Source organism: Bacillus cereus group sp. BfR-BA-01382 (assembly GCF_022663475.1).
Classification (GTDB): domain Bacteria; phylum Bacillota; class Bacilli; order Bacillales; family Bacillaceae_G; genus Bacillus_A; species Bacillus_A thuringiensis_S.
In genome coordinates, this window is record NZ_JAKUFQ010000021.1 from 1 (window position 1) to 57,671 (window position 57,671).

Here is a 57,671-nt window from a genome sequence, read left to right on the forward strand (position 1 = left end):
TGTTTATTGCTAAAATAAGTACCGTAATATTAGATAAAAATAAAGGGTGGCATTTTATGAAATCAAGAGGGATTACTCGTAAAGCAGATAGCATGGGGCGTATTGTTATTCCAATGGAAATAAGACGGAGTTTAGGAATTGTAGAAAAAGATTCTCTTGAAATGTTTATAGAAGAGGATCAGATTATTTTACGAAAATATCAATCTCCAAGAGCTTGTGCACTTACAGGTGATATTTCAGACAGCAATATTTCGTTAGCGAATGGGAAGATTATTGTAAGTCCAGAGGGGACGGAACAATTAATAAAGAAGTTACAGCAATATCTTTTAAAATAAAAGGTAAGTAAGGATTTTAAAATAGAATATTCTTGTAAAGAAAGTCCTCTATCATTTAGGGGGCTTTTTTATCCGCTATTTGCCGGGTAATAAGACCCCCACCTCAAAATTCAGCGGAAGCAAAGAAGTTAGGCGGGGGCCCTGTTGCCCGTAAAATCCCGATTGGTGAGGGCTGATTAAAGTTCCACTTTATTACAGTTAGTTCAATGAAATACAAATTACCTTAAAATAGTCTGACTATTTTTTATAAAAAAACTATTCGTTTACATTTTTTGGTTTCGTGTTATATTTTTATTGTTAATATTAGTGTATTGAAAATTCTGATTTCAATCTTAGGAAAATTCTAGGGAAAGGAATATTTGTGCTTGAATTGAAAATCCTATAAACATAGTTTGAAAGTAAAGTATGAAAAGAAATCTCCATTAAATATACTAATTTAATGGAGATTTACGGGGTTAATGTAACTAAAAAGAAATTTTGTTTACTCCACGTTTATGCTCTGTAATTTGGTAACTGTAATAGCTCTGACGAAAAGCAAAGGAGCAAAAAAGAAGTAGGTAGTTTATTTAATAGAAGATATGGTGAAAAAATAAAACAACGGAGGTTTTATAATGAATAAAGGAATACTGCAGATTACAGAAATCGAAGAAATTAGCATTCCTAATGTATTGAAGGATAAAATCAAGAATCTAATAGACCATGAATTAAAAACTCATAATCCTTATACTTGTGATCAAGAAATAGCTGCAAGCTTTTCAAGAGAGTGGCTTAATTGTTTGATTGATTATTCAAAGAAAACTTCGAATTCAGATATGAAAAAACTACTACATATGATAAAAGTAGCGAATTGTGGTGGAAACGTACCACCTACTCTTATTAAAAATATTCCATGTGATCCTATGGAAACCCTATTACCTGGGGAAAATCGCAAAGGTTTTAATTATGGTGAAGACGAAGACGATAGAATGAAAAAATATTTTTATGCAGAATGGGTCACATGGCTTTTTGCCACACTTTTTAATTATGATGCTTTAATTCACCCATCCGAACATGCAGGGAAAAATAGATTTCACCTCATTTCCCCTTTGAACAACGATGAAGTTTTGCGAAATGTCGGTGCAAGCACCGGTGGCGGGAACTTTTATCAACATAACGATGCCACAGTGTATACAGACATGAAAGACCAATCAGATATTGAAGCAAGATTGAAAATATTCAATACGAATTTAGAAATTGTATCAAATAGACTTAATAAATCCGTGGAACGAATAGTGTCTGAAATTACTTGTGGAAAATTTACTAGAGTTGATGCTCTTTTATTAAAAGGAGTGTTAAATTTAAAAACTCAAACTCATATTGGAACGCCAAAATTACTTCAAAAGCATCTTGAAGAAAATCACTTCAGTAAAGATGATATATTGGCGATAAGTAAAATGCCTATTGCTCATATCGCAGGAATGGCGGATGGTGAAATATCGGGATTTGTAGGGGAAATAAACCAAATCATATTTTTGGATGATAATGGTGATATTATTGCAACTTGTTTGAATGGAGCAGAAAATAGATTGATTTATGTGGGAAAAAGTGAAGAAGAAAAATTGAAATTTGACATGTTTTTAGAACTCTTACGAACAACGCCCACTTATAAGGTTCCACTTACATCTGAAGATTTATTAATTATTCCAAATTCATACTATGGTAAACAAACAAATGTAACTCATGGTAGGGAAAGGTTATCTGAGGAAGAATATAAAATTCCGATTGGAGATAATAAGTACGGAAGAAGAATTGTTTGCAGGCAGTACGTTTCCAGCCGATTACGTGATCAGAAAGAAAGTTACTTTACAGATATTATTAACTAGTTTAAAGAGAGGAGGGACGATGGGGAGGTTTGGGGTATAATAGCTCAAGCCTTCCCATATTCTTTGTATGGATTTTACTATTGAATTACTCATATTACTATTTTTAGTAGCTGTATTAGCAGGGTGGATAGATACAATTGCTGGAGGCGGTGGTATGATAACTATCCCGATAATGTTATTAGTAGGTATGTCTCCTTCTGTAGCGATAGCAACTAATAAACTGCAAGGGAGTAGCGGAACTCTCATGGCGACAGTGTTTTTTATTAAGAAGAAAGAAATTAATCTTAAAGAAATGCGTTTGTCCATCTTAATGACCTTTTTTGGATCAGTTTTGGGTGGATGGCTTGTTTTACAGATACGGGCAGAATATCTAATCATGATATTACCTTTTTTACTTATTATTATTGGTCTTTATTTTCTATTATCTCCAAATATAGCAAACGAAGATCGACCGAGAAAAATAAGTATGTTGTTGTTTGCGTTAACAGTGGCTCCATTCCTTGGATTTTATGATGGTTTCTTCGGCCCAGGAACAGGTAGCTTGATTGCTTTAGCGTTCATTCTTTTATGTGGATATAGTGCTACACGGGCAACTGCAAATGCTAAGATTTTGAATTTTACTAGTAATTTCGCTGCTTTGTTGTATTTTATTATTTTTGGCCAAATCGATTGGACAATTGGATTGATTATGATGCTTGGTCAAATTATAGGGTCATATATTGGGGCGAAGATGGTGCTTACAAAAGGGACGTCATTAATACGACCAATAGTGGTTATTGTTTGCTTTGTCATGGCAATTAAGATTTTTTTACAAAATATGAACTAAATGTAATAAATATAGTATTTGTATCGAAGTTAGAGTGTTTTCATGTTGTTATTGCAGTATTACACTGTTTAAGATGTGTTCAAAATTACACAATTTGACTAGTGTAATGTATTGCGTTATGCTTTTTCTATTATAAAAGAAAGGCTTGAAGATAATGATTCGTCGTTTGAGAAAGCTAAAAAATGTAGCAGTCGTAGTAAGCTTCTAAGTAAATAGCAAAATATATAATACTTAGAAGCGAGGAATAAAGTTATGAAGCATCCATTATTTAATCATTGGTCAGAAACAAAATATATAAAAGATATAGTAACAAATCCACTCATTGAAGTAGGAGAGTACTCCTATTATTCAGGGTATTATGGTCATCAAAATTTTGAAGATGGTTGTGTAAGGTATTTGTGGGGGGATGCTAAGTCACAAGCACTGTTTAATCCAATTGAACAGATGGGATGGCATCTTGATAAACTCATTATTGGGAATTATGTTTGCATTGCAAGTGGAGTAGTCATTTTAATGGGTGGTAACCATAATCATCACTCAGAATGGATTACAGTATATCCATTCGCTGAGCAAATTGAACAATCATATGAAACTAAGGGCGATACAGTCATTAAAAGTGATGCTTGGATTGGAATGAATGCTATAATAATGCCTGGCGTTACTATTGGTGAAGGTGCAATTGTTGCTGCAGGATCTGTCGTAAGTAAAGATGTTCCGCCGTATACAATAGTTGGTGGAAATCCTGCTAAGGAAATAAAGAAACGATTCACTGATACAGAAATAAACATGTTAATGGAAATGCGTTGGTTTGATTGGGATAGGAAATTGATCGAGAAGGCAATTCCGCTGTTATCTAGTCCATCCATCGAACCATTATTTGCTTTTTATAAAAATGAAGTAAAAAATAAATAAATTAGTTAGAAAAACTACATTCAGTATTGGGTGTAGTTTTTTTATTACAAAAAACTAATGGTTTAGACTAAAGAAAATTTATCTCTAATATAAGTCTAGCAAATAGCTCAATTGAATAATTAAAATCCCGATTGGTGAGGGTTAATAATTAGTGGGGATGAACAAAACCCCCACTGATTAAAGTTTCACTTTATTTTTTGTAAATGTGGAACAAATGTATTATGTAGATTGTCTATTAATTGTAATCCTAAAAAATATGAAAGTGCGAATCATTTTAAAAAATATAAGGGGATTAAAAATAAGGATATGCGTGGGAATACAAAGTATCAGGGCACCTAAAAGTGTCAGATGAGATGGTCTATATGAAAGCAATCCTAACGTTTAATATGTATATACAATTTGAGAACACTGTCTATTTTTTTTGAGATTATGTTAGAATAACGCTTTTTTGAGTACAAAGATATTGGAGGTAACAGAAGTGAAAGGTATGTTTTGCAAGAGATTTATTGCAATAGTAACAGTGCTTACACTATTTTTTAGTATGTTCGTTACATTTGGAAGAGCAGCAGCGGAAACAGTTTCTGCTATAGACGTTGAAGCAGGATCAGCAATTTTAATAGAAGCAAATTCCGGAAAAATTTTATATCAAAAAAATGCAGATGAATCATTGGCAATTGCTAGTATGACAAAAATGATGAGCGAATACTTAGTTCATGAAGCGGTAGATAAAGGAAAACTTAAATGGGATCAAAAAGTTAAAATTTCTGAATATGCACATAAGATTTCGCAAGATCGTTCATTATCAAATGTTCCATTAGAAAATGGTGGCTCTTATACGGTAAAAGAGTTATATGAGGCAATGGCAATTTATTCTGCAAATGGTGCAACAATTGCTTTAGTTGAAGAGATTGCTGGTAAAGAGGGCAATTTTGTAAAAATGATGAACGATAAGTCGAAAGAGTTTGGAATGAAAGATTATAAATTTGTAAACTCTACAGGCTTAACAAATCAAGATTTAAAAGGATATCACCTAGAAGGGACAACTCTAGATGAGAAAAATAAAATGTCTGCAAGGGATTGTGCAATTTTAGCACAACGTCTTATTCAAGATTTTCCCCAAATATTGAATACAGCAAAAATTCCTAAAAAAACATTCCAAGAGGGTGGTAAATATCCAATTGATATGGCGAACTTTAACTGGATGTTAAAAGGTTTAATTAAGCAATATGAAGGTGTAGATGGTTTGAAAACAGGAACGACTCCAGAAGCGGGAGATTGTTTCACTGGTACAGTAGAAAGAAATGGTATGCGCCTAATTTCTGTAGTGATAAAAACAAAATCTCATACGGCACGCTTTGATGAAACAAAGAAATTATACGATTATGGATTTGCGAATTTTGAAGTGAAGAATGTCTACGGAAAAGATTCAGTAGTAAAAGGACATGAAACGGTACGAGTAGCAAATGCAAAAGAGAAAGATGTAGTAGTTCAAACGAAGCAAGCTGTTTCACTTCCAATGCGGAAGGGAAACAAAGACGGTTATAAAAAAGAATTTAAAGTATCAAATAAAGAACCTGAAGCGCCTATTAAAAAAGGTGTAACAATTAGTAAAATAATTATCTCGCCTAAAGATAATACCGATCCTGGGTTCTTATCAGGTAATTCATTACAAATAGACCTTGTAACAAAATCTGATGTGGAACAAGCAAATTGGTTTACACGTTTTATACGTAAAACTGGATCTTTTTTTAGTGGTATGTGGGATAGTGCGATTGATATAGTAAAAAGCTAATTTTATAGGATACAACTAAATATTAGTTTGAAACAAAAGGTTTCAAAGTATTATAGATTCTTATGTGGATAGTTTGGAATGAAAGATTGTATTACTTTTCAAATTTGGTTCTTCGGAACTTTTTGTATTTCTATTAAGCTAAAATAAATTTGTATCCATATACTCCAAAAACGCTATTCTTTTTGTAGAAATATACAGAAGGGATGGCGTTTATTATGAATCTTTCGATTTAAAGGATTCTGGTGCAAGGTTAGTTTAATAAAGTTACATGATGAAAAACCACCCATTAAAGTTTCACTTTATAAAAATTTAATAAAATCTTTTCTTTGTATTAAATATTTTGTTTTAAATTATGTATATAAAGAAATGGAGGTCAAATTAACTTTTTACTGCTTATATTAGGAATTTAAAGAAACGATGTGTACAGTTCTCTCACTATATTCGCATAGTGGCCTTTATGAAAAGCAAAATCTACAATTTACAAGGAGAACATTTTATGAGTAAGAGAATAAAAGAATTAGATTCCATACGAGGGTTAGCGGCACTTACTGTGGTATTTGGACATTTTTGTTTAATGCTACCATCGTTGCCTAATTCTATTAAATTTTCCCCGCTTAGGTTTTTATGGGCGGGTGGGGAAGCTGTTATCGTTTTTTATGTACTAAGTGGTTTTGTGTTATCGATGGCACTTTATCATTCAAAAACAAATTATTGGGGATATTTAATTAAGAGATTTGTAAGAATCTATATTCCTTATTATTTTTGGATAATTGTTTCCTTTGTTTTATTTATTTTATTTTCGTCGTATGAAGTGGTAGGACTACGGGATTGGTTCTATGATAGGTGGCAAGGGTCTATAACAAAATTAGATATTCTAAACCACTTTGTGCTTCTTAATAACTTTTTTACGGAAAATTATAATCCAGTTATTTGGTCATTGGCTCAAGAAATGCGTATATCTATTGTGTTTCCTTTGTTATTCCTTCTTTTTTATAAATTGAATTGGAAGAAAACGATACTATTTGCTTTGAGCTTTTCTTTAATTAGTGTTTTTCTTAATGTGTTGTATATTGGGAAAGCTGAAGGATTTTATAATGGTTATGCTGATACACTGCATTTTACATCTATGTTTATGGTTGGAATGTTACTTTTTAAGTATCAGGAAAAACTTATCTACTCATATAGGAATATGAAAAAATTTAAAAAAGGATTTCTTATTGCATTAGGGATTATTCTGTATTTATATTCCATTTTAATTTATGGTTTTTCCCGTAATGATACTACTTTCTTATTAAAAGATTGGGGTGTCGTAATGGGGGTTGGTATATTTATTATAATGGCTATGAGTAACCTAAAAGTAAAAGCATTTTTAAATAAGAGTGTATTTGTATATTTAGGAGAAATTTCATACAGTATCTATTTGTGTCATTTTCCAATCATGATGGTACTATTTAAACTTTTGTATACAAAGATACCTATCTTTTTCCTTCTTACTTTATGCATTGCAATGACACTACTTTTTTCTATAGTTTCATATCATTTAATCGAAAAGAAATGTATCAACTGGGCAAAACAAAGAACAACCAATTTTTTGAAAAAAGTATAATTCCTAGAGAAATTTTATTTCTTTAGTAAATATACGAATATGACCGATTCCTAAGTATACTTAGGAATCGGTCAATTTTGGATTCTAAATGTAAATATAATAAAGTGGAATATAATTGAAATCGAAAACCACTTAGAAATAACAATTACGGTGTGAGCTATTGTATAGTATAGATATGGTTAATAATAAAGGGGGAATACATATGTGGAAGCGATTTGTAGCAATTGGTGATAGTTTTACAGAGGGGATAGGGGATGAAGTTGAGGGAATTGCATTAAAAAGCTGGATAGATCATTTTGTTCAACTGTGTGAAAACGATATAAAATATGCTAATTTGGCAAAGCGTGGCTTAGTAACTAAAGAAATTCGCTCGCAGCAATTGGAAAAGGCGTTAACTTTTAATCCAGATTTGGTTAGTCTCATTGCAGGGGCAAACGATGTTTTAAAAGGACGTTGGAATCATGATGCATATAAGAACGATATGGAATTTATGATAGATTCATTAAGTAAAGCAGGGGCTGATATTATTATAGCAAACCTTCCTGATTTTACAGTTAGGCTTCCTTTTGCTTCTGAAAAAAAACAAGTAATAAAAGAACAATTATTAGAGGCAAATGAAGTTATACGTTCACTGAGCAGAGAATATAAGTTTCATCATGTTGATTTTTGGAATCATCATTTAGTTAATGACAATACGCTTTGGTCTAAGGATTTAATTCATCCAAACTCAAAAGGATATGTAAAAGTTGCTGATTTGATTTTTAGTAGTTTGTCTGTACAGAAGACAAAATAATAGTTTGCAATTTAACGAATATGATATTAATTGTGCTAAGCTATGTTTTTTAGTAAATGGAGAGAACTAGAAATTTAGCATACAAAGCGTATCTACGATATATTTCTACAGTAGTGCATAAATGTAGAATTACAAAGAAAGATCACTTATGGAAATAGGTGGTCTTTAAACGTTTTTATAACTAAATTTAAATATATACTGTAGTACTAACAATTTCGTACTACATAAAAATTAAGTTCTCTTATAGAAAAACTGATTTTATATTATCTTAAAATATAATAACATATTCAAATCATATTTTGGGTGTGTATCCTAATTGTGAATAATTTGTAATTTTTTTGAAGTGTAAATATCTAATAAATAAAATAGGTAGTAGGTGCAGAAGTATTAATACTATATTATTCAATTCTGTTATGAGTACATTAGTAATTGGTAGTATTATATTTTTATTATCAATTTTAGTTATTGGAATTAATTTGCATAGAAAATATGTAGGATAAGAAAAGATAAATATACTTTATTGTATATTTATCTTTTTGTTTAGTAGGATTTATAGTCTCTTTAAACTATTATGTTAATAAAATTAAGAAACTTAATTTTTGATATCCTTATGGCTAAAGCCATCTATAAACTGACAATATAACTAAATAATTGTTTGGTATGATTTGTGGGTTGGTTTTTTTATCCGAATTTTCTGATTCAAATATTTCAACTTTATGAATATAGTAGGTGAAATATTTGTGTGATAGTATTTGAGATAGAAAAAAGCCAACTTTAAAAAGGATGTGAATTGAATGTGCAAACAACTATAAATGGTTATATTCAGGTAATGTTTAGCTGTTTTTTAGTGTAAGGTAAAGGTCTATGTTGTAACAGTTGATATAAATACGAAGAAATAGGTGCGCCTAAATTTATCTGACTATTTAAAATAAACTAAACCTTGAGATTAGTCTAGGTTTTGACGAAGTTACATTCTAGGTGAAATCTTTATAATGATTAATTAGGTTTAATAAAGGGGTACCTTATACGCAAAAGCGTTTATATTAGTAACCTAAGGAGCTTGCTTTTATGAAAACTACTGATTCAAAAGGCCTATTAGGAAATAGGGTTTATTTACAAGTTTTCTCTGCTTATTCATTGCTTATGCTTGGTGTTTTTATTGATATGTTAGCGATTATGACTATAGTTGGGTTTGAATGGGAAGTAGATCCTACTATGATTGGATTGATCCCTGTTGCATATGCACTTCCTGGAATTATTTTTGGCTCATGGGCAGGTGTTATTGCAGATCGTTTTAGAAAAATTCCAATTATGATGTTCTGTAATCTAATGGTTGGTCTAATAACAATTGCTCTTTTATTTGTACAAGATATCCACTGGCTCTTAGTGGCATTAATGATTCGTTCCATTTTTATTGTTTTCTATTATCCTGCACAGCAAACACTAACAAGACAGATTGTATCCCCGGACTTACTTACTAAAGCAGTAAGTATCAACGGAATAGTAGAGCAGGGTACCAAGATAGTAGGTCCACTTATAGGGGGCATGTTGCTGAGCTGGTTTCAACCAGAGTTCTGCCTCATTATAAGAGCTATAAGTTGTTTATTAGCTACCTTAGTTCTCATACCCACAATAAAATTTAAAGAAACTATATCGAAAGAATTTGTTGAAAAGCAAAAACAAAGTACTTGGACCGCTTGGGTACAAGGGTGGGGTTATGTGTTATCTAATCGGATAATATTATCAACCATGATTTTCGTTACAATAGCCATGGCAGTATTACAATTAGTCGACTCACAATTCCCAACTTTATTTAAGAGCTTATTCCCACATGATAAAAGTAAAATGGGATATATCATTTCTATTATTGGTCTTGGCGGAATACTTGGTGCACTACTAACTCAGAAATTAAAACAATTTCAATATGGCTGGGTAGTATGTGGAGGTATGGTTTTAATGGGAATTGGTTTTGGGGGGATTGGTTTGATAACGCCCGGTACGGTCTTCGTTTTAGCCTATTTAATTAGTTTTATCGCTGGTATCGGAAGTGGGCTGATGCTTGTATCTAATCAAGTCATTTTACAAATAGAATCCGACCAAGATCAAGTAGGAAGAGTATTTGGTATACAAAGCAGTTTAACAAACGCAGTTCTAATTATTTCTCCTGCTATGAGTGGCCCATTAGTGCATTTGTTTGGAGTAACTCAACTCTATGTTTATGGAGGGATTGGGCTTGTTATTATTGGATTAATTGGAGTTTCACTGCAGAAATATTTATGGGCTAAACATAAACACGAACCTATAAGAGCAAATAATTTTTGAAGGGGAGATTTTTATGACCAATGAGGAATGTTATCGATTAAGCCATCCGCAGCGAAGAATATGGTATACAGAAGTTATTCATTCTGATAAAGGAATATGTAATTTAAGATTTTTATTTAAACTTCATCGGAAAATGAATTATTCAAAATTAAACCAAGTTGTGAATCGCGTTATCAGTGAAAATGACGGTCTGTGCATTAGGTTAAAAGAAAATGGGCATCAGGAACCGAAACAATATTTTATTAAACATGAAGAACAAGAATTTGAGTTTTTTGATTTCAGTAATGTGGAGAATACAAATTTGCTTGAGGAATGGATTGAGCAGAAAACAAAAGACACGTTTACATTATTTAATTCAGATTTATACTATTTCGCTTTAATAAAATTAAACGATAATGAATGTGCAGTCTTTGGAAATGTTCATCATATTATTATGGATGGTTTATCAATTCAAATATTTACTGAGCAAATTGCAAAATATTATTATGAAATGCATAACGAGAATGAGGAAGGCGAAATTAAAAATTCATATGTTCAATTCCTGACCAATGAACAAACATACTTGAATAGTAGTCGCTTTCAAAAAGATCAAAAATTCTGGTTAGAGGAATTTAAAACACTGCCATCTGTGACTGGATTGAAGCCCTATAATACGTACCAAGTTAGCACTAAAGCATCACGTGAGACATTTATATTAACGGAGCATTTGAAGAGAAAGATAGAAAAATTTTCTGAAGATTACAAAATTAGTTTATACACTTTTTTTGTTGCTGCTTTCTCGTTGTCCATGTATCGGTGGACTTCATCGCTTGATATTGGTTTAGGAATGGCTTACGGCAATCGTATGACTAAAATGGAACGAAAATTGATTGGAATGATGGTGAGTACAGTTCCTTTAAGAATGGATATTGATCCAGAAGAAGAAGTACTTTCATTTATTAGCAGGGTGTCCAGAAAACAAAGCAAATTATTGAGGCACCAGAAATATCCATTTGATTTGTTGTTAAAGCAGATTAATAAAGAGAATAATAGTAATGTGAGACTTTTCGGAACTACGATTGATTATAGGAATCGCGATGAAAGTGGTGACTCACTATGGATTCCAAACCATGAAGAGGTACAAGATTTTGCAGTGCATATTGAAAATCTAATTGATATTGACTCTTTACATGTACATATTGATTATCGTGAGGAGCTATTTTCTAAGGAAGAGATAAAACGGTTTTTTAACGTGATGTTAGCGATAATGGAAAACACTTTTGAAAAACCAAAGCAGAAGGTAGCTGAAATAGAAATCATTTCTGAGGAAGATAAAAGAATAAGTTTAGTTGAGTTCAACAATCCTAAACTGAATGTCCCACCTCAAGTAACTATTCATGAAATATTCGAACAGCAAGCGATGATTTATCCAAATACTATTGCAGTTACGTATGAACAAGAAAAAATTACTTATAAGGAGCTTAATGAACGTGCAAACCAGTTAGCTCATTATTTGCAGAAAAAGGGAGTAGGACCTGATACTTTAGTTGGAATATGCGTTGAACGTTCCCTCGAAATGATTGTAGGTATTTTAGGGGTTTTGAAGGCTGGTGGGGCTTATGTTCCACTCGATCCAACATATCCAGAGCAGCGACTTCAATATATTTTAGAAGATGCTAGCATTCAGTTATTCGTGACGCAAGAAAGTTTAAAAGAATTGAAATGGTTACCAGAAAATGTTGAGTCGATTTGCCTGGATCGTGATCAAGATGAGATTGGGAAAGAAAGTAAGACTTTGCCGCTTTCTAATGTCGGTCCCAAAAATCTGGCATATGTAATCTATACTTCGGGATCAACGGGAAATCCAAAGGGCGTTATGATAGAGCATCACAATGTCATTCGGTTATTTAAATCAACGGATTGTTGGTATCAGTTTAATGAAAAAGATACTTGGACGCTTTTTCATTCGTATGCATTTGATTTCTCAGTATGGGAAATTTGGGGAGCATTATTATATGGTGGAAAATTAGTTGTTGTTCCGTACTGGATTAGTCGATCACCTAAGGATTTTTATCAATTATTAGTGGAGGAAGAAGTCACAGTTCTAAATCAGACACCTTCCGCATTTCGACAATTAATACGAGTGTGTGAACAAGAAGATAAGAATAAAAATTTGCAGCTACGTTACGTAATATTTGGCGGAGAAGCATTAGAACCTATTAGCTTGTTACCGTGGTTTCAAAGGTATGGTGAGAAAAACCCACAGTTAATTAATATGTATGGAATTACAGAAACTACAGTTCATGTTACATATTATCCAATTACTCTAGATGATGTGCAGCATGCTTCAAGAAGTAATATTGGAAAGCGGATTCCCGATTTAGAAGTGTATATACTAGACGCTTATCAACAACCTGTTCCTATAGGTGTTGATGGTGAACTTTATATTGGTGGAGCAGGATTGGCACGTGGATATTTAAATAGACCTGAATTAACAGCAGAGCGTTTTATATCTCATCCATTTAGTAGTGATCCGAAAGCAAGATTATACCGGACAGGAGACTTAGCGAGGTATTTGCCAGATGGGAATTTAGATTATCGTGGAAGAATTGATCATCAGGTTAAAATACGTGGTTTCAGAATTGAAATTGGGGAAATTGAGTCTACTTTACATACATATGTATATATAAAAGAGGCAGTTGTAATTGTAAGAGAAGATCAGCCGGGCGATAAAAGATTAGTAGCATATGTTGTAGGAGATGGAAATGTAGATGGGTGGAGAGAGTATCTTAAAGCGAAACTACCAAGTTATATGGTTCCTTCGGGATTTGTGGCGATGGAAGCTATTCCACTTACAGCTAACGGTAAAGTTGATCGTGAGGCCTTACCTATGCCGGAGGAAAAGCAGATTAATAGTGAATGTGTTGGCCCTCGGAATAGTAACGAACAGATACTGACTACCATTTGGAAGCGAGTATTAGGTGTTAAAAAGGTGGGAATCTATGATAATTTCTTTGAAATTGGTGGCGACTCGATTCTCAGTATTCAAATCATATCTCAAGCAAGTCAAGTGGGGTTAAAACTTACTCCAAAGCAAATGTTTGAATGCCCAACTATCGCTGAGCTGGCACAAGTGGCTATAGAAACGCAGGGAGTACAAGCGGAGCAGGGAATTGTGATAGGTGATGTGCCTCTTACTCCAATTCAGTGCTGGTTCTTCGAGCAAGAACATCCACATACAGAGCATTGGAATCAATCAATGCTTTTAAGAGTAAAAGAAAGATTGGATGTGAAATTACTAGAGGGAGCGATATTAAATTTACTCAAACATCATGATGCTTTACGTTTCCGGTACGAACAGTTACCAAACGGAACGTGGAGGCAGAGAAATGAAGAGACTGATGAGCTGTCAGTACTCCATGTTGTAAAACGGAATCAAGTTAATGAAAAAGAGTGGAATACAATAATACAAGAAGAAATGAACATTAATCAAGCTAGTTTCAATTTAGTTACTGGTCCGTTAATGAGAGTAGTGTACTTTGAAGATAACTTGACTGGAAATGATCGAATATTCTGGGTGATTCATCATTTAGTAGTAGATGGAGTGTCATGGAGGATTCTATTGGAAGATTTACAGGTGGTATATAACCAGATAAAACAAGGTCAAGAAGTTCGCTTACCTGCGAAAAGTACATCTTTTAAAGAGTGGTCTGAACGACTCCAGACGTACAGTGATTCGGGTATTTCAAAAGAAGTACAAAATTATTGGAATCAACAAGTAGAAAAAGAAACGATGAAAATTCCAATGGACTATCCAATACAAGAAACGACAGAGGAATCGATTGATCAAGTGACGAGGACTTTAGGAATAGAAGAAACACATGAATTGTTACACGAAGTTCCAGTAACTCATAAGACAAGGATTGATGAGGTACTATTAACGGCATTAGGACAAGCTATCGTCGATTGTACAAATCAGCAAACCGTTTCTATTCATCTAGAAGGACACGGAAGAGAAGAGGTAATTGAAGGTATTGATTTATCAAGGACAGTGGGCTGGTTCACGAGTATTTATCCCGTTCATCTCAATTTTCAAGGAACTCAAACACCTATTGAAGGATTAAAGTCTGTCAAAGAACAATTGCGTCGAATCCCAAATCGCGGAGTTGACTATGGTATTTTACGTTACTTGAATAAAGGATTACTTCCGTTTTATCAGCAAAAGCCTTCAATAAGTTTTAACTATTTGGGCCAATTTGATCAGGTTTTCTCAAGGGAATCTTTGTTTATGCAAGAGACAGGATTTACATTTTTAGATCATGCTCCAGATTCCAAACCATCTCATCTAATTGATGTTATCGGAATGGTGAAAGATGAAAATTTACATTTTGTTTGGATGTATAGTAGAGAACAGTTTTCTAAATTAAAAATTCAATTGATAGCAGATGGTATGTTGAGGCATCTTCGTCAACTTATAAATAAACCAACAACAGAGTCTGCTTTTACGGTATCAGATTTTGCTGATGCAGAGGATCTTACGGAAGAAAGCTTGAGCAAAGTATTACTTAAATTAAAAAAGAAGAGGGTGTAAAAATGGGAGACGTTATTGATATATATGGTTTATCACCTTTGCAAAAAGGAATACTGTTTCATACTTTATACGATCAAGATGATGAACATTCATTTTCCTATATTGTACAAGTAGGCTTCTTGCTCGGGGGGCAATTGGATATTGCTACTTTTGAAAAGGCCTGGGAATATGTTATTCATCGACATGAGGTTTTACGTTCAGTATTTGTGTGGGAGGAAGTAGAAAAACCACTACAAGCGGTTTACCAACGTCTTCCTTTTACTATTCATGAAGAGGATTGGAGCACCTATCCACATGATGAAAGGGCGAAGAAATTACAACAGTTTTTGAATGTAGATCGTAGAAAAGGATTTTTATTGGATGAAGCACCATTGATGAGAGTCACTGCGATTAAAGAGGCAAAAGAGGAAACGAGAATTATTTGGACACATCATCATATTTTGCTAGATGGATGGAGTGTGTCATTGGTCTTTAGTGAAGTGATGGAAGTTTATCTCAAGATGATAAAGGGAGAATTGTTGAATCTTCCTAAACCTCTTCCTTATAAAAAATATATTCAATGGATAAATAAACAAGATCAAAGTCAAGCAGAGGAATTTTGGAAAGAAGAATTAAAAGGGTTCTATGCACCTACTCCATTAGCAATGGAAAGAAAGGAACAAGGACAAGAGAAGGGTTATGGAGAATGTGCTTATCAAGTATCTGAGGAACTTACTGAGAGTTTACAAGAGTGGGTACGAAATAGTCGATTAACGTTGAATACGTTAGTACAAGGTGCATGGGCTTATTTGATGAGTAGGTATAGCGGTGACAGTGACGTCGTATTTGGCGTAACTAGCGCTGGGCGTCCTACTGATTTAATGGGAGCAGAGAATATGGTGGGGCTATTTATTAACACATTACCTACCAGAATTCGATTAACGGATAATACATCAGTAGTAGATTGGCTTCGTAAAATACAAATGAAAGAAATGGAACGAAGACAGTATGAGTATAATTCGTTGATAGATATTCAAGGCTGGAGTGAGGTTCCGCGAAATAGCTCCTTATTTCATACCTTGTATGTGTTTGAAAATTATCCAATTCAAGGTGAGAGAAATGATGATTTAAGATTACTAGATGTTACAAGCACGGAACAAACAAATTATCCTTTAACACTCATTGTAATGCCCGGTAAGAAAATTACTTTAAAGTTGATGTATGATCGAAGCTATTTTAATGAAGAAACAATAAATCTGATTCAGAATCACTTATTGCAAATATTAATTCAGATGACGAAGAGCCTAGATTCAAAACTATTTGAAATTACTCATTTAACAGAAGAAGAACAGATACAGTTACTAGAGGAATGGAATCATACTCAAGTTAATTATTCGGCTGAAGGCATGATTCATACGATGTTTGAGGAGCAAGTTAAAAAAACACCGGAAGCAATCGCGGCTAGTTACGAAAATGAACAAATTACATATAAAGAGTTGGAGAAGCGTGCAAATCAGCTAGCTCATTATTTACAAAAGCATGGTGTAGGCCCAGAGTCTCTAGTTGGAGTATATATGGAACGTTCATTACAAATGATGATAGCGTTATTAGGTATTCTAAAATCAGGAGCAGCGTATGTTCCACTTGACCCTACTTATCCAGAGAGTCGGCTTCGATATATATTAGAGGATGCTGGAATCGAAGTACTAGTGACGGAAGAGAATTCTAAAAATTTGTTTGTATCTGAAAATATAGAAACGATTTGTATGAATAAAGATTACACTGCAATTGAAAAAGAAGAATCAACCCCATGTATAAGTGGTGTAACAGGAGAAAATTTAGCGTATGTTATGTATACTTCAGGATCTACAGGGAATCCAAAGGGAGTAATGATTGAGCATCATTCAGTAATTAATTATCTAGAATGGATGCAACATAAATATCCGCTTTCTGAAAAGGATGTGGTCTTGCAGAAAACGCCATTCTCATTTGATGTCTCTGTTTGGGAATTGTTTTGGGGCATTCACGTTGGTGCCAGTGTATCTTTCCTACCTCCAGATGGAGAAAAAGATCCTTCTATTATAGCTGAAGTGATTAAACAACATCAGGTTACTATAGTTCAATTTGTACCTTCAATGTTATCTGTTTTCTTAGATCACTTCAATCGTATTGAATTGAACATGAATTGTTCGTCCGTACGCCATGTATTTTCTGGTGGAGAAGAACTAAGTTCAGGGTTAGTTAGACGATTTCAACAGAAATGGAATTATAGTGGACAAGTGAAATTAACCAACTTTTATGGACCAACTGAAGCCACTATTTATGTGAATGCATTTGATATTCAGCCTAATCAAGAATTTGTTTCTATTGGGCAGCCAATACAGAACACGCAATTATATGTATTAGACCAAAATCAACGCTTGCAATCAATAGGAATTGAGGGTGAGTTATATATTGGTGGTGCTGGTTTAGCACGTGGATACTTAAATCGTCCGAATCTTACTGCTGAAAAATTCGTTTCGCATCCATTCCAATTGGGGGAACGACTATATCGAACAGGAGATTCAGTAAGATATCTAACTGATGGAAATATAGAATTTATAGGTAGAATGGACCATCAAGTCAAAATGCGTGGTTTTAGGATTGAATTAGGAGAAATTGAAGCCACTTTAGAAAAATGTTCGTTTATTAAAGAGGCTGTCGTATTAGTTAGAGAAGATCGTCCAGGTGATCAACGATTGGTTGCATATGTAATAAGCGATGAAAATACCGAGGAGTGGAGAGAGTATTTACAAAAACAATTACCGAATCATATGATTCCAGCGCACTTTGTAGAGTTAGAACACTTCCCGCTTACTCCGAATGGGAAAATTGACCGAAAGGCCTTGCCAATACCTGATGAGCAAGCTATTGGAGATTTAAATGTTCTACCTCGGACGCCATCGGAAGAGCTTATTGCCTCGGTTTGGGGTCAAGTGTTAGGGATAGAAAATATTAGTATTCAGGATTCCTTCTTTGAACGTGGTGGGCACTCACTACTTGCTACTCAAATCGTCTCTCGGTTACAAGAACTGTTCCAAATTAAAATTCCATTACGTGAACTTTTCAAGCACGATACAGTGGAAGCATTGGCGAAACGAGTGAATCAGTTACGAAAAGAAGATAAAGAACGAGAGGTTGCTCCTCTTGTACCTATGAAACGAGAAGAAGTTATCCCACTTTCCTATGCGCAGAAACGTCTATGGTTTATTGATCAATTAATGCCAAATAGTGCGATGTACAATATTCATGCAGCGTGTCGCTTAACAGGTAAATGGTCAATTGAAGCATTGGAGGTCGGATGGAATCAATTGTTGGAGCGTCATGAATCATTAAGGACGACAATTCTAGAACAAGAGGATGAACCTTTTCAACAGGTTCAATCTCATGTGTTCAGACATATTCCTCAAACGAATCTAACAGATCTTTCTTTGGAAGATAGGGAAAGAGAAATGAAACGCCTTATTCAAAACGAGGCGGAGGAACCATTTCATTTGGGACAAGGTCCTCTGATTCGAACACGAATATTGAAAGTGGACAGGGAAGAATGGGTTCTCATTTGTACGATGCATCATATTATTTCAGATGGATGGTCAATGGGAATCTTACTTGAAGAATGGATGGCTTTTTATGAAGGAGCACTAACCGGAAAACCAGTGGAATTGAAGGAGTTATCTATCCAATATGCAGATTTTGTCATGTGGCAGAAGGAATGGCAAAAAGAGGAGAATTTGAATCAGCACCTTCAATATTGGAAGGAAGAATTATCTGGGGAACTACCGGTTTTACAATTACCGATGGATCGTCCTCGACCTGCAGTTCAAACCCATCGTGGTGCAAGTCAGTCCTTAATAGTGGCGAATTCCCTACAGGAAAAGCTCAAAGATTTAAGTCTGCAAGAAGGATGCACTTTATTTATGACATTGATGGCAGCGTATCAAAGCTTCCTTTCTCGTTATACAGGACAGGACGACATTATAGTTGGAAGCCCAATCGCTAATCGAAATGTGAAAGAGATTGAGGGATTAATAGGATTCTTTGCAAACACGTTGGTTTATCGAGCTGATTTCAGTGAAAATCCGACGTTCCAAGAACTTTTGTCGCAGGTAAGAAAAAAAGCGCTAAAAGCATACGAGTATCAGGACATCCCATTTGAGAAAGTGGTAGAATCCGTAAAACCTGAACGGAATACAAGTCATTCACCAATATTCCAAACTATGTTTACTTTACAGAATACGAAACAAGAGTTTCTTCAGCTATCTGAAAGACAAATGGAACTCATGGAAAGCCATGCTTCTGTTGCCAAATTTGATTTGAGTTTATTTGCTTCTGAGACGGAAGAAGGATTATCACTAACCTTTGAATATAATACTGATTTGTTTAATGATACAACCATTGAACGTATGGCAAGTCATTTTAAACATTGGTTAAATCAAATTGTCTCTCATCCAAAATGTGTACTATCAGAACTGAATATGTTATCGAAAGTAGAATATAAGCAACTACTAGAGGAATGGAATAAATCGCGTGTTATAGATATGGAAGAAAGTACGATTCATACAATGTTTGAAGAACAGGTGAAAAAAACACCAGAAGCAATTGCAGTAGTGTGCGAAGATGAAGAACTAACATATCGAGAGTTGGACGAACGCTCGAATCAGTTGGCACATTATTTACAAAAAAATGGTGTAACATGCGAATCATTAGTTGGGGTTTGCGTTACACGTTCATCCGAGATGATTGTCGGTCTTTTAGGAATTATGAAGGCGGGAGGAGCATATGTCCCAATTGATCCAGCGTATCCGGAAAGTCGACTGCAGTACATTTTAGAAGATGCTCAAATAAAGGTACTGGTGACGCAGGAAAAGTTACAACAAAAAATGGTTATACCTAAATTCGTCAACGTGATTTGTATTGATCGTAATCGAGCAGAAATAGAACAAGAAGTAACTACGGTATGTACGAGTGAAGTGACGGGCGATAACTTAGCCTATATTATCTATACTTCAGGTTCCACTGGAAATCCAAAGGGAGTAATGATTGAGCACAGGAATACAGTAACAATGATTCATTGGGCGCACCACACGTATTCCCGAAAGGAATTAGCGGGAGTGTTAGCTTCAACTTCGCTATCTTTTGATTTATCCGTTTTTGAAGTATTTGTTCCCTTAACGATGGGTGGTAAGGTGATTGTCACTGAAAATGCTCTACATCTAGAGAAGTTGTCTTCCAAAGGTGTGACTTTGGTTAATACTGTGCCATCGGCAGCAAAGGAACTGGTTCGAGCAAAAACAATACCTTCTTCGGTAAAGGTGATGAATTTGGCTGGAGAACCATTGCCATATTCGCTTGTTCAAGATTTATACGAGAGAAATACGATTGAAAAGGTGTACAACCTATATGGACCGTCCGAAGATACTACGTATTCCACGTATATGGAATTAGAAAAGGGTGTCATGCATAGGGTCCCACCGATTGGTAAACCAATATTCAATACAGAAGTATATGTACTAAGTGCTGAACAAAAAATGGTTCCAATTGGTGTAGTTGGTGAGTTGTACATTGGTGGATCAGGATTAGCACGTGGATATTTAAAGCGCCCTGACTTAACGAAAAATCGTTTTATACCGCATCCGTTTAAAGAAGGAGAGCGAATATACCGGACTGGAGATTTAGTAAGGTATTTGCCGGATGGAAATTTGGAGTATGTTGGGCGAATCGATCATCAGGTGAAAATTCGTGGGTTCCGGATTGAACTAGGAGAAATTGAAGCGATATTACAAAGGCATACACTAGTTAACGAAGCTATTGTGATGGTGCGGGAAGATTATCCTGGCGACCCACGTTTGATTGCCTATGTTGTAGGAGACGGAGATGCTCAAAAGTGGCGTGATTATCTCAAGGATCAACTACCAAATTATATGATCCCAGCCTATTTTGTTGGATTAAATGCATTTCCACTCACTCCTAATGGGAAAATTGATAGGAAGGCTTTACCAGCACCAGAGAAACAGGAGATAGCAAGTGGTTATATTGCTCCTCGTACGTCTACGGAAAAAACAATCGTTTCGATATGGCATGAAGTTTTAGGTATGGAAAACATCGGAATTCAGGATTCGTTTTTTGAAATTGGTGGCCATTCATTACTTGCTACGCAAGCTGTTTCTAATCTTAAAGAGGCTTTTGCAATCGACATACCATTGCATGATTTATTTATGTTTCATACGGTGGAGCAATTGGCAGAACAGATTGATCAATTGCTCGATAACAAAAATCAAGAAATGCAGAATGGTAGTAAGGAGAATGTAAGTCTTCAAGACTATATTCAAAAGGAAGCAGAAGTGAGTAATGATGAAGAATTACTGGAACTACTTAAGCAATTAGAAGAGCTATCAGAGGAAGAAGCACAAGGGATATTCGAGAGTAATTTGATTGAGGAAGGGGTAAAAAAATGAGAAGTGATTTACTTGCAAAGCTGAGTTCACTTTCTCCTGAGAAGAGAGCATGGCTTCAGAAGCAAATGCAAAAAAAGGAGAATAAAGAAGCTCTCCCGTTGTCTTATGCACAACAACGTTTGTGGTTTATGGACAGATTTAATCCAAATAGTTCTTTATATAATATTCCAACGGTATGGCATCTAAAAGGAAATTGGATACCTGAAGCATTAGAAAAGGGATTCAATCGACTCATTGAACGCCATGAATCATTACGAACTGTTTTTAAAGAAGTAGGAGAACAACCTGTGCAACAAATTGTCGAATTCCTTCCTAGAGCATTACCTGTAAGAGATTACTCTCAACTTCCTCTAGAAGTAAAAGAAAAAGAGGTAGATAGTTTAATTGCGAGAGAAGCGCAAGAACCATTTAATTTAATGAATGGTCCTTTAGTTCGTAATCAGCTTGTTCAATTAGAGAAGGATGAATGGTTATTACTGTGTACGATGCATCATATTATTTCTGATGCTTGGTCCATTGGTATATTCATGAATGAATTACTTGCTTTCTATGAAGAAGAAACGGGCGGAAATCCTGCTAAATTAAGTTCATTATCCATTCAATATGCAGACTTTGCGAAGTGGCAAAAGGAGTGGTTGCAAGGTGATGTGCTAAATCGTCAGCTTACGTATTGGCAAGAAGAATTATCTGGTGAGCTTCCTATTTTACAACTGCCAGTGGATCGACCTCGACCGGTTAAGCAGACTTACTCTGGGGCTACGCATCACGTAATTTTTCCTTATAAATTGCTTAGTCAATTGAAGGATATAAGTCGACAAGAAGGATCTACTTTATTTATGACTTTAATGGCCGCATACCAGAGCTTTCTTGCTCGTTATACGGGACAAAAAGATATTCTAGTTGGTAGTCCGATTGCAAATCGGAACCATAAGGGAGTAGAAGGATTAATTGGTTTCTTTGTTAATACGTTGGTTTACCGATCAGATTTGAGTGGCATCCCTACTTTTCGAGAGATTTTGAACCAAACAAAGAAAAAGGCGTTAAAAGCTTACGAATATCAAGATATACCATTTGAAAAAGTGGTAGAAGCTGTGCAACCTGAACGAAGCACGAGTCATTCCCCTATATTTCAGACCATGTTTACGCTACAAAATATAAAACAAGAACGACTAGATTTGCCTAATAGAAGTATTGAAATGGTAGAAAGTAATATGTCTATTGCTAAATTTGATTTGAGCTTAACTGCCTATGAAGTGGAAGAAGGTCTATTCGTCTCATTTGAATACAACACGGATTTATTTGATAGTAGTACCATTGCACGTATGGCAGGACATTTTGAGAACTGGCTAAATGAAATCACGTATCATCCAGATGAATCATATACAAAGCTGTCAATGTTATCGGATACTGAGCAAAAACAACTCCTAGAAGAATGGAATGATACGGACGTAGTTTATGGTCATGATTGTATGATTCATGAGCTATTTGAGCAGCAAGTTGCACGGACACCTAATGCAGTGGCGGTAGTTTATGAGGGTGGAAAGCTAACGTATCAAGAACTGAATGAAAAATCGAATCAATTGGCACATTTTCTACAAAAACGAGGTATCGGACCTGAATCATTAGTCGGTATATGTATTGAACGTTCTCCTGATATGATTATTGGTCTCTTTGGGATTTTGAAAGCAGGTGGGGCTTATGTCCCACTGGACCCAAGTTATCCCGAAAACCGCCTGAGATACATTTTGGAGAATTCACAAATTCAAGTGCTGTTAACAAAAGAGGCACTACAGGACTGGTTACCTAAAGATATTCGAGCAATTTGTTTAGACCGGGATCAAGTAATGATTTCTAAAGAGAGTAATTTAGCTCCGGTGAGTGGAGTAACAGCAAATAACTTAGCCTATATTATATACACTTCGGGTTCGACGGGAAATCCAAAGGGGGTAATGATTGAACATCATTCCGTTATCAACCGTCTACAGTGGATGCAGAAAAAATACCCATTGTCCGAGGACGATACAATCCTACAAAAGACACCGTTTTCATTTGATGTTTCTGTCTGGGAATTATTTTGGTGGTCATTTGTAGGAGCACGTGTTTGTTTACTTCCACCAGGAGGAGAGAAAGATCCTGTGGTGATTGAGGAGTATATTGAACGATATCGTGTGTCCACCATGCACTTTGTTCCGTCGATGTTATCTACTTTTTTAGATTATATGGAACTATATAATTCGAAAAGGGATGTATCGTCTTTAATTCAAGTTTTTACTAGTGGAGAAGCGTTAAACACTGAGCAGGTTCGCCGGTTTAAGGGGATCTTTTACAATGTTCAGCAAACAAAGTTAATTAACTTGTATGGTCCTACTGAAGCGACTGTGGATGTGACTTATTACGATTGTGATTTAGAAAAAGAGGCAATGCTTATTCCGATTGGTCGTCCGATTGATAATACAGAGTTGTATGTGTTAGATCAATATCAACAAGTGGTCCCGATTGGTGTGGCAGGGGAACTTTACCTTGGAGGAGTAGGATTGGCACGTGGCTACTTCAATCGACCGGATTTAACTACTGAACGTTTTATTCCGCATCCTTTTAAGGACGGGGAACGATTATATCGAACGGGTGACTTGGTGAGATATATGAATGATCGTAACTTAGAATATATTGGAAGAATAGATAACCAAGTCAAAATTAGAGGATTCCGAATTGAATTGGGAGAAATTGAAGCAGCTTTACATGATCACTCATCTGTAAAAGAGGCAGTCGTGTTGGTGAAGGAAGATCGACCAGGAGATAAGCAGTTAGTAGCTTATGTAGTGGGTGAAGGGGATACTGGAGAGTGGCGTGAATATCTCAAGAAGCAATTACCACATTATATGGTTCCGGCATACTTTTTCCAAATTGAAGGTATGCCACTCACTCCAAATGGTAAAGTGAATCGGAAAGCATTATTGGAATTAGAAGAACAGTTCATAAGTGAAGATATTACTTCATCACGAACACCAGTGGAGGAGCTCATTGTTTCCGTTTGGAGCCAAGTGTTAGGAATAAAAAATATTAGTGTGCAGGATTCCTTTTTTGAAATCGGTGGTCATTCACTACTAGCTACTCAAGTAGTGTCACGTTTACAGGAAATTTTTCAAATCGAATTACCAGTACGTGAACTATTTGAATATACAACGGTGGAGTCACTGGCAAAGCGATTAGAACAGCTACGTAAAGGAGATAAAAAACGAGAGATTCCGCCACTAATACCGATGGAGCGAGGAGAAGCTATTCCACTATCTTATGCCCAACAACGTTTATGGTTTATTGATCAATTTACACCTAATAGTGCCCTTTACAATATGCCAATGGTATGCCGTCTTACAGGGAATTGGCTACTTGAAGTATTGGAAACGGGATGGAATCAACTAATAGAACGTCATGAATCACTGCGGACGGTCTTTCAAGAAGTGAATGGTCAACCCGTACAGCAAATTAAATCGTATGCTTTTCAATCAATTCCGAAAACGGATTTAACTATGCTTTCTTCTGAAGACCGAGAAGAAGAGGTTAAACGTTTCATTCAACAAGAAACAGAAGTGCCATTTGATTTAACAGAGGGTCCATTAATCAGGACGAGTATTTTGCACGTGGGAGAGGAAGAATGGATACTCCTTTGTACTTTACATCATATCATTTCAGATGGATGGTCAATGGGAATCCTACTTGAAGAATGGATGGCATTTTATGAGAAAGCAACGGATGGAAAGGTGGCGGAACTTGAACCATTACCGGTTCAATATGCCGACTTTGCTCAGTGGCAAAAAGGATGGCTGAAGGAGGAAGTGCTTGATCAACAACTTCAATATTGGAGGGAAGAATTGTCTGGGGAGCTTCCTGTACTCCAACTTCCTATGGATCGCCCGCGTCCTGCAATACAAACTCATCACGGGTCGACATACACTCTAGTTTTGCCAAGCACGCTACATGATAAATTGAATGAACTTAGCCGAAAAGAAGGGGCTACACTCTTCATGACGCTGTTGGCTGCGTATCAAAGTTTTCTATCTCGTTATACGGGACAAGAAGATATTTTGGTCGGAAGCCCAATTGCGAATCGGAATTATAGAGAAATTGAAGGACTAATTGGTTTCTTCGTTAACACGCTGGTTTATCGAACTAATTTGAGTGGTGGACCGACATTTCAAGATGTACTGTATCAGGTTCGTCAAAAGGCATTGAAGGCGTATGAATATCAAGATATCCCATTTGAAAAAATTGTAGAAGTTGTGCAACCGGAGCGAAGTACAAGTCATTCGCCAATCTTCCAGACTATGTTCATCTTGCAAAATATGAAACAAGAGTTTCCGGTGTTATCTAGTAGAAGTATTGAAATGATAGAAAGCCATAGTCCAATTGCAAAGTTTGATTTAAGTGTGATGGCAGTTGAGACAGAAGAGGGATTACTTTTTACTTTTGAATACAATAAGGATTTATTCAATGCTACTACTATTGAACGGATGGCAGGACACTTTGAGAAATGGCTATATGAAGTTTCTCATCGCCCACAAAATCCGTTGCATGACCTGAGCATGCTATCGGAACCCGAGCGTAATTTGTTATTAGAAACATGGAATGACACTGTAATGGAAATGTCCCATCAGGGTCTTATTTGCGAAAGATTTGAGGAGCAAGTAGCAATGCGTCCTGATGCGATTGCGATAGTTGATCAAACAAAACAGTGGACTTATGGTGAACTGGATATACAAGCAAATCAGTTGGCAAATGTTTTACAGCGAAAGGGAGTAGCCCCAGAGTCAGTGGTGGGAGTTTATCTTCCGAGGTCAGCAGAGCTAATGGCAAGTTTACTAGGCATTTTAAAAGCTGGTGGAGCTTATGTTGTTTTAGACCCGTTGTATCCAAAATCAAGGTTAGAATACATGATTGAAGATGCAGGAATTCAATTTGTAGTGACGGCGGAAGTACAAGAAGGACATTTCGCACACGTCGAAATGGTGAGGTTAGAAGAATTAACGGTGGAAAGCGTAATTGCACCTACACGTCAAATAAATCCAGAGAACTTAGCCTATATTGTCTATACCTCTGGTTCTACAGGAAAACCGAAGGGTGTTATGGTTGAATATCGCTCATTAATGAATATGGTTTCTTGGCATCAAGAAGTTTATCGTATTTCAGCAGAGGATCGTGCGACTCAGATTGCAGGGGTTGCTTTTGATTCGGCTGTCCAGGAGATTTGGCCGTATCTAACTGCTGGTGCAGCACTCTACTTGTCAACAGAGGAACTGAGAATTAATCCAGAAGCACTAAGGGACTGGCTCATTGATTCACGAATAACAGCTAGTTTTGCACCTACGCCTATTCTGGAAAGACTCTTGAAATTATCTTGGCCAGATAAAACGGATCTTCGTTTTATCATTACTGGTGGGGATCAATTAACACAGTATCCATCTAACGATATTCCTTTTGCGGTAATTAATCAGTATGGTCCATCGGAAAATACCGTTGTTACCACAGATTGTTATGTACCTGTAGGAGTGACAACAGGTACGCCATCGATTGGTCGACCGATTGCGAATACAGAAGTTTATGTGTTAGATTCTCATCTTCAGCTAGTACCAATTGGTGTAATTGGAGATCTCTATATTGGAGGGAAGAGTCTTGCACGTGGATATGCTAATCGTCCGGATCTTACAAAGGAAAAATTTATTCCACATCCTTTCAAGTCAGGAGAACGTCTCTATTATACAGGAGACAAAGCAAGTTATCTTTCTGATGGTAATCTCCAGTTCCATGGACGTATAGATGACCAAGTGAAAATTCGTGGTTTCCGGATTGAATTGGGAGAAATAGAAGCTGTTTTGCAGGCGCATTCTTCTGTGAAAGAAGCTGTTGTATTGGTGCGAGAGGATAATCAAGGTGATAAGAGATTAGTAGCTTATGTAGTTGGTGAAGGAAGTGTCCATGAATGGCGAGAACATCTACAAACACATTTACCTAATTACATGGTTCCAACAAACTTTATTGAGATGGAATTTTTACCACTTACACCGAATGGAAAACTTGATTTGAAGGCATTGCCTATACTTAGTGAACAATCCGCTGAAAATACTGTATACCCAAGAACTCCGCTGGAAGAACTTATTGCTTCAGTGTGGAGTCAAGTGCTAGGAATAAGAGACATTGATGTTCAGGATTCTTTCTTTGAGCTCGGTGGTCACTCTCTACTTGCTACACAAGTGGTCTCACGCTTACAGGAGGTCTTTCAAATCAAATTGCCAGTACGTGAACTGTTCGAATATTCAACGGTCGAGGCATTATCGAAACGAATAGATCAGTTACGTAAGGGGAGCGAAAAACGAGAAATTCCACCATTGATGCCGATAGAACGAGGGGGAAATATTCCACTGTCTTATGCCCAACAGCGCTTATGGTTTATTGATCAATTTGCACCTAATAGTGCACTTTATAATATGCCAATGGCATGCCGTCTTACAGGGAATTGGTTACCTGAGGCATTGGAGTTGGGATGGAATCAGTTGATAGAGCGTCATGAATCTTTGCGGACTGTATTTTATGAAGAGGATGGCCATCCTATCCAGCAGATTCAACCGTACGTTTTCCGTCCGCTTCTGCAAATGGACTTAACTAAGCTTTCATTAGAGGAGCGAGAAAGAAAGTTGGAGCAATGGATTCAAACTGAAGTCGAATCTCCATTTGATTTAGAACAAGGGCCATTGTTCCGTGGGAAACTCATAAGAATTTCAGAAGAAGAATGGATTCTTCTGTGTAATATGCATCATATTATCTCAGATGGATGGTCGATGGAAATCTTACTTCAAGAATGGATGGCATTTTATGAGAATGCGATTGGTGAAAAACAAGCAGAGCTGGAACCACTACCAGTTCAATATGCCGATTTTGCTCAGTGGCAAAGAGAATGGTTGAAAGATGAATTACTATATCAACAACTTGCGTATTGGAAGGAAGAATTATCCGGTGAGTTACCAGTCTTAATGTTGCCAATGGATCGTCCGCGTCCGCCAGTGCAAACCCACCATGGATTAACTCATAATGTTTTGTTATCGCGCTCATTACTGGATAAATTAAACGAACTAAGTCGTCAAGAAGGGGCCACACTTTTCATGACCTTATTGGCAGCGTATCAAAGTTTCCTTGCTCGTTATACGGGACAAACGGATATTATTGTTGGTAGCCCAATTGCAAATCGAAATTATCGAGAAATTGAAGGACTGATTGGTTTCTTTGTCAATACATTGGTTTATCGAGCTGATTTAAGTAATGCACCGGCATTTCAAGAGTTGTTGTCTCAAGTACGGATAAAAGCATTGAAGGCGTATGAGTATCAAGATGTTCCGTTTGAGAAAATTGTAGAGGTTATCCAACCTGAACGAAATACAAGCCATTCTCCGATTTTCCAAACCATGTTTACTTTGCAAAATACGGGACAGAAGCTACCAGAACTACATGGAAGAAATATAGAAGTAATGGAAAGTAATGCCCCTATCGCTAAGTTTGATTTAAGTTTAACTGCTGCAGAAGTGGAAGAGGGTTTATTACTTACTTTTGTTTATAGAACTGATTTATTTGACAGCTTAACTATTGAATCCATGGCTGAACATTTTGGGAACTGGTTGAATGTAATCGTGGAGAATCCTGATAAATCATTAGCTAAGTTGCCTATATTATCAGGATTACAGCAAAAACAGTTGGAAGAGTGGAATAATGATGCTGTAGCATATCTACAGGAAAGTACGATTCATCAGCTGTTTGAAGAGCAAGTAAATCGTACACCTGATGCGGTAGCAGTGGTAGATGAAAAACAGCAGTTAACGTATCGAGAGCTGAATGAAAAAGCTAATCAATTGGCCCACTATCTTCAGCAATGCGGAATTGGGAATGAATCATTGGTTGGACTTTGCTTTGAACGTTCAGTTGAGATGGTTGTTAGTATTATGGGGATTTGGAAGGCTGGAGCAGCCTATGTTCCATTAGAACCATCATATCCAGAAAGTCGCCTACGATATATTTTGGAGGACACTGGAATTCAAGTATTAGTTACGAACGAGTCATTGGAAGACTGGATACCTAAAGAAATGAAGATAGTTTGTCTAGATAGGGATCAAGCAATGATTTCACAAGAAAGCATTCTTTCACCAAAATGTGAAGTAACAGGAGAAACCTTAGCGTATGTTATCTATACTTCAGGATCAACGGGGAATCCAAAGGGTGTCTTGATACAGCATCATTCTGTACTAAACTTGTCACATGGTTTACAAAAAGAGGTTTTCGAACATGAGATACCATCTAACATGCATGTCGGTTTAAATGCGTCAATTGCCTTTGATGCATCTATCCAGCAATTACAAATGCTGCTTTATGGTTCAAGTTTGTATATTATTCCAAATGAAGTACGAAGTGATCCGGAGCAGTTTGTAGCTTATATTAGGGAGAACAAGTTAGAAATCTTTGATATAACACCTTCATTGCTTCAATTACTTATAGATGTCGGATTGTTAGAAACGTGCGATGGCATTCATGTTCCAAGTAAGGTACTGGTTGGTGGTGAAGCAATTATGCCGTCATTATGGGAACAGCTAGTAGAGACTGATAAAATACAGTTTTATAATGTATATGGTCCTACAGAATGTACGGTTGATGCAACATGCTATCATATCAAAAAAGATAGTAAGAGAGTAACAATTGGGCGTCCATTGCCTAACGTCCAAACTTATGTATTAGATAGAAATAGGTTACCAGTTCCAGTTGGTGTGATGGGGGAACTTTATATCGGAGGAGCAGGTCTAGCAAGGGGGTACTTGAATCGTCCAGAGTTAACATCCGAACGATTTATTTCTCATCCATTCAAAGAAGGCGAGAGGTTATATAGAACAGGCGATCTTGTGAGATATCTTCCAGATGGTAATATAGACTACTTAGGAAGAATGGATAATCAAGTGAAGATTAGAGGATTTCGAATCGAACTTGGGGAGATTGAGTCGACTTTACAAGAGCATGACTTGGTAAAAGAGGTAGTTGTAATAGTTAGGGAAAATCAGTCGGGAGATAAGAGATTAGTAGCTTATGTAGTGGGCGAAGGTAGTTTAGAAGAATGGCGAGAGTATCTTAAAACAAAACTGCCAATCCATATGATACCTTCCTACTTTGTCGAAATGAAAGAATTACCGCTAACCATAAATGGAAAGGTTGATCGGAAATCGTTACCTATACCAGATTATCAAGGAACACAAGAAGGCTACGCGGCCCCAAGAAATGAACGTGAACATAAGCTTTCTATCATTTGGGAACGTGTGCTAGGTTCAAAACGTATTGGTATTTATGATAACTTTTTTGAAATTGGTGGAGATTCAATTCTTAGCATTCAGATTGTCTCTCGTGCAAAGCAAGCTGGTTTACAGTTGACACCAAAACAACTATTTGAACACCAAACGATTGCTGAGTTGGCGCAAGTAGTCAAAGAAGAACAAGGTGTACAAGCTGAACAAGGAATTATAACTGGAGAGACGATACTTACACCTATTCAGCAAAGGTTTTTTGCACAAAATCATCCTAATCCACATCATTGGAATCAATCCATGTTCTTTAGAACGAAAGAAAAATTGGACATAGGATCACTGGAAAAGGCAGCGCGTAGCCTTCTACTTCATCATGATGCCCTGCGTTTAAGATATGAACGTTTACCTAATGGGACTTGGGAACAGTGGAATGAAGGAATTAAAGAACAATTGATGCTGACTGTCATTTCATTAGACGAAGTGCCGGAAGCGGATTGGCATGAAGTTATTCAAAAAGAGATTAATGTTGCACAAGAAAGATTGAATTTACATGATGGTCCTTTAATGAGAATGGTGTATTTTGATGAAGATGAGAAGACTGGCCGATTATTTTGGACAATTCATCACTTAGCTGTGGATGGTGTTTCTTGGCGAATTTTATTGGAAGATTTGCAAACAGCGTATACGCAAGCAGTCCAAGGACAAAAAAATCAATTACCTATGAAGAGTACATCTTTTAAAGAATGGTCGGAGAAATTACAACATTACGCTGAAACTGGAATATCAAAAGAAGTGCTACATTACTGGGAGCAGCAGGCTGAACAAGACGTAGTTATACTGCCAGTAGATGGTACTATAAGTAATCCAGTAAGCGCAGTAACTGAGGAAATTACTGTGGTGTTAAACGAGAATGAGACCCGTATGTTATTGCAAGAGACTTTAAGCACTCACCGTGTCCAAATCAATGAAGTATTATTAGCAGCATTGGTACAAGCTACAGCAGCATGTACGGGGCAGCCGATATTAAGCGTAGATTTAGAGGGACATGGTCGAGAAGAGATTATTGAAGATGTTGATTTATCGAGAACCGTGGGATGGTTTACAAGTATTTACCCAGTTCATTTAAATATTACTAATGCTAATACGCCAATTGCAGCATTAAAAGCAGTTAAAGAACAAGTTCGCAAAATTCCTAATAAGGGTGTTGATTATGGGGTGTTGTGTTACATGAACGCAACAATGTGTGAGCAATTAAGCTTCCAATATACACCGTCTATTAGTTTTAACTATCTTGGACAATTTGACCAATTGTTTTCTAGCGATGCAATGTTTATTCCAGAGAACGAATTTAAGCGTTTAGATCATGCTGCCGGTTCTAAGCGATCGCATGTAATTGATGTAATTGGGGTTGTAACGGATGGAAAACTTCAATTCACTTGGGTATACAATGTTGGACAATTTGCCAAATCAACGATTCAAAGTATTGCACAGAATATGCTATATCAACTGAGTACATTGATCCAATTTTCAGATAGAGAATCTGCACTGACCATTTCGGATTTTGCAATGGCTAATCTTAGCCAAGAAGGTTTGACAAATGTACTAAACAAAATGCATCGCGGAAAGAACAATCAAATTACTGATTTATATCCATTATCACCTTTGCAAGAAGGTATGATTTTCCACACATTGCATGACCAAGGGGATGAACATGTTGCACCGTATATAGTGCAATTGAGTTTTATGATTCGAGGGAAAATGAATATTCCTACATTTGAGCAGGCGTGGAAATCTGTAATTCAGCGGCATGAAATTTTTCGTACAGCATTTGTATGGGACGAAATTGAAGAACCTGTACAAGTGGTGTATGAAAATATCCCATTTAAAGTGAACAAAGAAGACTGGCGTACAATGACGAGTGAAGAGATAGAGGAAAAAAGAAAAGTCTTTTTGGAATTAGATCGAAAACAAGCCTTCCAATTTGATGAAGCACCATTGATGCGGGTAACAGTCATTCAAGAAGGTGAGGAAGAATATCGGATTGTTTGGACCCATCACCATATTTTACTGGATGGATGGAGTTTACCATTAGTATTTAATGAATTACTTACAGTCTATCAAAAGAGAATGAATGGAGAAGCTGTGAAGTTACCTAAGTCCTCACCATATAAGAAATATATCCAATGGCTCAGAGAACAAGATAAGGAGCAGGCGGAACAATTCTGGAGAGAGAAGCTAAAAGGTTTTACTGCACCAACTTTACTGGGCTTAGAAAGTAAAGAGGAAGAAAAAGGTTACACAGAGAAGGTTACGTATTTATCAGAAGAGCAGACTCAAGCGTTACAAGGATGGGCGAAACGCAATAAACTTACTTTGAGTACAGTAATTCAAGGTGCATGGGCATATCTCATGAGCCGATATAGTGGAGAAAATGACATTGTTTTTGGTGTAACAAGCTCAGGGCGTTCTACGGAGATTATTGATGTTGAAAACATCGTAGGTCCTTTCATTACAACGTCACCGACGCGAATTCAATTGATGGATGATATAAAATTAATAGATTGGTTGCAGAAGATACAAGAGGAAGAGATAGAAAGAAGACAATATGAGTATGCTTCTTTGACAGAGATTCAGGCGTGGAGTGAAGTTCCTAGAGGAATACCGCTGTTCAATAGTTTATATGTGTTTGAAAATTATCCAGTGAAAGAGGAGTCTTCAGAAAATCTGGAAATTGGTGAATTGGAAGGGGGAGAAGAAACCCACTACCCATTAGGGTTAGCTGTAGTTCCAGGAATCCAGTTATCGTTAAAGTTAATGTATGACCGTAGTAAGTTTAATAGAGTAACCATTGAACGAATGCTGGGTCATTTACACAAAGTGTTAATGCAAATGCTCAAAAACATTGATCAAAATCTATCGGAGCTAGTATATATTACGGAAGCTGAACAAAGAAAGCTATTGGAAGAATGGAATAATAATACTATATCCTATCCACGTGAGAATGCAATCCATCAACTATTCGAAGAGCAAGTAAATCGTACGCCTGACGCGTTGGCAGTGGTAGATGAAAAACAGCAACTAACATATCGAGAGCTGAATGAAAGAGCTAATCAATTAGCCCATCATTTACAGAAATGTGGAATTGGGACAGAGTCATTAGTTGGCCTTTGCTTTGATCGATCAGTTGAGATGGTTGTTGGTCTAATGGGAATTTGGAAGGCCGGAGCAGCCTATGTTCCATTGGATCCATCGAATCCGGAAAGCCGCCTACGATATATTTTAGAAGACACAGATATTCAAGTGTTAGTTACGAATGAGGTATTAGTGGGCTGGATACCTAAAGAAATCAAGGTAGTTTGCCTAGATAGGGATCAAGCCATGATTTCTCGAGAAAGCAAACTTTCACCAACATGTGAGGTGACAGGGGAAAACTTAGCGTATGTTATCTACACTTCTGGTTCGACAGGGAATCCAAAGGGGGCTTTAGTACAGCACCATTCTGTAATAAACCTATCCTATGGTTTACAAAAAGAAGTTTTCTCACATGAAATACCTAATAATATGCGCGTCGGTTTGAATGCGTCAATTGCCTTTGATGTATCTATTCAGCAATTACAAATGTTGCTTTATGGTTCAAGTTTATATATTATCCCAAGTGAAGTTCGCACTAATCCGGAACAATTTGTGTCCTATATTAGGGAGAATAAATTGGAAATGTTTGATATGACACCTTCATTACTTCAATTACTTATAGATGGAGGATTGCTAGAAATAAGTGCTGATGTTCATGTACCAAGTAAGATATTAGTCGGTGGTGAAGCAATTATGCCGTCATTATGGGAACAGCTAGTAGAGACAGAAAAAATTGATTTTTATAACGTATACGGTCCTACAGAATGTACGGTTGATGCAACATGCTATCATATCAAAAAAGATAGTAAGAGAGTAACAATTGGCCGTCCGTTGCCGAACGTTCAAACTTATGTATTAGATAAAAATTTGTTACCTGTTCCAGTTGGTGTAACAGGTGAGCTATATATTGGGGGTGCAGGTATAGCGAGAGGATACTTGAATCGCCCAGAATTAACAGCAGAGAGATTCATCCGTCATCCATTTAATGAAGAAGAGCGTTTATATCGTACGGGAGATTTGGTTCGTTATTTACCTGATGGTAATTTAGATTACTTGAGAAGAATTGATAATCAAGTAAAAATTAGGGGCTTTCGTATTGAACTTGAAGAGATTGAAGCGAATCTAGAGAGGCATCCATTGGTAAAAGAAGCAGTAGTTTTGGTAACAGAGGATAAATTAGGAGAGCAGAGATTGGTTGCTTATGTAGTTGGAGATGGTAGTATGCATGATTGGCGTGAATATCTCAAGACACAAGTACCGAATTATATGGTTCCCGCACACTTTATTAAGGTAGACGAGATTCCTCTTACAACGAATGGAAAAGTTGATCGAAAGGCATTGAACAATTTAACTATTTTAAGAGAAAATAACTTTTCTACACCAATCATTCCAAGGGATGAAATTGAATATCAGTTGATTAAAATCTGGCAGGATGTGTTACAGATAGAAGATGTCTATGTAAATGATGATTTCTTTAATAGAGGAGGACACTCTCTCCTTGTAATTAAATTAGTTTCAAAAATTAGGGAGAAGTTTGGAAAAGAGATTAAGGTGTCTACATTGATTAAGAATCCAACAGTGGAAGGAATCGCATGCCTTATTCGTGATAAGCATGATATGACGAAATCAGTAGCAGCGCTAGTTCCACTACAAGAATCAGAGAAAAGACCTTTCTTCTGCGTTCATCCGTTTATGGGGAATGTATTCTGTTACATTCAACTAGCAAGATTGCTTAAGAGCCGTTGTTCATTTTATGGTTTACAGAATCCTCTTATAGAAAAGAAAGAAATTGACGAGTTAACTTTGCCGGAAGTAATTCAACTTTACATGGAAGAAATAAAACGTGTTCAGCCAGAAGGTCCATATCGTCTTGGAGGATGGTCTTTAGGCGGTACGATTGCTTATGAAATCGCAACTGTATTAAAGAATCAAGGTGAGGAAGTTGAGTTGTTGGTACTCATGGATACTAAAGTACCTTCAAAGCAGGATCATAAAACAAGTGAGGATATGCTCTCATATATATATGAGCATTTCATTCCTAGAGATCTTACTGAGCAGGAAGGAGACCTTGTCCATAAACAAGATATGCTTGTGGAGCAATTAATTATGGAAGGAGTACTCACGCCTGATGCAGATCTTATCAATTTGAAGCAAGTTATCAATGCGCATAGGAAATGCCTGAACATAATGGCAGAGCATGATTTAATACCATACTCTGGAGAAGTTCTCTACTTTAGTGCTGAGGAAGGAAAAGAGTTGTTTACAGATTGGGGACCTTTATTAAAAGGTAGAGTAAATAGGTATTCAGTCCCTGGATCACATGAAGAAATAGTGGATTCACCTGCAGTTGAAAAAATAGCTATGTATCTACTAAATGAATTTGAAGGAATAAAAGAGAAATCCATTTTATTAACGGAAAAGTAGAGAGTATAAAAGATGCAATGCAATGAACGAAAAGGGTAGACCAATACCTGCATATCAAGTGTAGGGAATAATGAATATATTAAGAGCATTACTTTTTAAGGGGATAATGTAAAAAGTAATTGGTAGAGACATAGAAATCTTTATGAGTTACCCATAGTATGATGTAAATACTATGAAATCTTTGTAATAGAAGCGAATGCCTGATGATATTACTGAGGAAAGGTGCATATTTTCATTGATATGTAAATATGCACCTATTCTATTGTATATGCAATAGAATAAAGTTAATTTGAATTTCCGTAACGTTCATATATGAAGTAATTCTTTAAAAAAGGAAGTGATTTATTATACAAATTCAAGCTGTGAAAATACCAAAGAATATTGAAAGTCATTTGTTTAAGCAACTTAGTAACTTAGTTTCAAATGAGAAGAAAGAACGAATGAAGCGTTTATTAAATTCATGCGACATTAATAGAACTCTAATAGGAGATTTACTAATCCGATCTCTAATCTGCCAAAAGTATAAAATTAATAATAAAGAAATTAGATTTATATATAATAAGTATGGAAAACCTTTTGTTGAAAAAATTTCTGACTTTCATTTTAATGTGTCTCATTCAGGAGAATGGGTGGTTTGTACTACTGCTAATTTTAACGTGGGTATTGATATAGAAAAAGTTTCAGAAATAGAGGCTTTTAAATTAGCAAAAGAATTTTTTTCAGCGGAAGAATTTTATGATATATCTAATATGAATTCTAATGAAAAAATTAATTATTTTTATGATTTATGGACATTAAAAGAAAGCTATATAAAAACGATTGGAAAAGGGCTTTATACCCCATTAAATTCATTCTCTATAAAAAAAGAATCACGAACTTCAATTTCATACAAGAATATACCTAAAAACTTTTACTTTAAACAATATAACATTGATCCAAATTATAAGTTATCTGCTTGTGCAACAAGAGATGAATTTCCGCAAGAGATAATAATTAAAGACATTTATACAATTTGCCAAACTATATACAAATTTGAAAGTAAGGAGAAAATCAATGCAGAAGACTAAACTTTTTTGCTTTCCACATGCTGGGGGATCTGCGTTTAACTACGCAAAATGGAAAAATTACTTTAATCCATATATTGAAGTAGTCCCGATAGAATTAGCTGGTAGAGGATATAGAATTGAAGAAAGCTTGTACCAAGGTATGGAAGAGGCCGTAAATGATGCCTACACTAGTATAGTTAAGCAAATAGACGCTTCACCGTACATTCTATTCGGGCATAGCATGGGGAGTTTGATTGCTTATGAAGTAGCTAGAAAAATACAGGGTTCTAATAACGAATTACCCGAATTTCTTGTTTTATCCGGTAGAAACCATCCAAATAGTAAAATAAAAAATATCCGATATAATCTTCCTAATGAACAATTTAAAAGAGAAGTTATTGCAATGGGAGGTACACCATCTGGGGTACTTCAATCAGAAGAATTAATGGAGATTTTTCTCCCTATTTTAAGAGCAGATTTTAAGATTGTCGAGACATATATTCATGAAAATAATATACAACCATGTGATATTGATTTTCTTATATTTAATGGGAAAAATGATGAATTTACTACATATGATCAAGTAATAAAATGGAAGCAATATACAAGTAAAACGTGTACTTTTCATTCTTTTGAAGGTAGTCATTTCTTTCTAAATGAAAATATTGAAGAAATAGCAAAGAGTATTATAGGAAAATTAAATTCTAAAAGATTATCAACTAGTTTTTAGGATTTTTCTAAGTATGCTCATGCCTAAGAAACAAAAATATGAAAGATGAAAAATACAGGCATTGCTGAAATATTGTTGAATATATGCATAGAAGCCTAAACGAACTGTTTAAAGGTAGAAACTCTAAGCAAAATGTACATGAATTAACTTTAGTTTAAGCTGGCTTTACCTATAATACCATCAAGATTCCTTATTATACTTAGTACAAAGTACACAACAGTTAGAGAGGCTGTATGTAAAGCAAATGAATATGTGAAGTGAAAAGGCCGACTCTTATAATTATGAGTGGGCCTTTTGGTTTTATGGATATCAAATTAGTGAGCAACATTTCAAAGGGTATCTTGTGATATAACTAAGTAGAATTTTTTAAACAAGGGGATGATGAGATGAATAAATTGAAGGGGAAAATTGCATTAGTAACAGGGGCTAGTAGAGGAATAGGCCGAAGTATTGCATTACATTTGGCACATGCTGGTGCGTTAGTCGTTGTTCACTATAGTAAAAGAAAAGAAGAAGCAGAAAGTGTAGTGGATAAAATTAAACAAGATGGCGGTTCCGCATTTGCGATTCGTGCAGACTTAAGTACTTTTAATGGCATTAATAACTTGTATTCAATGATGGATCAATCTCTTCAAAAATATATAGGTAATACTACATTTGATATCCTTGTAAACAACGCTGGAATTGGGCAGGTTTTAACATTAGAGGAATCTACAGAGGAGTCTTTTGATGAGGTTATGAATATTAATGTGAAAGCTCCATTTTTCATTATTCAGAAGGCTTTGCCACGTTTAAAAGATGGGGGAAGGATTATAAATATTTCGTCTTTTGTCACAAGGGTAGCCTCCCCAAGTGTTTTTGCCTACAGTATATCTAAGGGGGCAATAAATACACTCACTCATACTTTAGCTCAACAACTTGGTGTTCGTGGTATTACAGTAAATGCAATTCTCCCAGGCATAATTAACACAGAAATGAATGCTGAGACATTGGGCAACCAAGATGGACAAAAATATGCTGCAGGTTTATCGACCTTTAATAGGTGGGGGGAACCTAATGATATAGCTGATATTGTAGGTTTTCTTTCATCATCAGACAGTCGTTGGATAACTGGTGAGTTAATTGATGCAAGTGGTGGATCTTGCTTATAATATTAGAGGAAAAGCCAACTTAAATTAAGTTGACTTTGCAATTCTATTATTTGTTTGTTAAACCAGTGAACTATGTATCATTTTTTAGTTCTTAGAATAGTCACCTTGAGATGGGGCCAAATGTAGTAAGTCAATCAGGGGAGAGAACTAATTATGCTTTAGTATGATTTATGATAAGTATAAATGGTAAAAAGCAATGAATATGCACAATTTCATATGTAAATAGGTACTTTTTGTTAACTCTTTTAAAGGGAAGGAAATGTATGAAATTATTATGATAGAATCAATTTGTATTAAATCGAAAGGGGATGAGAGTATGCTAAAAAGAATGATTATAGGAGTTTCATCATTATTAGTGGGAGCAACAGTTGGCTTAGCGACTGATGTATCCGCAGCACCTGCACCACCATTAACATCATTAAATGTGGTAAAAGTTGAATCTCAATTAGGCGGGGTTGAATTTATTGGTCCTAATAATTTAAGTACAGCTAAAGATCACGGAGGGAGCTATTTATACATTTATACAAATGAAATGGGATATGGTAGAAATCCAATTGCTCAAATGAGTGGTCAAAAACTAAAAAAAGTAGATTCTAAGATGATTGATATAAATGGGGATAGAACAGTGGATGGATGGGAATATAAATGGGATGCTTCAGGACAGCAAAATGGGCAATTTAAATATCAAAATACATCTACAAATGCACCTTGGAATACATTATCTACGTCATTAAATATTAAATAAACTAACAGAAGAATTCGATGTTATTTTTTTATGTTTGTTATATATGTAACGTTTGGATACCTAAAGGAGTCTACGTTTTTAAGTAGGCTCTTTCTAACTAATGATAAGATATCAGCAAATAGATAAACTATTTTTTCTAATCGAAAAATTAAAAGTTTACATAACATTTTTCTGGTAAACAATTCTAGGTTTAATAGTGTAATCAATAAAGTAAGGGAATCTTTCATAAAATCAATTAAGTTATTTAGTGGGTCTTTCATCATAAATATCTAAAACTACATATTTATGAAATTTTATAAAATTTTCACTTTATATTTAGTCCTAAATCATACGATTTTAATACAAAATACTATAATTTGATTAGTAATAGCAGTGAAAAAAACATTAAATATATCTAGATTTTAAAGCTAATGTTACTTTATTACGTAATTTGTTTAAAGGGATATATAGGGTTATTATTCAATGTAACTAAAATAATTTAAAAGGAGATAGGAAGTTATGTTTAAAGTAAAAACAAGGGGAAAAATAAAAGAAATTGTTATGGTTTCAACGGCTTGTACCATGTTGTCAATGTATGGAGCACCAATTTCTAGTACAGAGGCAGCAACCCGATCTCATGCCCCATCAGTTTATGTAACACCACAGAATACTGCTGCTTCAGATATTATTAGCATAGACTGGTCACCAGTCCAAACAGCACCTTATACATATTGGGCTGTGCATAACTGGAATCAGGGAGGAGAAGGTGGTGGTTATGCGGGCTTCCAACAACAAAGTGGTTTTGATCAATTCGGTAAACGTACCCTTCACTTTGCGCTTTGGGATCCAATAGCATCAAACCAAGCAATAAAAGCTGAATATTTATCGCCGACTTCAGAAGCCAGTAGATTTGGTGGAGAAGGAACAGGTCTAAAGGTACAAACAACTTATAATTGGAAAGATAGTGAATGGTATCGAATGACTCTACGTTCTTGGCAAGAAGATGGCCATACAAAGTTTGGCCAGTGGATAAAAGATAATAAATTAAATCAATGGAAGTTAGTTGCTATTATGGATCATCCAGTTGCAAATGTGGCATTTAACTATGGTTTATCGATGTTTCAAGAGGACTGGGCTGGTAATGGACAAGATGTAAGAGAAGCACGTCTTAAAAATGGATACAGCAGAAAAGTTTCAGATAAACAATGGAATTCTTGGAATAATCAGCGTATCTCTGGGCAACATGATACGTCCTATCAATACGATGGAGGAGCAACTTCAGAATATCTATGGGTTAGGGCAGGAGGAAATACTCAATCAACTATTGGTACTGGAAAAACCTTTAATATAAATCAGCCTAGTCAACCAGAAATGGGAAATTTAGATTTTGATATTCAAAATACTCGCTTTGAAGATGGAAAATTAAATGTTTCATGGAAATTGAAAGAACAAAGTACTCCACAGTTTAAAGGGAAAATTGAAATCTATGACAATGAAAAGTTAATGGGACAACCTTTGAAAGTAATCGATAATATTAAGTCTTACAAAACTGAGGTAAGTCAAACTATGCAATTGCCTCAAACGGCTTTTGCTAAAATTACATTAACAGACATATTTGATCGAACTGTAGAGAAAAAAGTAGAAATTACAAATGAAAATTCTGATATTTTAGTAGGGAACCAATTTGCATGGTCCCTAAAAGGATATAGTGATCGAGAAATTGCAAAAGTAGATTATAATAAAACAGCAGAAGAGCTGAAAATCAAATTAGAAGCTGGTGTGCCGCATTCTTATTTCAATAGCACATATGCAAGTATTAAAGTCCAGAATTCATCTGGTAGCGTTTTGTACAATAAGGAAATTATGGGAAATAGACAACAAAATGCTGAAACCCAAACAGTACCTGTAAAAGTAGGAGATTATTTAGAATTCACTCATATAGAAGGGGAAGCAGCAAAGGAAAAAACACGCGCAACATTAACGAATCTTGAAAATAATAAAAATGAGACTATTGGAAAGTCAGCAAGGTATGAGGTTACAAAAGAGGGATTAAAGAAAGTAGAAAAAATGCCAGAGACAACAATTCTAGATGGAAAACAATTTGCATGGTCCCTAAAAGGATATAGTGATCGAGAAATTGCAAAAGTAGATTATAATAAAACAGCAGAAGAGCTGAAAATCAAATTAGAAGCTGGTGTGCCGCATTCTTATTTCAATAGCACATATGCAAGTATTAAAGTCCAGAATTCATCTGGTAGCGTTTTGTACAATAAGGAAATTATAGGAAATAGACAACAAAATGCTGAAACCCAAACAGTACCTGTAAAAGAGGGAGATTATATAGAATTTACTCATATAGAAGGGGAAGTGGCGAAGGAAAAAACACGAGCGACTTTAACTAACCTTGAGAATGGAAAACAGGAATATATAGGAAAGAAAAGAACATATCGGGTTACATCTACAGGTTTAATCAGACAATAGACGTATTAAAAAGTTGGGGGAATCCCCAACTTTTTTTATCATTTTAGTCAAGAGGATTCCTTCTTCAAGGAATGCGAAGTGAGTAGGTGGAGATAAACTGGCTTCGAATAACGGATAGCAGGAAGCTTTATCAATAAGTATGCAAATATTTTAAAAACTAATTTTTATACAAAAAGTGTATACTTATGACAAAAAAGTTTCATTAAACCAATAATTTTGTTTTTGGGTAAATTTAAGGTGCGTAATTAATATGCATTTTTTAAGAAAAATGCATAATTATGTCAAATTTTCTTCATTTACATGACCATGAACGTGGTATAAAAATGAAGCATATCCAAAATTATTAAAGGAGCTGAAAAAATGATTAAAAAACTTATTATTGGTTCTATTTTTTTAGGAACAGCAATAGGAGTAAGTAAACCTACATTTGCTTCAACAAATGATTCTCCATCACAGTTTCAAGATAGGGGAAATGCCCAAGTTCAATCAATACCATCACCATGGCAGTATTTAGGGCAAACCTCTAGGGAACTTCAAATTAAAACTAAGGATCCAAAAGTGCTTGCTTTTGAATTAGCAAAAGAGGCTCCATTTTACGAAGATGAATTAGTGGATGTGTGTTCTGCAATCTTAAGAGAAAATGTAAATGTAGTATATTGGACAAGTAAGGAATGGGCTAGATTTGAAGTAGGAAATTACGAGTTTAAACATGAAATGAAAATTTATAGAGATAAAGAACGTCAGCAATTAATTACTTCACTAGAATCATAAAAAAAATAGAAGCTATCTTTAGTAAGATATGCATCCAATGTAGACAGGAAAAGAAAGCACATAAAACTGTTTCGATATTGGAAAGTAAACTAAAAAAACAAGTATAATTACTTGTTTTTTTTAGGTACAGTAATTATTTAGAAGGCTTAGCTTGTGCATGGTCACCTACATTAATTGGATAACCATAATCCGCTCTACAACATGATTGGGATACAAAAGCTAGAAAGATATCAATCCATTTATTTTTAAATTGAATTAATATTCCTCCATCATGGTATGATTCGTTATATTTTGAAAAATCATTTCACAAGCAATATGTAATACTTTATGGGAACATTATTAAATTTGAACGATATTAACAGAACTTTGTTGATAATTAGCTAAAAAAGTATTGTACGATTAAATACATTGTGTTACATTTGTGTTACAAAACTATTACTTAATGTTATTATTGTTTCGTTAATGTTTCTTGTTGTTTCTGTAATGTTACGAAATTTATAGATGTTTTATGTGTATAGGAGTGTGTGTAGTAAAGAGTCTGAGTTGAAAATAAGTGCACACTTTAAATTTCCTTTCTGTCTGAATGAAGAAGACTACCAACTAATTAAGGGGTTTAAAGTAAAAACTTTAAATAAAATGTGCTTCCTTTCCCACACACAATTTAGTACATATTTAAAGTACAGTCTAGTTGCTACACAGACTCTTGTACATATAAACATTAAGGTGAAATAGAGATAAGGATTTATTACATAAAAAGCATTACTTAGCTAAACGTAAAAATATTATCTGTGCATTTTGATAAAATGTTAAAATGCCTAGATGATATTTTTTAGAAGATTTCTTGGATATGTTTATGAATAACAATTTCTAATACTTAATGATTCTCTACTGCTAAAATATCCAATAATTTATGTAATTGGATTTATAAGGTGTATGTACATTCACTTATATAGGGAAAATGAGGTTTTTCATATGAAGTATAGTTATAAAGTTTTTATATTTATTTGGACAATTATTTTATTGTTTTTTCTACTTTATTATGGTTACAGTGAATTTTCCGACACCGAGCAGGTGCCAGTCATAACAATCAAAAAATAGAAGTGAAAAATATTGAGAAAACCAAATGAGATAAAAATAGATACAGTAGAAAGACTACTACAGGAAGTAATTAATCGTACGAAGTTAGATGAAATATTGGAAATAAAAAACTTTAATGGAAAATATGTTGATTGCTGCTTGGGGAGAAAATTGTAGATATCACAATTGGTATAAAGATATTCATGAGTTATTCAGAGGTTACGATTTACACTGCCTTAGGAAAAAAAGGATAGGTTTCCGAGAAACCCTTTATATTTAAGTAACGATTCAAGCTAATAGATTACATAAAATCAGAGCGGATTGTGCATCGTCTTATTCGAACTACAAGAAACCATAAACGAACAAGTAAAGCGGGACTTAGAGTAAACTGTAATGGTGAAACAGGAGGAGACGCATGGGTGTGGTGTTCAATTTGTCATGAAGAACATCCCGTTCTTTTCTGATATGTTTCAATATAATCAAGGAAACCCCTATCATTCCTTACCATTATGTCAGCACACATATATGGTATACGCTCATTTAACAGAGAATTATGTAGGGGAAGATTTATTTCTTCTGCAAAGTGCTGCAGCATTCCATGATACAGGTAAACCGTTTTGCCGTGTATTTAAAAAGCTCAAAGGGTACCATTCGTATTATGGTCACGAATATGTCAGTACTCACATCGCTTGCCACTTTTTAATGGAACTTGGTTTCGAATAGGAGTTTATTGAGAAAGTATTAATGATTACAGAGTTTCATATGAAGATGTTACATGGCGGGGAAGAGGCAGCACGTGAAATCTATCATTACTGCGGTGATGAGATGCTTACGAAATTATATTTTTTCCGAGATGCAGATGCAGATGCATTTGCGAAGTAGAGAAGGGAAAAAATGCTTGTAAATATCCACGAACATTGCACGTTCCTTGGTCGATAGGGGTAACAAGTGATGACCGTGTTCTACAAAATATGGACGGATTTGAAACTCAAGAAGTAATCGTACTAGAAAAGTTAGATGGTGAAAATACATCCCTTTATAAAGATGCTATTCATGCAAGGTCGTTATCAAGTGGTCATCACCCATCGAGAACATGGGTAAAAACGTTACAAGGAAGTATGGGGTATAGAATTCCAGAAGGATGGCGTATATGTGGTGAAAATGTATATGCTTGTCATAGCATTCACTACACAGCACTGACTTCCTATTTTTATGTCTTTTCAATATGGAATGAGAAAAATGAATGTTTATCGTGGGATGCAACAGTTGCATGGTGTAAAAAGTTAGGCCTTGCACACGTTCCAGTGTTATATCGTGGCCCTTATAATGAAAAGGTAATTCGTTCGTGCTACAACGGTACTTCACTCTTTGGAGGGATTCAGGAAGGGTATGTACTTAGATTAACGGATGCGTTTCACTATAATGATTTTTCAAAATCCGTAGGGAAATTTGTTCGAAAAGACCATGTGCAATCCAATCAGCACTGGATGACACAAGCGGTTATCCCCAATAAATTAGCAAAATAAAAACACGCAATTCCAAATGGAACTGCGTGTTTTTTCGTTTTCTAACATCATTTGACGTTCATGTATGGTTACTCTTATCAGAGAATATACTCCCTAACACGGAAAACTATTAATTTATTAGTTTTTATTCGTAACTTTTAAAGTATCTAATACAACTTTAGTCGCGTCAGCAATAAGCTTATCATTATATTCTGCATCTTCTTTATCATGATTAGAAAGGATGGCAAGAACAATTGGCTTTTTGTTTGGTGGCCAAATAATCGCAATATCATTCCTTGTTCCATAAGATCCTGCGCCTGTTTTATCAGCTACTTCCCATCCTTTTGGTACGCCCGCACGAATCAACTTATCACCAGTCGTATTTCTCTTCATCCAATCTACTAATAATTCACGTTTCTCTGTTGGAAGTGCAGATCCTAATGTAAATGATTGAAGTGTCTTAGCGATCGCTTCTGGTGTACTGGTATCGCGCGTTTCTCCAGGATGTACTTCATTTAATTCAGGTTCAAATCGTTCAGATTTAGTAACCGTATCTCCTGTTTCTCTCAAGATTTTTTCAAATGCGGATGGACCACCTAATTTTTTAAGAATTAAATTATGTGCCGTACTGTCACTATATCGAACAGAAGCATCTGCAAGTTCTTTTAACGTCATTCCTGTATCCACATGCTTTTCTGTAATTGGATTATAATTAGAAAGGTCTTCACGCGTATACGTAATCCTTTCATCAAGAGCTTCTATTGAGTTCTGACGTAAAAGAGCTCCCGCTGCTAATGATTTAGATGTAGAGGCAAATGCAAAACGATCATTTGGATGATAAGCAACAGTTTGATTTGTACCTGTATCCAGAGCATAAATACCAAGCTTAGCATTATATTCTTTTTCAAGCTTAGCAAAAGAATCATGACCTGTATTTTCTTGTTTAATTTGCTTTATTTGTTTTGTTTGCTTAGGTGGTTCAGATGGAGTATTACTATTAGAACACCCTATTAGTGTTACACATGAAAGTAATACGACAGGTACAATCTTTTTGTAGGTAAAGAACTTGTTTAAAACGTACATGAATTTTCAACCTCTTTCAACAATATATGGATTTTGTTTTGGTATTTTAAATACCGATGTTAATTAAAGTGGGTGTTGGATACCAATACTTCTGAAGTTGAATTTTAACAGGATAAGCAGAACCAAAGCGTTTATATGAATGAACGGTTACTGTTTAGGGTGTTTCTTTTTTGCTTACACTTGTAATAGTTTACCTGTGAAAGTATTAAACTCGTAACATTTAAATGAAGTATTTCAATACACACTTTTTTTACATCACTTTACTTTTGGGAATAATAAGTCCTTTCATATTTTTAGGAATACACATAATAGACACTCTAAGTAATAAATTTGTTCCATTTTAACTTGGTGAACGGTAAAGAAAATACAATGAATTGTAAATGAAACCTGTACGGGAGTATAGTACAGTGCATATGAAAAACCCCTCAATGCTATCTCTGAAAAAATCATAATTCTCGGCTTTATAAACTGTATTTTCAAAAACATTGCGAGCTTGTAAGAAAAATGAAAGGTAATTCAATATGAGATAAACAACCTTACTACTACAATGAAAAACAGAATTATTCTTAAAAATCATGAGATACGATATCAAGTTATTTGCGTGTTTAATATATTTGACCAAATATTCCAGTTTCAATAGGAAAAGTCGAATCAGACCATTAACGAATGGTATATTATTCGTATTTTGGAAAAGTCAAAATGTAGACAAGCATCTTCTATCAAATCTCATTCTTAGTGTGTACATTTGGAGGGGATTTCTCATATGAAATTAGTAAAAGTAACAGATGTTAGTTAGGAGAAAGATGATAATGTTAACAAATTCTATGGGAAGGTGAAGAAAGAAGGTAGCGTAGGTCTATTCCTACGTGTATATCATTTAGATAAAAAAGGTGTAACAGCTTGGGAGGAAGTGCAGGAAGACGAGCTTCCTAAGAAAGTAAAAAAAAAACTAGGTGTGAAATAATCATTTATTTGTGATGGTGGATTCTCCTACGTCGAGGGTTTGCCGTTTTTTATTATATGTTATGTTGTAATTTTTTATATGAAGTATATTGAAAAGATAGGGTAGATCTTCTGGAATGATATTTCCATAATTAATAATTTGTACGTTAACCTTTCCATTATTACTAATTCCTTTTGTATCAACAAATTTCCCCACATATCCCTTTGTACCAATATCTTTTAAAGTACGTATAAAAAATGCCCTTTATCTTATCTTTATCTTATCTTTACCTTATCTTTAAATTTTTATATTAAACTTGAAACCTTAAAGTATTGATGTTTGAGTCTAAAAAGGGCGGGAGATAGATGTTCATTACATAGTTTGTAAATAACCAATTACCTTTGAAAAATTGAATTTTTTATACGAGGAGGAATATATGAAGGATACAAGTAAAAAACAAATTATAAAAGTGTTCCTTATTAGTATTTTAGGCTTAGGAATAATACTTGGAATGCTTTATTTTAATCATAAAACCAATATTCAACAAAATAAAGCACTAGCCACCGAAAAACGTGTATTGCAATATGAGTCTACCTTAAAAAAAGAATTAGAAAAATATAATTTAGGAGAGAAAACTGCAGTTTTATTAGGAATTATGTACCAAGAGAGTAGAGGTGAGGGAAACGACCCTATGCAGTCATCCGAATCACTTGGATTAAAACCAAATGAAATTCAAGAGACAAGCTTGAGCATTAAACAAGGGGTAAAACACTTTGCTAAAATGTACAAATATGGAACGGACAAGGATGTTAGCATGGATACAATTATTCAAAGCTATAATATGGGGCCAGGGTATATTGATTTTATTGCTAGTCAAGAAGTTAAACAACACTCGGAGGATTCAGCCAAAACGTTTTCTAAGATGAAGGTTGATCAAAATCCAGCGATGTATACTTGTGGTGGAAATAAAAATAATTTTAGGTATCCATATTGTTATGGTGATTTCACATATGCCACAAAGGTAAATGAAAAAACAAAACTTATTGAAGAACTTCTTCGAAATGTACATATCTCTTCTAAATAAGTTGCAGAATGAAATATAATGATACCATCAGTTATTAACAATAATATCTAAGAAAAAAACTACTTTCTTTCTTAATTCACAAAATTTTCAAAAATAAATTCCGTGGATGTCAATATTTGTTATATAGTATATTTGTCAAAGCATTACCCCTAAAGTTTCTAAAGTCAAGCTGTAAGATAGTTTGTTTGGCCCGTATTTTCACCTTAAAATAAAAAAACTTGTAGAGATTCCTGCAAGTTCTTTTTGTTTTAAGGGTTAAAAGTGGATTTTAAATATAGTTGCAATTTTTTGAGGGGGAAAAGTAAATGTTTATAAAAACAGAAAGATTATTAATACGAAAATTTGAGTTCAAAGATTGGCAAGCTGTTCATGAGTATACATCAGATATCAATGTTATGAAATACATACCTGAAGGGGTTTTTACTGAAGAAAATACAAGGAACTTTGTGAATGAAAACATTGGTGAAAACGCTAAGAACTTTCCTGTAGTATTAATTAATAAAGATATTCTGATTGGTCATATAGTTTTTCATAAATATTTTGGTGAGCATACATATGAGATTGGTTGGGTGTTCAATCCAAAATACTTCAATAAAGGATATGCTTCTGAAGCAGCACAAGCTACATTGAAATATGGCTTTAAGGAAATGAAATTACATAGGATTATAGCTACATGTCAGCCACAAAATATTCCATCATATCGAGTGATGGAGAAGATTGGAATGAGAAGAGAAGGCTATTTTAGGAAGTGTATACCACATGGGAATGAATGGTGGGATGAATATTATTACGCTATTTTAGAAGAAGAGTAGTTTTTTAGAACGCACTATTTAAAACGGCAGATTAAAAACAAGTAGGTTATATTTCTTCTGCATATGTTATGAAAATAGTATAATTTAAGAACCCACAATGAAGATAATTACTGATAAAGATATGGTAGTGATGAGATCAGTTGTAGGTTTTGGTGAAAAAAAGTTATCAAACTTGGACATACTAATACTATTCCTCTACAAAGGCTTATAAACGGTATGAAAACAAAACAGTTGTTCAAGTGTAAGAATTTTGAGCCTAACTTTATTTTGTAAATAGTGAGATGATACATGCGGTACAACTTGAATCTTCGTAAAGAAGTATTTCTACATGTATATTACACTGAAAAAAAGTGCAATAGCTTGGGAAGATGTGAAGATAGACGAGTTTCCAACAAAAGTAAATAAAAAAATAAATATGAAATGATTAGTTACTTGGTGCGGATTATGTTGGTCAAGATAACAAAATGTATTCAGTTATTCCTGTTGGATGGGGTGAAAAAAATAATCTTTGGGCTGAAGAGAAAAACGTAGGCGTGCAATCTAATGAGAATAATCCAAATAATTACAAGCCTCAAATAAACGAAGGCAAGAATATTGAAACGAATGATAAGCCCGCATCTAGTACAGCAGGTATAAAGGCAGATAATAAGCCCGAAGAAGCTACTACCAATTGTAAACCTAATAATAAAGAAGTTGAACAATATCATAATAAGGAACAGCAACATAAGGAAGTAGAAGGATTTAAGCCGAGCGATGCAGACATGGAGCGTATTAAACGACAAGAAGACCGGTGGAATACACCATCAGGTGGTGTTGGTGCTACATGGCAAGAAGAAATGAAAAAACAGAAATAAAATAACATACCTATTATACGGATTAAGTGAATTTAAAGTGGAAAATTTATAGTCTTTATTATATTTCATTATATTCATTCTATAAAATTCAAAAAGATTTCCCAGCACCCTGTCTATTAAAAAACATTAATATTGTTTTTGATATTGTCTTATAAGAAGGAATTCATTTAAGATATTAATTGAAAATATTGATTGGGAGGATGTTAGAAATGGAATTAAATAATGTGGATGGAATTAGTATAGAAAAAAGTACAAGTATTAACATGGAAGAAATGGAGTTATTGTTACTAGCTGATCCCTCAACAGAAGTAGTTAATGGATATCTTAAAAAGGGAGATTGTTTTGTTTTAAAAAAAGGTGCTGTTACTGTAGGTATTATGATTTTAATTCCTACCCGAACAGAAACGATTGAGATTATAAATATAGCAGTTTCCGAAAAAGAGCAAGGAAAAGGATATGGGAAATATTTACTTGGGTTTGCTATAGACTATGCTAAAAAAGAAGAATATAAAACTATAGAAATAGGCACAGGAAATTCTAGTTTAATGCAACTAGGCCTTTATCAAAAATGTGGTTTTAGAATAACCAGTGTGGATAAGGACTTTTTCTTACGAAATTATAATGAAGAAATATATGAAAATGGTATTCAATGTATGGATATGATTAGGTTAACGCAAAATTTATAAAAATTATTTGTACATAAAAATCGCAACCCCCATTAAATGTAGAGGGTTGCAATTTTTTTGATGTAAAGCGTCATTATGATTTTTGGGTAGCATTAAGGAGTTTATGTATTTGAGAATTATTACAAAATCAACAAGTGTTAATAAATTCATCTGTTATGTCAACAATTTGAATATATTTCAAATTGTTTTTTATAATTCAGATAGATTTTTTTCCATTAATTTTAATGAAAAGTAAAAAATATGAAACTCATCCATTTTAGTTATGGTTAAATGTTCATTTAAATCACTAAAAAATAGGATTTATTGGATAATTATAAGCATAATTTTTTCTTTATTCAAGGATGAAAATCGTACTAAATGTAGATATAACAACTATTATATTGTTTTAATGATATAAAAATATTTGGTTTTTTAAAAAAGAATTTTCTGAATTATAAATATTATTATATATTGAGAAAGTAAAAAAATAGAAAAATATCAATTGAATCCCAAAAAATAACGTGTGAATATTATAGATATAAATTACATCTTGATATTTCGCATGAATTTCTACAAATTTAGATGTTTATTAAATTAGGAGGATTGATAGTGCCAAAAATGTAGTTTGTTGCTAATTCAGTATTTTATATGCATCCATGGGATTTTAGAACGCACAGTTATTATTTGCTAGTAAGCATTTTAATATCAAATCTTTTGGGGAAGTGATAAGTAATGGTCACAGTATTAAATAATGAAACTAAAAGTTTAGTAGTTGAAAAAATTGCAAATAAAAATGCGTGTATTGGATATGTAGGCCTAGGTTATGTTGGACTACCATCGGCTCTTAAATGTTTAGAAGTAGGTTATGCGGTAAGAGGTTTTGATAAAAACTCAGTAAAAATAAGAAAACTAGAACGTGGAATAAGCTATATCAGTGATATTCAAGATACTGAAATCCAAGATGCTTTACATACAAATAGATTTTTTGTTAGTACAGAAATGGATTATATAAACGAATGTGATGTTGTAGTTATATGTGTTCCTACACCATTAGAAAGAACTAGTAAACAACCAGATTTAACATATATTCATTCAGCAGTTGATGAAATAGTTAAATACATTAAAAAAGGTACATTAATTATCTTAGAAAGTACTACTTATCCAGGTACTACAAGAGAAGAAGTTTTATACAAATTAGAACAGAAAACTAATTTTAAAATTGGTGTAGATATATTTGTAGCATACTCTCCAGAGCGAATCGATCCTGCAAATCAATCGTTTTCAATTCAAGATATTATAAAAATCGTAGGTGGAGTTACATCTAATTGTACCGATTGTGCAGCAGCTTTCTATAGTAACTTAATTAAGGATATTCATAAGGTAAGCAGTCCAGAAGTAGCAGAGACAGCTAAGTTATTAGAAAATACGTATCGTTTTATAAATATCGCTTTTATTAATGAAATGACACAAATTTGTAATGAGTTAAACATAAATATTTGGGAAGTAATTGATGCCTCAGGAACTAAGCCATTTGGATTTCAAAAATTCTATCCTGGCCCTGGCGTAGGAGGACACTGTATTCCGATTGATCCTATTTATTTTAAGTGGATTGCAAATAATAAGGATTTAGCAACAAAAATGATTGATGTGGCAAGAGAAATTAATGAAAACATGCCTAAGTACGTTCTTAATAGAGCACTACAGTTACTAGATGATAAAGATGGTAAGGATATTCTTATGGTTGGTGTTGCATATAAAAAGAATGTTAATGATGCTAGGGAATCGCCAGCTTTGGATATTATGAATGATTTAATGATAGAAGACTATAACGTGGATTATTACGATCCGTTTATAGAGGAACTCATTGTGGGCGATAACACATTGAAAAAATCTATAGATTTAAACCTAAGTCAATTAGACAAATACACTTTAATTATTGTTCATACGGATCATGATTGCATTAATTTTAAATTGCTTAACGAGGTAAATTGTTTAATTTTAGACACAAGAAACATATTTAAAGATGAATCAGTATATAAAAAAAATATTATAAGTTTGTAGGTGATTACATGGTAGAGTTTATTCCTTTTTATCGACCGGAAATCAATGATGAAGATATAGATAGGGTAGTTTCTGCCCTTAAATCTGGATGGCTTTCAAAGGGGCCAAAAGTGATAGAGTTTGAAGAGAATTTAAAAGAATATCTGAATACTGAACATGTAGTAAGTTGTAATTCAGGGACTGCCGCATTACATTTAGCATTACTGTCTCTGGGAGTTGGATTAGAAGACGAAGTAATAGTTCCAAGTTTTACTTTTTGTTCAAGTGTAAACGTTATTATGCATGTAGGTGCAAAACCTGTATTTGTAGATATAGATGAAGAGAATTTATGTCTTGATCTTCAAGATGTTAAAAGAAAAATCACTAAAAAAACGAAAGCAATTATTGCAGTTCACTTTGCTGGATATCCGGCTAAATTAAAAGAACTTCAAAAACTATGTAAAGAATACGGACTGTTTTTGATAGAGGATGCAGCGCATGCATTAGGAACAAAATATGATAATACTTTAATTGGTACACATGGAGATGTTATTTGTTTCAGTTTTTATGCCACAAAAAATATAACAACAGGTGAAGGTGGAGCGTTAGTCACTAAAAATGAATCGATTGCTGAAAAAGCTAGATTATATGGTTGGCATGGTATCACCAAAAATGCATGGAATCGTTATGGTGAAGAAGGAAGCTGGCGTTATGATGTTCTATTACCTGGGTTTAAATATAACATGATGGATCTACAAGCTAGTTTGGGTATTAGTCAGTTAAAAAGAGCTGATGAAATGATTGAAAAACGCAAGAGAATAGCTGAAAGGTACCAAGAGGAATTAAAAGAGGTTCAAGAGTATATAACGTTACCTAATTATACTAACAATCCAAGTGTAAAACACGCATGGCATTTATTTGTTATAAAAATTAATTCTAATTCTCCTGTTAGTAGAGATCAGGTAATTCAAGAAATGAAAAAGAGAAACATTGGGCTAAGTGTTCACTTTATTCCTGTTCACATGCATCCGTATTATGAAGAGAGATTTAACGTATATTTACCTAAAACGGAAGAGATATTTAATCAAATTATTTCATTACCACTGTATAGTGCTCTTACAGACAATGAGGTTGAACATATTATAACGTCTTTAAAAAGTCTATATCAATTAAAAATAGGGAGGTAAATATTTATGAAAATTGGGGTTATTGGTGGCAGCGGATTTATTGGTAAGCATGTTACAAAGGAGTTACTAGCAAGGGGGTATGAAGTAGTTATATTTGATAAATTTAAACCAAGTATTGATGTTCCTTTTAAAGAAATTGATATTTTAGATATTGCAACATTAAGAGAAAATCTTATTGATGTCGATGGGGTAATCCATTTAGCTGCATTAGTGGGTGTTGATAATTGCCGTTTAAATGAAGAAGATGTAGTGAGGGTGAACTTTGAAGGCACGAAAAATATTGTACAGGTTTGTAACGAAAATGGCATAGAAAAATTATTGTTTTCTTCCAGTTCGGAGGTATATGGGGATGGAGTGAGTGTTCCGTTTAAAGAAAATGATATTAAAATTCCAAAATCAGCTTATGGAAAAGCTAAATTAATGTCCGAAGATTATTTGAAAGAATACGCTAGTAATAGTTTAAAAATTAGAGTGGTTCGTTATTTTAATGTATACGGTTCACAACAAAATGATAACTTTGTAATTTCTAAGTTTTTAAAACAAGCTCATAGTGGTGAAGATATTACTATTTATGGAGATGGACAGCAAATTAGATGTTTTAGTTATATAAGTGATATTGTTAACGGAACTATACTAGCCTTTGAATATGAAGGAGAAAACTTTGCAGATTTTAATATTGGCAATAACAAACCTATATCTATGGAAGAACTAGCAATAAAAATTAATGAATTAATGGGCAATAAAAGTAAAATTAAATTTCTTGATTTAGGTGAAGAGGGAGTCCGAAATTCTAGCATTGAAATCTTTAGAAGAATCCCTTCAATAGAGAAAGCTAAATTATTTTTAAACTATCAACCAATTATTTCATTAGATAAAGGACTAGAGATAATAATAGGGGAGAAGTATGGAAACACAGTATCTATATCCTAAGAATCCAAAGAAAATTAAGTATCCCATATATTCTTCTCCTTGGAGTATATCTGATCATGTATTTTTTTTGAAAAGTGTATATAGACCTAATGATTCTAAACTTAAAAAAAGTCTTCAAGCTCTTTATCCGGATGCAGAAATTGTATTAACTAATAGCGGTACATCTGCATTAGTAGTTGGTTTAAAGTACTTAAAAGTGGCAAAGGGAGATGAAGTAATTCTATCAAACTTTAATTGTCCTAATGTAATAGAAGCAATATTAACGGTGGGAGCAAAACCTGTATTAATTGATTTAAACACTAATCATTCAATTTCTCTTAATAAAATAAAAAAACATTGGAATGCTAATACAAAGGCAATTATTCTTACGCACTTGTATGGATGTCATGACGATTTAGAAATTATTGACTGGGCTAGAGAAAATAATATTTATATCATCGATGATGCTGCACAAGCAATGTTTTCTTATCAAAATGGAAAGCCAGTTGGTAGTTTAGGCGACATTGGTATTTTAAGTTTTGGGGGAACTAAACCGATCCCAAGTATTGGGGGAGGAGCGTTACTTCTTAATCGTACAATAAGTGAATTATGTGACATGGGTGAAGAAAAGAAGGAAGAAGTAATTTTAGATTATAAGAATCATTTAAAAACACAATTGGCTATAAAAATAAAAAAGAGTAGAGTACTGAGTTTATTTACTAATTATTGGAGGAAATTAGAGATTCTGCCCTCCTATAATAATAGTAAATTAGATTCTTTACCGGAGAAAACGGAAGTTATAAATCCAAAAAGAATGTCTATAGTACGTTCATTGTTAATTGATAAACACCTACAGAAAACAAAGAAGATTTTAGAAATAAATATATGCAACGCTAGTCTGTGTTATACAATGCTGCAGGTAATTGAAGAAAAGTATGGCGTTAAGATTATATTTTCAGCTCAGAATGTTTATTTAAACTATTTTACCATTATATTCAAAGAATCATCTGATAGATATGAGTGTTCTGTACATTTAGCGGAAAAAGGTATACAAACTTGTTGGAATTACTTACCCCTGAGTGAGATCCCTATTTTTTCGAAGTACGCAACTGAGTCAGAAAATATAGATTATTTATGGCCAAGGGTATTATCAATACCTTTTAAATATCCTTTAGTGAATAAGGACCTTAAGTATATATGTAGTCAAATTCTGAAATATTTAGAGAATAAGAATTAAAAGGTGATTATATGGAAATCGAAATATGTACTGACGCCCAATATTGGGATGCCTGTATGGAAGAATACAATGGTTCTGTATTTCATAGTTACGAATGGGGAAAGTTAATGGAATTATTACCTGGTGTTCAATTTTTCCCAGTACTAATAGAAACACGAGATACAGTAGTTTTAACTCCTATGTATGTACAGGATGGTAGGCTTTTGGGAAGTTTAATTGGTTATGGAGGTCCAATAATAATTGGCCAAGATAAAATAGATTTTTCAGTTTATGAATCCATAATAAATAAGAAGTTTGAAAATAAAATTCAAAAGCTTTTATTACCTATAACGATAAATCCTTTTCAAAGTTATAGTAAAGAAAAGTGGGATTATAAAGAAACTTATATGCTAGATCTACCAAATAGGTTTGAGGATTTATGGACATCGTGTTCTGGAAAAGCTAGGACAAGTGTTAGGTATGCACGTAAACAGAATGTTGAAGTTCGTCCTATAACTGTAGCGGAATTAGATGAGTTTTACCAATTATATCAAGAACATAATACAAGTATAGGAGCGAGTTATTCATTTAGTAGAGAGTTTTTTTATCATTTAGTTCTTAATTTGCAAGAAAAAATCCTTTTCTTAGGGGCATTCTTAGAAGAAGAATTAATTAGTTCCAGCATTTTTATAATGGATAAAAAGGTTTTATATTATTGGATTAACATTAACAATACCGAAGGGAAAAATTCACAATCTTCATATTTACTACTAAATGATGCGTTTGAATTAGCAATTCATAATAAATTAAAGTATGCGGATTTAGGATATTCACATAATAAAGGGATTGCTAGACCTAAGATATACTGGGGGGCAGCTTTGAAAAAATGTTTTTGTTTAAAAGAAAGGATTTAAACTATGATTATTAGTGGCCACCAACCAAGTTATTTACCTTGGTATGGTTTTTTTGAAAAAATTCATAAATCAGATGTGTTTGTATTTCATGATATAGCACAATTTGAAA

The 57,671-nt window shown here is 34.4% G+C and carries 30 protein-coding genes and 3 pseudogenes (1 of these 33 running past the window's edge); 31 read left to right on the forward strand and 2 right to left on the reverse strand.

The features are described from left to right. The first annotated feature begins 56 nt into the window (after positions 1-56). The 17 genes from MR160_RS11365 (at position 57) to MR160_RS11445 (ending at position 43,273) form a co-directional block, all read left to right on the forward strand. Positions 57-335 (forward strand): AbrB/MazE/SpoVT family DNA-binding domain-containing protein, encoded by a 279-nt coding sequence (locus MR160_RS11365; RefSeq protein WP_000842215.1) that lies wholly within the window; start codon positions 57-59, stop codon positions 333-335. A 611-nt stretch (positions 336-946) separates the two neighbouring features. Beyond that, complete coding sequence (locus MR160_RS11370; protein ID WP_001032355.1) at positions 947-2,197, forward strand: hypothetical protein; 1,251 nt, start codon at positions 947-949, stop codon at positions 2,195-2,197. 67 nt (positions 2,198-2,264) lie between these two features. Continuing rightward, entirely contained in the window at positions 2,265-3,023 is a 759-nt protein-coding gene (locus tag MR160_RS11375) for a TSUP family transporter (RefSeq protein WP_000347991.1), read from the forward strand. 252 nt (positions 3,024-3,275) lie between these two features. Beyond that, complete coding sequence (locus MR160_RS11380; protein ID WP_000682536.1) at positions 3,276-3,935, forward strand: CatB-related O-acetyltransferase; 660 nt, start codon at positions 3,276-3,278, stop codon at positions 3,933-3,935. Positions 3,936-4,413: 478 nt separating this feature from the next. Then, positions 4,414-5,727 (forward strand): D-alanyl-D-alanine carboxypeptidase family protein, encoded by a 1,314-nt coding sequence (locus MR160_RS11385; RefSeq protein ID WP_000677658.1) that lies wholly within the window; start codon positions 4,414-4,416, stop codon positions 5,725-5,727. A gap of 457 nt (positions 5,728-6,184) precedes the next feature. Next, positions 6,185-7,333, forward strand: a complete 1,149-nt coding sequence (locus tag MR160_RS11390; protein WP_003282126.1) for an acyltransferase family protein — start codon at positions 6,185-6,187, stop codon at positions 7,331-7,333. 202 nt (positions 7,334-7,535) lie between these two features. Beyond that, positions 7,536-8,126, forward strand: a complete 591-nt coding sequence (locus MR160_RS11395) for an SGNH/GDSL hydrolase family protein (protein WP_000265867.1) — start codon at positions 7,536-7,538, stop codon at positions 8,124-8,126. Positions 8,127-9,194: 1,068 nt separating this feature from the next. Next, entirely contained in the window at positions 9,195-10,448 is a 1,254-nt protein-coding gene (locus tag MR160_RS11400; protein WP_000858612.1) for an MFS transporter, read from the forward strand. Between the two features lie 13 nt (positions 10,449-10,461). Then, positions 10,462-15,018, forward strand: coding sequence for a non-ribosomal peptide synthetase (locus MR160_RS11405; protein WP_242297370.1), 4,557 nt, complete (start codon positions 10,462-10,464; stop codon positions 15,016-15,018). 2 nt (positions 15,019-15,020) lie between these two features. Beyond that, positions 15,021-21,491 (forward strand): non-ribosomal peptide synthetase, encoded by a 6,471-nt coding sequence (locus MR160_RS11410; protein WP_242297372.1) that lies wholly within the window; start codon positions 15,021-15,023, stop codon positions 21,489-21,491. Then, positions 21,488-36,370, forward strand: coding sequence for a non-ribosomal peptide synthetase (locus MR160_RS11415; protein WP_242297374.1), 14,883 nt, complete (start codon positions 21,488-21,490; stop codon positions 36,368-36,370). The genes MR160_RS11410 and MR160_RS11415 overlap by 4 nt, the downstream gene beginning before the upstream one ends. Positions 36,371-36,732: 362 nt before the next feature. Then, entirely contained in the window at positions 36,733-37,437 is a 705-nt protein-coding gene (locus tag MR160_RS11420) for a 4'-phosphopantetheinyl transferase family protein (protein ID WP_000701210.1), read from the forward strand. Continuing rightward, the gene (locus MR160_RS11425; RefSeq protein ID WP_001172926.1) at positions 37,424-38,146 is read left to right on the forward strand and encodes a thioesterase II family protein; all 723 of its coding nucleotides are present in this window, start codon (positions 37,424-37,426) and stop codon (positions 38,144-38,146) included. The genes MR160_RS11420 and MR160_RS11425 overlap by 14 nt, the downstream gene beginning before the upstream one ends. A gap of 386 nt (positions 38,147-38,532) precedes the next feature. After that, positions 38,533-39,297 (forward strand): SDR family oxidoreductase, encoded by a 765-nt coding sequence (locus tag MR160_RS11430; RefSeq protein ID WP_001037508.1) that lies wholly within the window; start codon positions 38,533-38,535, stop codon positions 39,295-39,297. Between the two features lie 259 nt (positions 39,298-39,556). Then, positions 39,557-40,042 (forward strand): DUF4879 domain-containing protein, encoded by a 486-nt coding sequence (locus MR160_RS11435; RefSeq protein ID WP_000272949.1) that lies wholly within the window; start codon positions 39,557-39,559, stop codon positions 40,040-40,042. Positions 40,043-40,540: 498 nt separating this feature from the next. Beyond that, positions 40,541-42,502, forward strand: a complete 1,962-nt coding sequence (locus tag MR160_RS11440) for a DUF3472 domain-containing protein (RefSeq protein WP_098900524.1) — start codon at positions 40,541-40,543, stop codon at positions 42,500-42,502. A gap of 360 nt (positions 42,503-42,862) precedes the next feature. Then, positions 42,863-43,273 (forward strand): hypothetical protein, encoded by a 411-nt coding sequence (locus tag MR160_RS11445; RefSeq protein WP_000592185.1) that lies wholly within the window; start codon positions 42,863-42,865, stop codon positions 43,271-43,273. 133 nt (positions 43,274-43,406) lie between these two features. Here the strand turns inward: MR160_RS11445 and MR160_RS11450 are convergent. Then, positions 43,407-43,562, reverse strand: a pseudogene (locus tag MR160_RS11450) (DUF2278 family protein); the annotation flags it as partial. Between the two features lie 1,181 nt (positions 43,563-44,743). Between MR160_RS11450 and MR160_RS11455 the strand changes: the two are divergent. The 3 genes from MR160_RS11455 to MR160_RS11465 all read left to right on the forward strand — a co-directional run bounded on the left by MR160_RS11455 (position 44,744) and on the right by MR160_RS11465 (position 45,876). Then, positions 44,744-45,073, forward strand: a complete 330-nt coding sequence (locus MR160_RS11455) for an HD domain-containing protein (RefSeq protein ID WP_000240601.1) — start codon at positions 44,744-44,746, stop codon at positions 45,071-45,073. A gap of 21 nt (positions 45,074-45,094) precedes the next feature. Next, the gene (locus MR160_RS11460) at positions 45,095-45,232 is read left to right on the forward strand and encodes a hypothetical protein (protein ID WP_000627208.1); all 138 of its coding nucleotides are present in this window, start codon (positions 45,095-45,097) and stop codon (positions 45,230-45,232) included. 89 nt (positions 45,233-45,321) lie between these two features. Further along, the gene (locus MR160_RS11465) at positions 45,322-45,876 is read left to right on the forward strand and encodes an RNA ligase family protein (protein WP_000348600.1); all 555 of its coding nucleotides are present in this window, start codon (positions 45,322-45,324) and stop codon (positions 45,874-45,876) included. A 117-nt stretch (positions 45,877-45,993) separates the two neighbouring features. On the opposite strand, the gene blaIII is transcribed toward MR160_RS11465, so the two are convergent. Further along, complete coding sequence (gene blaIII, locus MR160_RS11470; protein ID WP_000289420.1) at positions 45,994-46,938, reverse strand: class A beta-lactamase BlaIII; 945 nt, start codon at positions 46,936-46,938, stop codon at positions 45,994-45,996. Positions 46,939-47,797: 859 nt separating this feature from the next. Here blaIII and MR160_RS34835 point away from each other — a divergent pair. The 11 genes and pseudogenes from MR160_RS34835 to MR160_RS11520 all read left to right on the forward strand — a co-directional run. Then, a pseudogene (locus MR160_RS34835) lies at positions 47,798-47,902 on the forward strand (YxeA family protein); the annotation flags it as partial. 415 nt (positions 47,903-48,317) lie between these two features. Beyond that, positions 48,318-48,965 carry a lysozyme family protein gene (locus tag MR160_RS11475; protein WP_000655722.1) on the forward strand — a complete coding sequence of 216 codons (648 nt, stop codon included), beginning with the start codon at positions 48,318-48,320 and terminating at the stop codon, positions 48,963-48,965. Between the two features lie 305 nt (positions 48,966-49,270). Next, positions 49,271-49,777, forward strand: a complete 507-nt coding sequence (locus MR160_RS11480; protein ID WP_000470152.1) for a GNAT family N-acetyltransferase — start codon at positions 49,271-49,273, stop codon at positions 49,775-49,777. 428 nt (positions 49,778-50,205) lie between these two features. Continuing rightward, a pseudogene (locus MR160_RS11485) lies at positions 50,206-50,631 on the forward strand (hypothetical protein); the annotation flags it as partial. 209 nt (positions 50,632-50,840) lie between these two features. Further along, positions 50,841-51,317: a GNAT family N-acetyltransferase gene (locus tag MR160_RS11490; protein ID WP_000422453.1), complete on the forward strand. Its 477-nt coding sequence runs from the start codon at positions 50,841-50,843 to the stop codon at positions 51,315-51,317. Between the two features lie 711 nt (positions 51,318-52,028). Further along, positions 52,029-53,357 (forward strand): nucleotide sugar dehydrogenase, encoded by a 1,329-nt coding sequence (locus tag MR160_RS11495; RefSeq protein ID WP_000259079.1) that lies wholly within the window; start codon positions 52,029-52,031, stop codon positions 53,355-53,357. Positions 53,358-53,365: 8 nt separating this feature from the next. After that, positions 53,366-54,523, forward strand: coding sequence for a DegT/DnrJ/EryC1/StrS family aminotransferase (locus MR160_RS11500; RefSeq protein WP_000229112.1), 1,158 nt, complete (start codon positions 53,366-53,368; stop codon positions 54,521-54,523). A 6-nt stretch (positions 54,524-54,529) separates the two neighbouring features. After that, complete coding sequence (locus tag MR160_RS11505; RefSeq protein ID WP_000690425.1) at positions 54,530-55,453, forward strand: NAD-dependent epimerase/dehydratase family protein; 924 nt, start codon at positions 54,530-54,532, stop codon at positions 55,451-55,453. Next, positions 55,428-56,669: an aminotransferase class V-fold PLP-dependent enzyme gene (locus MR160_RS11510; RefSeq protein ID WP_000449979.1), complete on the forward strand. Its 1,242-nt coding sequence runs from the start codon at positions 55,428-55,430 to the stop codon at positions 56,667-56,669. Before MR160_RS11505 ends, MR160_RS11510 begins: the two co-directional genes overlap by 26 nt. 11 nt (positions 56,670-56,680) lie before the next feature. Next, the gene (locus MR160_RS11515; protein WP_000401946.1) at positions 56,681-57,562 is read left to right on the forward strand and encodes a GNAT family N-acetyltransferase; all 882 of its coding nucleotides are present in this window, start codon (positions 56,681-56,683) and stop codon (positions 57,560-57,562) included. A 3-nt stretch (positions 57,563-57,565) separates the two neighbouring features. Then, a protein-coding gene (locus MR160_RS11520; protein ID WP_000587149.1) for a WbqC family protein crosses the window boundary here: on the forward strand, positions 57,566-57,671 show its start. Its footprint extends 584 nt past the window's final position; only the first 106 of its 690 coding nucleotides appear in the window; the start codon lies at positions 57,566-57,568; its stop codon lies beyond the right edge, outside the window.

Excerpts from the sequence above, each read along its gene's own strand:
- MR160_RS11365 (WP_000842215.1), top strand. The coding sequence starts at position 57 with ATGAAATCAAGAGGGATTACTCGTAAAGCAGATAGCATGGGGCGTATT.
- MR160_RS11370 (WP_001032355.1), top strand. The coding sequence starts at position 947 with ATGAATAAAGGAATACTGCAGATTACAGAAATCGAAGAAATTAGCATT.
- MR160_RS11375 (WP_000347991.1), top strand. The coding sequence starts at position 2,265 with ATGGATTTTACTATTGAATTACTCATATTACTATTTTTAGTAGCTGTA.
- MR160_RS11380 (WP_000682536.1), top strand. The coding sequence starts at position 3,276 with ATGAAGCATCCATTATTTAATCATTGGTCAGAAACAAAATATATAAAA.
- MR160_RS11390 (WP_003282126.1), top strand. The coding sequence starts at position 6,185 with ATGAAAAGCAAAATCTACAATTTACAAGGAGAACATTTTATGAGTAAG.
- MR160_RS11395 (WP_000265867.1), top strand. The coding sequence starts at position 7,536 with ATGTGGAAGCGATTTGTAGCAATTGGTGATAGTTTTACAGAGGGGATA.
- MR160_RS11400 (WP_000858612.1), top strand. The coding sequence starts at position 9,195 with ATGAAAACTACTGATTCAAAAGGCCTATTAGGAAATAGGGTTTATTTA.
- MR160_RS11405 (WP_242297370.1), top strand. The coding sequence starts at position 10,462 with ATGACCAATGAGGAATGTTATCGATTAAGCCATCCGCAGCGAAGAATA.
- MR160_RS11410 (WP_242297372.1), top strand. The coding sequence starts at position 15,021 with ATGGGAGACGTTATTGATATATATGGTTTATCACCTTTGCAAAAAGGA.
- MR160_RS11415 (WP_242297374.1), top strand. The coding sequence starts at position 21,488 with ATGAGAAGTGATTTACTTGCAAAGCTGAGTTCACTTTCTCCTGAGAAG.
- MR160_RS11425 (WP_001172926.1), top strand. The coding sequence starts at position 37,424 with ATGCAGAAGACTAAACTTTTTTGCTTTCCACATGCTGGGGGATCTGCG.
- MR160_RS11430 (WP_001037508.1), top strand. The coding sequence starts at position 38,533 with ATGAATAAATTGAAGGGGAAAATTGCATTAGTAACAGGGGCTAGTAGA.
- MR160_RS11435 (WP_000272949.1), top strand. The coding sequence starts at position 39,557 with ATGTATGAAATTATTATGATAGAATCAATTTGTATTAAATCGAAAGGG.
- MR160_RS11440 (WP_098900524.1), top strand. The coding sequence starts at position 40,541 with ATGTTTAAAGTAAAAACAAGGGGAAAAATAAAAGAAATTGTTATGGTT.
- MR160_RS11445 (WP_000592185.1), top strand. The coding sequence starts at position 42,863 with ATGATTAAAAAACTTATTATTGGTTCTATTTTTTTAGGAACAGCAATA.
- MR160_RS11455 (WP_000240601.1), top strand. The coding sequence starts at position 44,744 with ATGGTGAAACAGGAGGAGACGCATGGGTGTGGTGTTCAATTTGTCATG.
- MR160_RS11460 (WP_000627208.1), top strand. The coding sequence starts at position 45,095 with ATGATTACAGAGTTTCATATGAAGATGTTACATGGCGGGGAAGAGGCA.
- MR160_RS11465 (WP_000348600.1), top strand. The coding sequence starts at position 45,322 with ATGGACGGATTTGAAACTCAAGAAGTAATCGTACTAGAAAAGTTAGAT.
- blaIII (WP_000289420.1), bottom strand. The coding sequence starts at position 46,938 with ATGTACGTTTTAAACAAGTTCTTTACCTACAAAAAGATTGTACCTGTC.
- MR160_RS11475 (WP_000655722.1), top strand. The coding sequence starts at position 48,318 with ATGAAGGATACAAGTAAAAAACAAATTATAAAAGTGTTCCTTATTAGT.
- MR160_RS11480 (WP_000470152.1), top strand. The coding sequence starts at position 49,271 with ATGTTTATAAAAACAGAAAGATTATTAATACGAAAATTTGAGTTCAAA.
- MR160_RS11490 (WP_000422453.1), top strand. The coding sequence starts at position 50,841 with ATGGAATTAAATAATGTGGATGGAATTAGTATAGAAAAAAGTACAAGT.
- MR160_RS11495 (WP_000259079.1), top strand. The coding sequence starts at position 52,029 with ATGGTCACAGTATTAAATAATGAAACTAAAAGTTTAGTAGTTGAAAAA.
- MR160_RS11500 (WP_000229112.1), top strand. The coding sequence starts at position 53,366 with ATGGTAGAGTTTATTCCTTTTTATCGACCGGAAATCAATGATGAAGAT.
- MR160_RS11505 (WP_000690425.1), top strand. The coding sequence starts at position 54,530 with ATGAAAATTGGGGTTATTGGTGGCAGCGGATTTATTGGTAAGCATGTT.
- MR160_RS11510 (WP_000449979.1), top strand. The coding sequence starts at position 55,428 with ATGGAAACACAGTATCTATATCCTAAGAATCCAAAGAAAATTAAGTAT.
- MR160_RS11515 (WP_000401946.1), top strand. The coding sequence starts at position 56,681 with ATGGAAATCGAAATATGTACTGACGCCCAATATTGGGATGCCTGTATG.